General features: G+C 59.1%; 47 protein-coding genes and 1 tRNA gene (1 of these 48 running past the window's edge). 24 read left to right on the top strand and 24 right to left on the bottom strand.

Annotated elements, in window-relative coordinates; translation table 11 throughout:
* Nucleotides 1-120, bottom strand: the 5' end (the start) of a protein-coding gene (locus LAO20_14835) for a PhzF family phenazine biosynthesis protein (GenBank protein ID MBZ5532705.1). It extends 783 nt beyond the left edge of the window; the window shows 120 of its 903 coding nt (coding positions 1-120); the start codon lies at nt 118-120; its stop codon lies off the left edge, out of view.
* 178 nt (nt 121-298) lie between these two features.
* Between LAO20_14835 and LAO20_14830 the strand changes: the two genes are divergently transcribed.
* Together LAO20_14830 and LAO20_14825 are read left to right on the top strand one after the other, a co-directional pair.
* Entirely contained in the window at nt 299-934 is a 636-nt protein-coding gene (locus LAO20_14830; GenBank protein MBZ5532704.1) for a class I SAM-dependent methyltransferase, read from the top strand.
* Between the two features lie 101 nt (nt 935-1,035).
* A tRNA-Sec gene (locus LAO20_14825) sits at nt 1,036-1,132 on the top strand.
* Nucleotides 1,133-1,685: 553 nt separating this feature from the next.
* On the opposite strand, the gene LAO20_14820 is transcribed toward LAO20_14825, so the two are convergent.
* Together LAO20_14820 and LAO20_14815 are read right to left on the bottom strand one after the other, a co-directional pair.
* Nucleotides 1,686-2,450 carry a fibronectin type III domain-containing protein gene (locus tag LAO20_14820; protein MBZ5532703.1) on the bottom strand — a complete coding sequence of 255 codons (765 nt, stop codon included), beginning with the start codon at nt 2,448-2,450 and terminating at the stop codon, nt 1,686-1,688.
* A gap of 200 nt (nt 2,451-2,650) precedes the next feature.
* Nucleotides 2,651-4,993: a winged helix-turn-helix domain-containing protein gene (locus tag LAO20_14815; GenBank protein MBZ5532702.1), complete on the bottom strand. Its 2,343-nt coding sequence runs from the start codon at nt 4,991-4,993 to the stop codon at nt 2,651-2,653.
* Between the two features lie 201 nt (nt 4,994-5,194).
* Here LAO20_14815 and LAO20_14810 point away from each other — a divergent pair, with 201 nt between their 5' ends.
* The 3 genes from LAO20_14810 to LAO20_14800 all read left to right on the top strand — a co-directional run bounded on the left by LAO20_14810 (nt 5,195) and on the right by LAO20_14800 (nt 8,510).
* Nucleotides 5,195-5,770, top strand: a complete 576-nt coding sequence (locus tag LAO20_14810) for a hypothetical protein (GenBank protein MBZ5532701.1) — start codon at nt 5,195-5,197, stop codon at nt 5,768-5,770.
* Nucleotides 5,771-5,989: 219 nt separating this feature from the next.
* Nucleotides 5,990-7,657: a beta-propeller fold lactonase family protein gene (locus LAO20_14805; protein ID MBZ5532700.1), complete on the top strand. Its 1,668-nt coding sequence runs from the start codon at nt 5,990-5,992 to the stop codon at nt 7,655-7,657.
* Between the two features lie 133 nt (nt 7,658-7,790).
* Nucleotides 7,791-8,510, top strand: a complete 720-nt coding sequence (locus tag LAO20_14800; protein MBZ5532699.1) for a DUF3455 domain-containing protein — start codon at nt 7,791-7,793, stop codon at nt 8,508-8,510.
* A gap of 292 nt (nt 8,511-8,802) precedes the next feature.
* On the opposite strand, the gene LAO20_14795 is transcribed toward LAO20_14800, so the two are convergent.
* Both LAO20_14795 and LAO20_14790 read right to left on the bottom strand, forming a co-directional pair.
* A complete protein-coding gene (locus tag LAO20_14795; protein MBZ5532698.1) occupies nt 8,803-9,366 on the bottom strand; it encodes a hypothetical protein in 564 nt (187 codons plus the stop codon).
* Nucleotides 9,367-9,564: 198 nt separating this feature from the next.
* On the bottom strand, nt 9,565-10,122 hold the full coding sequence (locus tag LAO20_14790) for a hypothetical protein (protein ID MBZ5532697.1): 558 nt from the start codon (nt 10,120-10,122) through the stop codon (nt 9,565-9,567).
* Nucleotides 10,123-10,259: 137 nt separating this feature from the next.
* On the opposite strand from LAO20_14790, the gene LAO20_14785 reads away from it, so the two are divergent.
* Nucleotides 10,260-10,550 carry a hypothetical protein gene (locus LAO20_14785; protein MBZ5532696.1) on the top strand — a complete coding sequence of 97 codons (291 nt, stop codon included), beginning with the start codon at nt 10,260-10,262 and terminating at the stop codon, nt 10,548-10,550.
* A gap of 27 nt (nt 10,551-10,577) precedes the next feature.
* Here LAO20_14785 and LAO20_14780 read toward each other — a convergent pair whose 3' ends face one another.
* Genes LAO20_14780 through LAO20_14770 form a run of 3 tightly spaced genes read right to left on the bottom strand, consistent with a single transcriptional unit; the run spans nt 10,578 to nt 12,372 of the window.
* A complete protein-coding gene (locus tag LAO20_14780) occupies nt 10,578-10,760 on the bottom strand; it encodes a hypothetical protein (protein MBZ5532695.1) in 183 nt (60 codons plus the stop codon).
* Nucleotides 10,761-10,819: 59 nt separating this feature from the next.
* Nucleotides 10,820-11,890 (bottom strand): lipase family protein, encoded by a 1,071-nt coding sequence (locus LAO20_14775; GenBank protein MBZ5532694.1) that lies wholly within the window; start codon nt 11,888-11,890, stop codon nt 10,820-10,822.
* 32 nt (nt 11,891-11,922) lie between these two features.
* Nucleotides 11,923-12,372 carry a MarR family transcriptional regulator gene (locus tag LAO20_14770; GenBank protein MBZ5532693.1) on the bottom strand — a complete coding sequence of 150 codons (450 nt, stop codon included), beginning with the start codon at nt 12,370-12,372 and terminating at the stop codon, nt 11,923-11,925.
* A 95-nt stretch (nt 12,373-12,467) separates the two neighbouring features.
* Here LAO20_14770 and LAO20_14765 point away from each other — a divergent pair, with 95 nt between their 5' ends.
* On the top strand, nt 12,468-12,854 hold the full coding sequence (locus LAO20_14765; protein ID MBZ5532692.1) for a VOC family protein: 387 nt from the start codon (nt 12,468-12,470) through the stop codon (nt 12,852-12,854).
* Nucleotides 12,855-12,885: 31 nt separating this feature from the next.
* Here the strand turns inward: LAO20_14765 and LAO20_14760 are convergent, their stop codons facing one another.
* The 3 genes from LAO20_14760 to hemW form a co-directional block, all read right to left on the bottom strand.
* Nucleotides 12,886-13,869, bottom strand: a complete 984-nt coding sequence (locus tag LAO20_14760; GenBank protein ID MBZ5532691.1) for a pyridoxal-phosphate dependent enzyme — start codon at nt 13,867-13,869, stop codon at nt 12,886-12,888.
* 53 nt (nt 13,870-13,922) lie between these two features.
* On the bottom strand, nt 13,923-15,011 hold the full coding sequence (locus LAO20_14755) for a low specificity L-threonine aldolase (GenBank protein MBZ5532690.1): 1,089 nt from the start codon (nt 15,009-15,011) through the stop codon (nt 13,923-13,925).
* 240 nt (nt 15,012-15,251) lie between these two features.
* Nucleotides 15,252-16,463: a radical SAM family heme chaperone HemW gene (gene hemW, locus LAO20_14750; protein MBZ5532689.1), complete on the bottom strand. Its 1,212-nt coding sequence runs from the start codon at nt 16,461-16,463 to the stop codon at nt 15,252-15,254.
* A 127-nt stretch (nt 16,464-16,590) separates the two neighbouring features.
* Between hemW and LAO20_14745 the strand changes: the two genes are divergently transcribed.
* On the top strand, nt 16,591-17,505 hold the full coding sequence (locus tag LAO20_14745; protein MBZ5532688.1) for a hypothetical protein: 915 nt from the start codon (nt 16,591-16,593) through the stop codon (nt 17,503-17,505).
* Between the two features lie 208 nt (nt 17,506-17,713).
* The gene (locus LAO20_14740) at nt 17,714-18,964 is read left to right on the top strand and encodes a beta-ketoacyl-[acyl-carrier-protein] synthase family protein (GenBank protein ID MBZ5532687.1); all 1,251 of its coding nucleotides are present in this window, start codon (nt 17,714-17,716) and stop codon (nt 18,962-18,964) included.
* An 85-nt stretch (nt 18,965-19,049) separates the two neighbouring features.
* Here the strand turns inward: LAO20_14740 and LAO20_14735 are convergent, their stop codons facing one another.
* The 6 genes from LAO20_14735 to LAO20_14710 form a co-directional block, all read right to left on the bottom strand.
* Entirely contained in the window at nt 19,050-19,598 is a 549-nt protein-coding gene (locus LAO20_14735) for a hypothetical protein (GenBank protein MBZ5532686.1), read from the bottom strand.
* A 125-nt stretch (nt 19,599-19,723) separates the two neighbouring features.
* A complete protein-coding gene (locus LAO20_14730; protein ID MBZ5532685.1) occupies nt 19,724-20,764 on the bottom strand; it encodes a VWA domain-containing protein in 1,041 nt (346 codons plus the stop codon).
* 148 nt (nt 20,765-20,912) lie between these two features.
* Nucleotides 20,913-21,449: a hypothetical protein gene (locus LAO20_14725; protein MBZ5532684.1), complete on the bottom strand. Its 537-nt coding sequence runs from the start codon at nt 21,447-21,449 to the stop codon at nt 20,913-20,915.
* A gap of 130 nt (nt 21,450-21,579) precedes the next feature.
* Complete coding sequence (gene ahcY / locus LAO20_14720) at nt 21,580-22,860, bottom strand: adenosylhomocysteinase (protein MBZ5532683.1); 1,281 nt, start codon at nt 22,858-22,860, stop codon at nt 21,580-21,582.
* Between the two features lie 140 nt (nt 22,861-23,000).
* Nucleotides 23,001-24,179 carry a methionine adenosyltransferase gene (gene metK / locus LAO20_14715; GenBank protein MBZ5532682.1) on the bottom strand — a complete coding sequence of 393 codons (1,179 nt, stop codon included), beginning with the start codon at nt 24,177-24,179 and terminating at the stop codon, nt 23,001-23,003.
* 200 nt (nt 24,180-24,379) lie between these two features.
* On the bottom strand, nt 24,380-25,318 hold the full coding sequence (locus tag LAO20_14710; protein MBZ5532681.1) for a DUF4115 domain-containing protein: 939 nt from the start codon (nt 25,316-25,318) through the stop codon (nt 24,380-24,382).
* Between the two features lie 242 nt (nt 25,319-25,560).
* On the opposite strand from LAO20_14710, the gene LAO20_14705 reads away from it, so the two are divergent.
* Entirely contained in the window at nt 25,561-26,619 is a 1,059-nt protein-coding gene (locus LAO20_14705) for a sensor domain-containing diguanylate cyclase (GenBank protein MBZ5532680.1), read from the top strand.
* Between the two features lie 236 nt (nt 26,620-26,855).
* Here the strand turns inward: LAO20_14705 and LAO20_14700 are convergent, their stop codons facing one another.
* Nucleotides 26,856-27,917 (bottom strand): hypothetical protein, encoded by a 1,062-nt coding sequence (locus LAO20_14700; GenBank protein MBZ5532679.1) that lies wholly within the window; start codon nt 27,915-27,917, stop codon nt 26,856-26,858.
* Nucleotides 27,918-28,104: 187 nt separating this feature from the next.
* Here LAO20_14700 and LAO20_14695 point away from each other — a divergent pair, with 187 nt between their 5' ends.
* Nucleotides 28,105-29,472, top strand: coding sequence for a M48 family metallopeptidase (locus LAO20_14695; GenBank protein ID MBZ5532678.1), 1,368 nt, complete (start codon nt 28,105-28,107; stop codon nt 29,470-29,472).
* 89 nt (nt 29,473-29,561) lie between these two features.
* Here LAO20_14695 and LAO20_14690 read toward each other — a convergent pair whose 3' ends face one another.
* The 3 genes from LAO20_14690 to LAO20_14680 form a co-directional block, all read right to left on the bottom strand.
* Entirely contained in the window at nt 29,562-32,030 is a 2,469-nt protein-coding gene (locus LAO20_14690) for a carboxypeptidase-like regulatory domain-containing protein (GenBank protein ID MBZ5532677.1), read from the bottom strand.
* Nucleotides 32,027-34,018: a hypothetical protein gene (locus LAO20_14685; protein ID MBZ5532676.1), complete on the bottom strand. Its 1,992-nt coding sequence runs from the start codon at nt 34,016-34,018 to the stop codon at nt 32,027-32,029. Before LAO20_14685 ends, LAO20_14690 begins: the two co-directional genes overlap by 4 nt.
* Nucleotides 34,019-34,259: 241 nt before the next feature.
* Nucleotides 34,260-34,901 (bottom strand): hypothetical protein, encoded by a 642-nt coding sequence (locus LAO20_14680; protein ID MBZ5532675.1) that lies wholly within the window; start codon nt 34,899-34,901, stop codon nt 34,260-34,262.
* 168 nt (nt 34,902-35,069) lie between these two features.
* On the opposite strand from LAO20_14680, the gene LAO20_14675 reads away from it, so the two are divergent.
* Together LAO20_14675 and LAO20_14670 are read left to right on the top strand one after the other, a co-directional pair.
* Nucleotides 35,070-35,447 carry a hypothetical protein gene (locus LAO20_14675; GenBank protein MBZ5532674.1) on the top strand — a complete coding sequence of 126 codons (378 nt, stop codon included), beginning with the start codon at nt 35,070-35,072 and terminating at the stop codon, nt 35,445-35,447.
* Nucleotides 35,448-35,724: 277 nt separating this feature from the next.
* On the top strand, nt 35,725-37,407 hold the full coding sequence (locus LAO20_14670; GenBank protein MBZ5532673.1) for a CTP synthase: 1,683 nt from the start codon (nt 35,725-35,727) through the stop codon (nt 37,405-37,407).
* 497 nt (nt 37,408-37,904) lie between these two features.
* On the opposite strand, the gene LAO20_14665 is transcribed toward LAO20_14670, so the two are convergent.
* Nucleotides 37,905-40,172, bottom strand: coding sequence for a multicopper oxidase domain-containing protein (locus LAO20_14665; protein MBZ5532672.1), 2,268 nt, complete (start codon nt 40,170-40,172; stop codon nt 37,905-37,907).
* Between the two features lie 795 nt (nt 40,173-40,967).
* Between LAO20_14665 and LAO20_14660 the strand changes: the two genes are divergently transcribed.
* The 4 genes from LAO20_14660 to LAO20_14645 all read left to right on the top strand — a co-directional run bounded on the left by LAO20_14660 (nt 40,968) and on the right by LAO20_14645 (nt 44,625).
* Complete coding sequence (locus LAO20_14660) at nt 40,968-41,930, top strand: MoxR family ATPase (protein ID MBZ5532671.1); 963 nt, start codon at nt 40,968-40,970, stop codon at nt 41,928-41,930.
* Nucleotides 41,927-42,403, top strand: a complete 477-nt coding sequence (locus LAO20_14655) for a DUF4149 domain-containing protein (protein MBZ5532670.1) — start codon at nt 41,927-41,929, stop codon at nt 42,401-42,403. Before LAO20_14660 ends, LAO20_14655 begins: the two co-directional genes overlap by 4 nt.
* Nucleotides 42,404-42,781: 378 nt before the next feature.
* The gene (ychF, locus tag LAO20_14650; protein ID MBZ5532669.1) at nt 42,782-43,867 is read left to right on the top strand and encodes a redox-regulated ATPase YchF; all 1,086 of its coding nucleotides are present in this window, start codon (nt 42,782-42,784) and stop codon (nt 43,865-43,867) included.
* 32 nt (nt 43,868-43,899) lie between these two features.
* Entirely contained in the window at nt 43,900-44,625 is a 726-nt protein-coding gene (locus tag LAO20_14645) for a ZIP family metal transporter (GenBank protein ID MBZ5532668.1), read from the top strand.
* Between the two features lie 149 nt (nt 44,626-44,774).
* On the opposite strand, the gene LAO20_14640 is transcribed toward LAO20_14645, so the two are convergent.
* Nucleotides 44,775-46,013 (bottom strand): VWA domain-containing protein, encoded by a 1,239-nt coding sequence (locus tag LAO20_14640; protein MBZ5532667.1) that lies wholly within the window; start codon nt 46,011-46,013, stop codon nt 44,775-44,777.
* A 145-nt stretch (nt 46,014-46,158) separates the two neighbouring features.
* On the opposite strand from LAO20_14640, the gene LAO20_14635 reads away from it, so the two are divergent.
* Nucleotides 46,159-47,979 carry a SpoIVB peptidase S55 gene (locus LAO20_14635; GenBank protein ID MBZ5532666.1) on the top strand — a complete coding sequence of 607 codons (1,821 nt, stop codon included), beginning with the start codon at nt 46,159-46,161 and terminating at the stop codon, nt 47,977-47,979.
* A gap of 57 nt (nt 47,980-48,036) precedes the next feature.
* Entirely contained in the window at nt 48,037-50,250 is a 2,214-nt protein-coding gene (locus tag LAO20_14630; GenBank protein ID MBZ5532665.1) for a hypothetical protein, read from the top strand.
* Nucleotides 50,251-50,373: 123 nt separating this feature from the next.
* Here LAO20_14630 and LAO20_14625 read toward each other — a convergent pair whose 3' ends face one another.
* Nucleotides 50,374-51,186 (bottom strand): HAD family hydrolase, encoded by an 813-nt coding sequence (locus LAO20_14625; protein MBZ5532664.1) that lies wholly within the window; start codon nt 51,184-51,186, stop codon nt 50,374-50,376.
* A gap of 257 nt (nt 51,187-51,443) precedes the next feature.
* Between LAO20_14625 and LAO20_14620 the strand changes: the two genes are divergently transcribed.
* The 5 genes from LAO20_14620 to LAO20_14600 form a co-directional block, all read left to right on the top strand.
* Nucleotides 51,444-52,067 carry an isoprenylcysteine carboxylmethyltransferase family protein gene (locus LAO20_14620; GenBank protein MBZ5532663.1) on the top strand — a complete coding sequence of 208 codons (624 nt, stop codon included), beginning with the start codon at nt 51,444-51,446 and terminating at the stop codon, nt 52,065-52,067.
* Nucleotides 52,064-53,344, top strand: a complete 1,281-nt coding sequence (locus LAO20_14615) for an ABC transporter permease (GenBank protein MBZ5532662.1) — start codon at nt 52,064-52,066, stop codon at nt 53,342-53,344. The genes LAO20_14620 and LAO20_14615 overlap by 4 nt, the downstream gene beginning before the upstream one ends.
* A 234-nt stretch (nt 53,345-53,578) precedes the next feature.
* Nucleotides 53,579-54,280 carry an ABC transporter ATP-binding protein gene (locus tag LAO20_14610; GenBank protein MBZ5532661.1) on the top strand — a complete coding sequence of 234 codons (702 nt, stop codon included), beginning with the start codon at nt 53,579-53,581 and terminating at the stop codon, nt 54,278-54,280.
* Nucleotides 54,281-54,508: 228 nt separating this feature from the next.
* On the top strand, nt 54,509-56,965 hold the full coding sequence (locus LAO20_14605; GenBank protein ID MBZ5532660.1) for an ATP-dependent Clp protease ATP-binding subunit: 2,457 nt from the start codon (nt 54,509-54,511) through the stop codon (nt 56,963-56,965).
* Nucleotides 56,966-57,344: 379 nt separating this feature from the next.
* Nucleotides 57,345-57,671: hypothetical protein (locus LAO20_14600; GenBank protein MBZ5532659.1), on the top strand; the 327-nt coding region annotated here is incomplete at its 3' end.

Raw genomic sequence — 57,671 nt, 5'->3', positions numbered from 1 at the left:
CATTTCCGAATCGCTCAGCCCGCGGCCGTCGGCGAACACGGCAAGCTGGTTGCCTTCCAGGGCCACCGAGGTAAAAACATCCATCTGCGCAAATGAAAATCGTCTCTTCTGGTTTGACACGGTTTTCTCTCCACCTTATGCTGCAATCTCAGTGTAACAAGTGATCTACTTGCGTTTCGATGCGCCGCAGCGCGGTCTGGATTCGTTCAGTTCGCGACGTGCGTTGACATGTGCTGAAACATCCAGGACGGGATGACAAGTTGTTGCGCGCCGATTTTGCGCGCGCGGATCTAACACGATGAAAGCATTTCGCAAATTGCTGCAACGCACGCCGTTTTACGGTCTTTACAAGGCCGCCGGGCATTACCCGGACTACTGGTACTGGAAGCTGCGCGGAGAACCGGTGCGCTCTCCGCATCTGGTCAAGCAGCGCGCGGTGCTGGAGTACGCTCAGCGCTACGGGCTGCACGTGCTGGTGGAAACCGGGACGTACTACGGCGAGATGGTGGCCGCCATGAAGAACCGCTTCCAGGAAATCCATTCTGTGGAATTTGATTCGCAGCTGGCGCAGCAGGCGCAAAAAAAGTTCGCGCGCTGGCCGCACATCCACATCCTCGAAGGAGACAGCCAGAAGAAGATTCCTGAGCTGCTCCAGACTCTCAACCAGCCTGCCCTCTTCTGGCTGGACGCCGGCTACTACGGCTGGGCCGGCCTGCAGGGCGACAAACAGCGCCTGACCACCGAACTGGAGACAATTCTCAGCCATCGCATCAAGGAACACGTGATTCTGATGGACGATGCTCGCGGACTGAACGGCGAGAACGGCTCGCCGACCGTGGATCAACTCAAGCAGCGCATCGCGGCGCAGTTCCCCGGACGCGTGGTGGAAGTAAAGCACGACATATTGCGGATCACTCCAGCAATCAGCAAATAGCAGTTGGCAATTAGGCAAAACCGCGTCTGGCTAGTTGCTAATTGCCATTTGCTAATTGCTTGCTTTTTCCGTCGTGTAAACTTAAAAACGCGAAACCACGCGGAAGCGCATGGGGTCCGGTGACCCTTCCGGTCTTCAAAACCGGCGAGAGTTAGCTTTGCTGGCTCTGGTGAGTTCGACTCTCACACGCTTCCGCCAACATTCTCGGGTTCCTTCGACTCCGCGCCTCAGGGCGCTGCGCTCAGGATTTCGGCTCGCGGCTCAGACGCCGCGAAAGCGCCTCAACTTCAAAACCGGCGAGAGTTAGCTCTGCTGGCTCTGGTGAGTTCGACTCTCACACGCTTCCGCCAATATCCTCGGGTTCCTTCGACGCCGCGCCTCACGGCGCTTCGCTCAGGATTTCGGCTCGCGGCTCAGACGCCGCGAAAGCGCCTCAACTTCAAAACCGGCGAGAGTTAGCTTCGCTGGTATCACATGCAAAAGCAGAGCCTTCGCTACGCTCAGGATTTCGCCTGCGGGCTCAGACGCCCGCATACCGGCTCAAGTTCGACCCTCACACGCTTCCGCCAACCTTTTTTCTTGTTGCTCCGCTCCACCCAGCTCAACATCCTCCAGCTTGCGGAGTGTATTCTGCAATTGAAGCAGGCGGCTCGGCGCGCGAGCCGGCCTCGCCACCGGCGTTCACGCCAGTTTCTGGGGATCCCTCCACTCCGCGCCTGACGCTTCGCTCAGGATTTCGCCTGCGCGCGGCTCAGCGCCCTCTGGTCCTGAACTCGCCGACTGCGCTCCTCGTCTCAGTTCCTGTCCCTTCGCCCTGGCCGGAATCAACGATGAAGAAGTACCTGGTATGCGGTCTTAGATTTGCGACGCGGACGCGGTGGTTCTGCTCCTTGGTCCTGTCGTTGTCCGCATAGGGCGACTGCGCCAGCCCGCCCAGACGGTCCGGGGCAGTACCGAAGCGCACAATGGAACTGCCGCCGGTATTCGTGGTCCAGGCGATCACTGCCCAGGTGGAGCCGGTGCCTTCCACTCGAGGCCCATCCGTGATCCTTACTGCCTCGCCTCTTCCTTCATGTCTTCCCTCACCTCTTCCCTCGCCTCTGCCCTCGCCTCGTCCATTTTGGGGCCCGCCTCTGGTCGCGAACTGGCCCACCGGACTGCTGGCCTGTGTCCCCGTGCCTTCACCTTGGCCGGAAAATGCCGTGAAATAGTACGTGGAGCCAGGCGTGAGGCCTTTGAGTCGCACGCTATGGTTTTGCGCCGCAGTCTTGTCGTTGTCAGAATACGGTGACTGTGCAGTCTGGTTCAGGTTCCTCGGGTCGGTGCCATAGCGGACCACGCTGCTGCCGCCGGTGTTGGTGGTCCAGGCGATGACCGCCCAGTCGTCGCCAACGCTCTCTATCGAAGGGCCTTGCGTGATTCTCAGGGCCGCGGGCCGGTCGGCAGCGACCGCGAACGTTGACGTGGCAATGACCAAAGCCAAAGCTACGAATGGCAATATTCTCGTGATCTTCATAGGGGGGTGCTCCTGAATCCAGTCTGGAATGCGTCTATGTGCGTATGTGGGATGCCGCGCTGGCAGGGAGGGTATACGCCGCGAGGATTTGTTTTCTTGGACAATCTGCTTTTGGCCCTTCCGATCACCGCGGGGAGCAGATAATCCTCGCCAGTTGTGTCAGGCAGGATCAAGACAGGCAAAGCTCGCTGTTAGCCGGGTCACAGGAGCTTAGAGTATTCCGCTTTGGCTTGCTTGAAGACCGGGATGTCCGAGTCGGCATCTTTCCAGAGGCTGAGAAATTCCTGGTAAGCAGCGCTTGCCTTGGTCATGTTACCCGACAAAGCGAAGGCCCGGCCAAGTTCCAGGCGAGCCAGTGCGCCGATGGGCTCACTCCGGACGACGCCGGGATGATCGAGAATTTTCTGAAACTCAACAGCAGCGGCGGTGCCTTGCTTTCCAGCCAGATACGCCTTGCCTCGCAGGTAGACCGGGTAGAGAACAAAATTCAAGCTCTGATTATTGCCGCCAAGTTCATGGGGCGCTGCCGCCACCAGGACCTCGATGGCCTTGCCATAATCGTTGCCCCGAAGAAATTCTGCGGCATGGATCGTCGGCAAATAATTGGACTGTACAATCGTGTCTTGCGGAAAGCGTTTTGCCAGATCGTCGGCCAGCCGGGAAGCCTGCGCGGAATCACCCGCCAGCCCCAGCGCAATTGCCGATAAGGCCTCCGTATCCCTGTCATTGGAAAGCGCGAGCGCGGCCCGTGCCTGTTGTTTCGCCAAATCCGCATTGCCCACCAGGGCTTCGCGGACCGCCGCATCCGCCTGGTAGAGCGCGGGCGCCTCTTTTTCATCCACCTTCTGGGCGGCCTCCACGGCACGCCGCGTCAGTATCCGCGCTTTGGCAAGCTGTCCGCCAAAGAGGGCTGTGTCTGCTTCATAATTGAGCATCTGGTCTTCGTGTCCCGGCTTTCCCATCATGCCCAACGCCTCCTGCTCCATGGTTGCAGGGTCATGCTGAAGAAAAGCGACCCAATAGAGATTGAGGTGAATCTCAGGATAATCAAGATGACGGCGCTGAGCCTCCTGCGCCGCAGCCTTGGCTTCATCCAGGCGGTTGAGTTGCAGGTACCCGCCCATGAGATTTGCGTACCTGTACCCGGTCTCAGCATTGAATTTCAGAGCATCTTCGAACGCAACAAGAGCTTTGTCATAATCGCCGAGCTCACTATAGATGAGGCCTAGATTCGTGAACGAGGTGTCGCGCGGATAGGTCTGCGCCGACAATTCATCAACCCTGCGTGCTGCTTCCAGATTTCCTGTAACGAAAATCTCGTAATGTTCGGCGATGTAGAACTCTTCCCGCTCGCTGACCCGTTTTCGCAGTGCATAGGCTGCTCGCATGGCCTCAATCGCTCGAGGGGTCTCGTTAAGGCTGGCATAGCTCGTTGCCATCCTGGCGTAGGCCATGGCAAAGTTCGGGTCCAGGTTGATCGCCCTCTGGAAAAGCGGGATGGAGGCAGGATAATCGCTCTTAACCACCATGGTCTGACGGCCGAGGCTGTAGGCCTTAAGGGCTTCAAGTGATGCTGTTGTCACATTTTCCGCTGGAGCGTCATACTTCTGCACTGAAGCCAGCGATTCGCCCAACTGTTTGCGGATCTTCGAAGCCACCTTTCCCAATGCGTCAAGAACATGGTCCTTATCAACGGCCTGCTCTTGCACGCTCCCCAGCGATTCGCCGTTTGCGCAGTTGATTGCCTTTAGGGTCAGAAGGTACTGCGTGCCAACTTGTGCAATCGCGCCATTCAGAACTGCAACGCTTGCTGTGCGCTGGCAAACTTCGCGGGCCCGTTCGTGGGTCAACCGGGAGTCCTTGGGTTGGGCCATGAGAGACAGCGTCTGCGCGATGCGCTCATCGGACAGCAGGTTCAAGAACGGCGACTGCTCCAGTTGCGCGGAAAGTCCCTGTCGCAATGCGTCATCGAAGACCGGATCGCCCGTGGTGTTGGAGAAATCGGCCAGCACGACCACGTCTTTGTCATTCAACTTACGGGGACGGCCGAAGATCAGGACCGCAGAGACCAGGATCGCGACCAACAGTCCGGCCACTGCCAGTGGCCAACGACGAGAGAGAAACGGCGATGCAGGCGCAGGTGCAACTCCGGGCAACGCTTCTCCCGGCGGAACACCAGAAGTCCGCACCGGCGGGACGGGTTCGCCGTCGTCCAGGCTCTCGGTGACTGGCGCAACGAAACGATATCCCCGCTTGGGTACAGTCTCGATGTATTGCTGCCCGCCTGGGGTTTCGCCCAGCACCCGGCGCAGTGCGGAGATATTGACCGTCAGGTTGCCCTCTTCCACAAAGCTGTCCGGCCACACCTGCTGCATGAGTTCTTCCTTCGTCAGCAGGCGGCCCTTGCTCTGAATCAGGGCGACCAGGATCTCAAACGACTTCGGCGACAGCGAAACCGGCTTGCCCCCGCACAGGAGAAGGTGTTCCCGGGGGTCGCAGCGGAACGTCCCGAACTCGTAGAAAGCCTTTGTTTCCGGGGGCATGACTACCTTTGGAACTTCTTTGGAATTTACCTAGAAATTCTTCATGAGCCGCTAAGGACGATCTTGGGCGATATCGCCTAGGTTGAATGTGGGGCCGGCGGTCTAGCGGCGTTTCAGCGAGATTCTAGCGGAAGCGGTGGCACGCCGCAAGAGACGCCGCGGGGCCGCAGGCCTTGAAGCTCAAAGAATAGGAGAAAGAAAGTGAACAACAATTGCAGTAAGAACTTCCTGGGAGGCAGAGCCGCTCAGGGCATCGTCCGTGGATTGCTGGTAGCACTGATCGCATTTGCGGTCACCGGCATTGTGTCGGCGCAAAGCAACACTGACACCACTTCAGCATTGAAGTTCAAGGGTGGTATCGGCGTCATACCTGTTAACGGCGTCGCCGCCAACGGGACAGTCAACCTCAACGTGGTGCGGGGCGTCCCGCCGGGCGCGCCCTGGAGGATCGCAGGCCTCGAAGCCGAAGTCGGCTTTGACGGGCACATCAAGGTTGTCGGACGCGGCCTGCTTCTGGCATCGGGCAATGGCATCGGGACCAACGCGGGGCAGAGCGTCCACGCCACGCTTTTCTGCGGACCGGCCGGCACTGCCACCGCCCACAACTCAACCCTCACCGGCGTGGCCCTTCAAACCGACGGGGACTTTACCATTGACGATTTCCTAACTCCGGCCCCAACGGCTCCCTGCGACAACCCGGTATTGCTCATCCGCAATGTAGGCGGAGTGTGGTTCGCCGCCGGAATCCCCAAGGTGCAAGAAGGAAACAGCAACTAACCCGGATGCCTGGTTTCGCCAGTTATTCCAAGAGCCCATCCTAGCGTCATGTCTTTCGACGTTAGGGTGGGTCAAACAAGCCGTCCCGCAAATCGAAAAGGAAGAATTCAAATGCAACGAAAATATCTCTCACGGATCACCCGTCCTGTGCCAGCCAGTTTGGCCTATCTTGCACCTACAGCAAGCCTTCCGCGCCCAGGAATGCTGCGGAAATCTATTTTGTGCGCCACTTTCGCGTGTCTTGTTCTATCGCTTGCCGCTTGCGGCGGCGCCGGGAAGCAAGCAGTAACAACGCCTCCTGCAAATACACATTTTCCAACCGCGCTGGAAATTGCGCCCGCGGTCTCCCTTCAATCAGTTGGCGCGACTCAACAATTCAAAGCCACCGCCACCTTTAATGACGCAACTACCCGCGACGTTACTGGACTTTCCGTATGGGCTTCGAATGCGAATTCGGTTGCGACGATTACTCAATTGAGCGGCCTGGAGAGTGCGGTTGGGGCAGGCGACGTCACTATTTCAGCAACCTTCGGTATGGCGGGAGAAACAGTCACCGCGTCTTTCCTGGTGCATGTGACAGCAACGCCCCTGCAGTCGATTGCCGTGGTGCCTTCCGGCGGGATTCTGGAGCTCGGCACGAACCAGCAGTTCGGTGCAATCGGAACTTTTGCGGATGGCACAACGCACATTCTCACGCCATTGGTCGCCTGGAGCACCACTGATCCGGCCGTGCTTCAAGTCAACACGACTCCGCAACGCATCGGCCAGGGGTACACACGCGGACCCGGCGACGTGAGGATCGTAGTCAAGTTGAACGGCGTTTCCGGCGAGGCCACCGTTAGTGTTGTGCGCCGCGTCCCTAAATTCCTGTACACGGCAGGACTCTCTGGCATTGAGGGCTTTTCAATCGATTCCACAAGCGGGAGGCTCACTCCGGCAACCGGTTCCAAATTCACCGCAGTCGGCACGATCCTTTCGCTGGCCGTCACCCGAGACCAGAAATTCCTTTACGCCGCCGACTCCGTTCTAGGTGTGGTCTGGGGGTTCCAGATTGGGGCGGCGGGAGAGCTGACCCCGCTGCCAGATGGGCCTTTTTCCACATCGGTCACTTCGAGCCCGGTTTCCGTCGTCGCCCACCCAACCGCTGACTTTCTCTTCATGACCGATGCGAATGCAAGAGAGATCACCACGTTCAGCATTGGCGCCAATGGATCACTCACCGCGCTGCCTCCGGCAAATTTGGCCAACACGAACCTCTTATCGGCAAACACTTCACCGGACGGAAGATTCTTCTATCAAGCGCTTCACGTAGGCGCGGCTGCGAGCATTCCAGCTTTTTCGATTGCGGCGGATGGCACACTCTCAGCGGTTCCGGGCGATCCCGCCAGCACCGGATTCATTCCCAAGGCGCTGGCAGTCGACCCGTCAGGCCGCTTCTTGTATGCGGTGATTTCAAGCTCTTCCCTGGGTCCGTCAACCTCGGTTTTTGGATACAGCATTGACCCGGTGAATGGCGCCCTGACGCAGATCGGAGTCGCGCCATTTACCGCCGGTGAGAATCCAACTTCCGCTGCTGTAGATGCGTCGGGCCGGTTCCTTTATGTAACCAATGGCGCCAACAGCGCCGGTGGCAACAGCGTCACGGGATTTTCGATAGACGAGGACATTGGAGCTTTGATCGAACTCCAAGGCAGTCCATTTCCCGCTTCAATTTCTCCGGTTTCGGTAATGGTGGAGCCGGGAGCGCAGTTTGCTTACGTCGGACTTGACGGCACGCAAGGAGTGAGGGTGTTCACTATCGATCAGCTCACCGGGGCCCTGAGCGAGGTCCGTGGGTCCCCGTCTCCCACGGATGTTGGCGCCTTGGCGATGGTGGCTACGTACTAGGTGGCCACAACCAATCGTCGGCCGGCTCACCTTCAGGTGATTTCGGTCCGAGTTCTGTAACAACTCTAACCGCTACACGATTGATCGGCGAGGCGGGCACGCAATTGCTTGCCTCGCAATGGAGAACAAGTCAATGAGCTACAAACTTGATCAGCATCCCGGAACGCCCGGGCAAATCTGGGTTCTGCTGTCGGCCACGCTTGTGATTCTCGCTTGGGCATTCAGCCTGGTGATCCTGGCGGAGGCACGGAAAGACGCGTCAACCACCCCTCCTGCGGTGATTGCGCCCCCGGCCGGAAACTCTGTCTTCCTGGTGGGCCATGCCGTGGGCACACAGGGCTATGTTTGCCTGCCCACAGGGACCGGCGCTTCCTGGACCGTCACCGGCAGTCGCCCCGAAGCCACTCTTTTTGCTGCTGCTCCGGTACACGATACCCAGATCATCACCCACTATCTCAGTCCCGATGCAAGGCCCAACCAGTTCGCTCCCAAGCCCCTGCCCTTCGGCAGTGCGACCTGGCAGAGTTCCCTGGATAGCAGCAAGGTGTGGGGACAAATGCTCCGCTCGGTCCCTGCCGGCTCCGACCCGAGTTGCCCGAATGCGGGTGCGATAGGCTGTCTATTGCTGCAATCAATCGGGTCGGAAAAGGGGCCCGCTGGCGGCAATGTCCTGACCAACACCACTTTCATCCAACGCTTAAATACCAACGGAGGATCCGCTCCCGCTACCGGCTGCTCCGCTGCCGCCGATGTGGGTAAACAAACGCTCGTGCCCTACACGGCCGACTACTATTTTTTCCGGCGGACGAACAAGAGTGCTAAAGACAAAACCAACAGATTCGAGCTTCTTTAGAAACATCATCAATATTAATGGCACTATGGAGCGCAGCCGCCCTCGGCTGTGGCGTTGGTCGGAGCTTGCTCGTCTTCTTCCGATAGCTCTTCCTCGGGAATGCTTTCCTCTGAGGACGCTGGTTCTTGGGAACATCGGGCGGCTGCAGACAGCCTGTTTCTCTCGTGTTCTTGGGATTACCGCAAATAGGGGGAGCGGGCCGCAGGCGGGGGCGCCTGCGCTCCATGGTTCGTCCGCGGCCGCAGCTCTCCCCAATTTCCCTTTGCGTCCTCTGCGGTGAGTCCGTCTGCTTCTATTTCGGCCACAACCAGCCGAACGTTCCCGCCGTCAGGCACGCGTAGACCAGGCCGTCAATGGTCGCCTTGATGGTGGTGGTCCATGAGCGGCGGTACCAGATGGACATCTGCCACAGCGCCAGCGAATATCCCATGAACGCCGTCGCCCCGACGAAGCGGAACACTTCCAGATAGTGCGAGCCGGCATGCAGCGCGTGTCCGGTGATGTACGCGGCGAAGAAGCTGACTACCACCGAGTAGATAAACCACATGACCAGCATCTGCCCCATGGCCCACTCGCCGTTGGGGAGCACGGTGAGCACCATCACCGGGCCTTTCTTCAGCTTTTCGGCAAACGCCGGGGTTTTCATCTCCTGCGTAGTCTTGCACCGGGGCATCATGTAGTCGCCCGGAGGGATGGCCAGCGGACGCAGCGCGTCCATGGCTTTTTCTTCGTTGGGCAGAGCCGGGTAGTCGCCGGCGTGCCAGAACGAGAACGCCATATGGATGACGGAGCTGGCAACAAACACGATGACGGCGGACAGCAAAATGGGGATCCACAGCGCTGAGAGTGCGACCATTACGTCCTCCTGAGGGATGCCGGATGCCGGAGCGGCAACGGCTGGCGACGATCAGCCCAGCGGTCCGGCTCCGCGGCCTTCCTTGAGAGTTTGCCCAACTGACGGCCCACAAGCCTACTCCAACCTGGAGCCTGCGGGCAACTGTGCTGCGAAGAAGCTCTGTCGCAGCGCAATGCATGCCATCTGACGGAATTGTTCTTAGGCGATTGCCGGCTGCTCCAGATGCACGTTGGGCTCGGCGTCCGCGGACACAACGCCTTCCGGCAGACGTCCGCCGTTGTATTCCGCCAGACGGTTTTTCCATTTGAGAAAGTCAGTGATGGTCTGGGGTTCAATGCGGACTTCCACGCGGCGCAGGCTGGCCAGCAGAAGATTCATCTCCCACATCATGCCGGCGTCGGCGCGCTGGCTGACGCGGCTGGGCCTGACGGCCAGCGTGACTTCGCGGCCCTTGCACTCCAGCAGTCCCCAGCCTTTGGGCAGTTCGGCTTTCGCGATGAGGCCCTGCGGCGCGCAGTACAACCGTTCAGCGCCCATGCCTTGCGTGGGGTCGCGGCGAAAAGGCTTCTCGCGGTCGGCGAGAAAATCGGCGCGGGTGATTTTGCACTCCACTAAAACCGAACGGCATTTGCTCTTCCAGCCGATCACGTCGGGCGTCTCTCCGCTGGCGCAGCACTGCTCAGAAAGCACAATGCCGCAGCGATAGCGGCGGCGCAGCCACCGTTCAGCCAGGCAAACCAGTTGCTGGTGGGTCATGGAAATCTTTTACCGCATCTTGCCGCGCGTGGCCAGTGCCTCAGCAGCTTCTCTTATTGCGACTGGACTGTTGCGATTCGTTTTCCCGCCGCGAATGTGATGAAATTCCTCAACGGTACTTTGCGAGGAGACGCCGGATGGTACGAGGGGCCTTTTTGCTGGCCGCGCTGGGAGTTGTGCTGGTCTTCGCCGGCGTGGTGCGCTTCGCCCGCATGGAGCATTTCACATGGACCCAGGCCGGGCTTTGCCTGCTGTTGATTCCCGTGAGCGCGCTGATACTCCTCGTCACCGACTACACCCTGCATCACGCCCGTTTCGCGCTGCTGATCGTGCTGGCGGCGATGGTAGTGTTTGCCGTGGCCAGTCCCGCCTTCTGTGTGGGCCTGGGGCTGGCGCTGATTGCGATGGTAGTGACCAAGTGGCCTTGAAAGGCCTTGTTCAGACCGCGCCCACAATCAGCCGGCGTCAGATTCCGACAGCAGTTTCTTCAGTGTTGGCTTGTGCTTGGGTTTCTCGACGCGCTTCCTGCTTTCCTTGCGCTTGACCGCTGGAACCATGCCGATGGCCGCGCGTGACATGGACTTGACCGCGGTGGCCGCCGTGAACTTCTTTGATTTTTTCTTTTTCCCTTTACGCATGGGCCTTCTGCCAATCAATCGCGATTTCAAGCATAACGCGGAACAGGCGACGAACTCTTTCAGACCGGCGCCACGTGATGTTCCAGGTGATAGCGCAGGAGCATGCAGTAGCGCCCCGGCGAATGGTCCACCAGTTGCGGCGGCGCCTGGCTGTTCAGGTCAAAAAGCTTGCCCTTACTCAGCATCTCTACTCCAAACTCGCTCAAAGTCTTCAAATCGCTGGAGGCATCCTCGTTTCCCAGGGAAAGTTCTCCGCTGGGATCAATCACGTAGCCTTGCTCTTCGACGTGCTGATACATCGGCGCTTTGATCGGTACGTGCGTAACCAGGTCATGATGGTTTACAAAACGGAAGACCCTCCCGCCGGTCTGCCGATGCACACTGTCACAGAACGTTTTGTTGCCGACGCGCGGGCTGCCAATGGTGTAGAGCGAAGCTCCAGCTCCCTGGAAGCGGTTGACGGCCAGCGTGGCCAGAGCGGCGCCCAGACTGTGTCCGGTGAAAACAATCTCCGCCTGCGGGTGACTGCTGCGGAATTCGTTGAGTAGCTTATCCACCTTCGTCCAAACCTGGTCCAAAGCTCGTTGAAAGCCGGCGTGGACGCGGCTGGTATGAAAAAGAAAATCCTTGGTGCCCTGGACCACGCGGTCCACGATGGAGGCGGCGGGACCTTGCGGGGCAGCAGCAGGAGCAGCGTGCTCGGGTTCGTCGCTTTGCAGAGCGTTCAAGTCTGCCAGGAGATCCGTAGGATCTTTGCGCTCCGTGCCACGAAACGAGAGGACCGCAAACTGGCTGTTGGAGCTTGTCGCAAAGTATCCTTGCGTCCCTTTAGCATCCGGCGTCCAGTCGCCAATCAACTCAGGCTTTGAGAAACCAGCCTGTGTGAAATATGCATTGAACTTGTCCGGAGGCATCGGCGCTTCCCCGCAGCGTCCGTAGGCGAGCATGGCGGCGTCAGCGGCCCACGCGGCCTTCACCAGGTAGCGCTGGGCTTCAGGAACGCTCGCGGCCAAAAAGGGATATTTCGCTGCGTGGGCAAAGTAGGAATAGTCTTTTCCTTCCGGAGGGTAGTAAATGTACTTCCAGATGTCTGGTAGCAATTGGGGCCCTGGACCGGCGTCATTTGCCATGGCTTGCTCCTCTTGCGCACAGTTATTCAATACTAGCCGCGTTGGCCGCGCAAGGCCTTTTGCACCGACGCCACGGCGCGATCAATGTCTTGGAGTTCGCTGGAGGTCAGACGAGAGAGATGCCGGGCCAGAAACTTTACGCGGCGGCGCCGGCCCTGGTGCAGCAACGCCGCTCCCTTCTCCGTGGCCTCAATCAGCACCGCGCGGCGATCAGCGGAGTTCACTTTCCGGCGAGCCAGCCCGGCGGCCTCCAGGGCGTCTACCACGCGGCTCATCGTCGGCGGGCGCACCATCTCCGCCCGCGCCAGGTCCTGCAGGGAGACCGGCCCACCAAAGACGATCACCGACAGCGCCGAGAGCTGCGCCGGGCCGATGCCCGCAGCCGCGTCCTGCACCCGCACCAGGCGCAATAAGTGGATAGCCGTGCTGTGCAGCCGGTCCGCCAGATCTTCGGTAGCCTTCGGCTTTGTCTTGGGAGGCATGATTAGCTAGGCTAACTATTTTCTTGACAAAGGTCAAAGCTCCGGATATTACTTAGCATTGCTAACTAGTTTCGCTCATCGCGAAGGGAGGCCTTATGGCCGTTCAAATCTCCGGGATCAACGCCGTCATGCTGGGCGTGCGCGACCTGGACCAGGCCGTGCAGTTCTATAGCAAGAAACTTGGACTCAAGATTCAGATGCACGAACCGCAGATCGCTCTGCTGAGCGCGGGCCCTGTCCGCCTGGGGTTGAGCCCCGGACATACCCGCATGGCGCCCCACGTGGCCGGCGCCACGGAAGTTGTGTTCCAGGTGGACAACGTGCGCGGCGCGCAGAAAGAGCTGGCCGACCAGGGAGTCACGTTCCTGGGCGAGCCGCGGCAGGTCACGCCTGCGGAGTGGGCGTCACACTTTCGCGATCCCGACGGGCACCTGCTCTCAATCTTTGGTCCCGAAGGAAAGGCGCCGGAAGGAAAAGCCTAAGCCGCACGCTTCCCAGCGAACTGCTTGACGATCAGTTCCACTTCAGCCCTTTGAGTTGGTCCAGGTTCACATTGCCGCCGCTGAGCACGCAGACCACCTTCGACCCGGCCGGGGCCTTGATCAGACCGTGGAGAAGCGCGGCCACCGGCGCGGCGGCGGCGCCTTCCACCACCAGCTTGCAGTGCGACATGATCCAGATCATCGCGTCAAATATTTCGCGGTCGGGCAAGGTGACAATGTCGTCCACAAAGCGCTGCACCACCGAGAAAGTGTGTTCGCCCACGCGCTTCACCCGCAGCCCGTCAATGATGCAGTCAATCTTGTCCAGCGTGACCACGTGCCCGGCTTCGATGCTCTTTTTCATGCCCGGCCCGTCCGACGATTCCACACCGATGATCTTGATCTTGGGATTCAGTGCCTTCAGCGCCATGGAAACGCCGGAGATCAACCCTCCGCCGCCGATGGGCACCACCGCGACGTCCACCTGCGGAAAGTCCTCATAGACTTCCAGGCCAAGCGTTCCCTGGCCGGTGATGAGTTGCATGTCGTCAAAAGGATGGATGTAGGTCAGGCCGCGTTCTTCACAAAGCTGCTTGGACTTCTCGTTGGCTTCGTCCCAGATCAATCCGTGCTGGACGACCTCGGCGCCGTAGGCCCGCGTGGCGTCCACTTTCGACTGCGTGGCGTTGCTGGCCATCACTACCACGGCTTTCATCTTGTACACGCCTGCCGCCAGGGCCACGCCCTGCGCGTGGTTCCCGGCGGAAGAGCAGATCACGCCGCGTTTGCGCTGCTCTTCTGTCAGATGGCGGAACTTGTTCAGCGGCCCGCGGACCTTGTACGATCCGCCCTTCTGAAACATCTCCGCCTTGAGCCGGACGTCGAAGCCTGTGCGTTCGCTCAGAATGCGCGACGTCAGCAGCGGCGTGTGGTAAGCGAAGGAAGAAACGATCTTGCGGGCTTCCTGAAACTCGCGCAGTGAAACTTCCGGGGCAGTTGAAACTTGTGGGGGCATGGTTCGGTCCTTGTGGCTGTCTGGCTTACAAGAGTTTATCAAACCGTCTCCACTCATTTCCTGCAGACGGCCCGCACTACTTCCAGCGTCTTCAAACAATCCTCGCGGGTGATGTCGTTATGCGTCACAAAGCGCATCTGCTCCAGATCAATCCCCGCCGCCAGGACGTTCTTTTCCGCCAACCGGCGGCTGAATTCAGCGGTATCCATGCCCGTGCCGGTGATGTCGAAAACCAGAATGTTGGTTGGCGATTTCTTGGGATCAATCTTGATACCCGCGATTTGCGCCAGGCCATCGGCCAGCACGCGGGCGTTGTCGTGGTCTTCTTTCAGTCGGGCCGGCATCTTCTCCAGCGCGATGATCCCCGCCGCGGCCAGCACGCCCGACTGCCGCATGCCTCCGCCCAGCGCCTTGCGATACACGCGAGCTTTGTCAATGAACGCCTTGCTGCCCACCAGCATCGAACCCACGGGCGCGCACAGGCCTTTGGACAAGCAGAACATCACCGAATCAAACTTGCCGGTGATCTCCGCCACGGATTTGCCCACGGCGGTGGCGGCGTTGAAAATGCGCGCGCCATCCAGGTGCACGGGCAAGCCCATTTCGTGCGCGCGGTCACATATCTCGTCCGCCTGGGCCTGGGGAAACACGGTGCCGCCGGCCAGGCTGAGCGAATTCTCCAGCCAGATCAGCCCGGTCTGTGAGCGATAGTAAGCTGGGGGCGCGATCTTTTTCTTGATCTGGTCCCAGGTCAGCGCGCCGTTTTCGCCGTAGATAGGACGCGGCTGGCATCCCGAAAACGCCGCCACCGTGGCCGACTCCATGTTGATGAAGTGCGCGCGCTCTTCGCAGATAATTTCCTGCCCGTGATGCGTGTGCACCTTCACGGCGATCTGGTTTCCCATGGTGCCGGAGGGCACAAAGATCGCGGCTTCTTTCTGAAAGACCTGCGCCGCGCGATCCTGCAAGCGGTTCATTGTGGGATCTTCGCCGTAAACGTCGTCGCCGACTTCGGCTTCCGCCATGGCGCGCCGCATCTCGGGCGTCGGCTGAGTGACGGTGTCACTGCGCAGATCAATGGCAGATCTTGTTTGCCGGGTTTCGGCAGCAGCGGGTGCGGGTTGGGTGAGTTTGGATGGCATGGGTTCTCTGTATTGTTTCGCGGATTCCATACTTACATAGCAACGTCATTCCGAGCCCCGTCTATGAGAGCGCGCTCTCATCAGCGCTCGAATAGGGGCGAGGGACCTTGCGCTTATGAAGTTACATGAGCCTAACTGAACACGAGGTCCCTCCGGCCTACTCGCACGCTGGCGAAAGCGCGTGCTCGCTTTACGTCCGTCGGGATGACGATCTTAAAGAACACGCCTTTTGCTACGACCTCATCTATCCGGCGGAGAAATCGCCGTTTGCCGCTCTACGATGAACTTCTCAAACACTTCATTCGACAGCAAGCGCCCGCGCGGCGTCAACCGTATCTTGTTGCCGTCGTCCGAGAGAAGACCGGCCAAAACAAGCCCCTCGATGACCAGCGACTGCGCGTCCATTCGTTTCCCAAACCTTTGGTGCAGCTCGGACACGCTGATGCCGCGATTCAGCCGCAACCCTAGAAAGAAACTCTCCTCCAGCGCCTGCTCCACCGAAACCGGCGACGCCGCGATCTGCGGGCCAGCCAGGAATTGATCGTAGGAATCGCTGGTCGCGAACCGCACGCAATCCGTGCCTTGCGCGCGAAGCTTCTCCGACGCCGGCAGCATGGAGTGCGCGTCCACGCCGAAGCCGAGATATGGCTGGCGCGTCCAATACTTCAGGTTGTGGAGCGACTCAAAGCCTGCGCGAGCGAAGTTGGAAATTTCATACTGCTGGACACCCGCCGTTTCCAGCTTGCGGCAAGCGGTCTCATAGAATTCGGCCGTCAGGTCGTCGTCGGGAACGTGGTGCGCGTGGTACCTGGTTCCGCCGGCCATCAGCTCGCGTCCCAGCCGCGAATCTTCATCCACTTCCAGCATGTACACGCTCACATGCGGGACGCCGCTCGAAATCGCCTGGTCCAGCGAGTATTCCCAGCTCTCGCGCGTCTGGTGAGGCAGTCCGGCGATCAGGTCAACGTTGATGTTGCTGATCCCGGCTTTGCGCAGGCGCTCGATGTCGTCGAGGACCGTGGCCCGCGTGTGCAGACGCGCCACCGACGCTGCTTCCTGGTCCACAAACGATTGCACGCCCAGGCTCACGCGATTCACGCCGCGCGTCGTCAGCGTGTGGATGATCTGGTCCGTGATGGTGCCGGGCGCGCACTCCACCGTGATCTCGACTTTGGGCAGGACTTTGTACTCTTGCCGCAAATTGAAGAACAGCTTCTTCAACTCGTCCGGCGGAAGCAGGCTGGGCGTCCCGCCGCCAAGGTAGATGGTGTCCACCGGCTCAGGAATCTCTGCTCCGCTTTCCTCGGCCACGGCACGCTTGGCGCGCATGTCAGCGCTCAGCCGCTCAACGTATGCGCCCATCTGCGCCGCGGAGAACACTCCGGAGGCAAAGTTGCAGTACGTGCACTTGGAGCGGCAAAACGGCACCGAGATGTAGATGCTAAGAGCCATTTTCTGGTTAGGCTAAGAGAAATCTGTTTGGGTTCCTCGAACCACAATTATAAATAGGTGAACGATCACGTGCGTGCTTCTCGCCTGCGCCCAATAGCGGTATGATATGTTGGTGTCGACTCCTAGCATGAGTGGGAAACTTGACTCGCCCAACAAAGACCCTGAAGCGCAACCGTTGTCTTTTGAAACGTTCGAAAGAACAGCTAAAGTCATAGCTGCGCTCGCGATCGGACTGTATGCCCTAGGGTTGCTGATATCGAATCAGTACCTAAGATCGCTCGGAATCAGTGATTTCAGCACCCTGCGGCCAAAGTTTATTCTCACAGGCGCTTGGGCATTCGCTCTGTTCCTTACATCAGCGTCCCCAGCACTGGCTCCTATATTGTACGGATATGTATGGGGACTACCCAAAAAGTATCAGCAATTCCGCTTCGCAGCCCTCATGGTAATGGGTATCGCCGTGGGCATTGCCTTGGATTTATTCGTCCTTTCATTCTTGGTGGAACGAAACGATGTCTTCTCGCGGAACATGATCAAGTACGTGGTTCGTGAACTTCTTTTTCCCGCATGCCTTGGTATCTTCGCGTTAAGTCAAGCAACCAAGCAAATGAGCGCCATAGATAGGACGAATCGTCAGGCCGCGAAAGGCAGGCGCATTACGATCGCTTTATTCTTGGCTATTGTGTTGGTATCCCTGCTCATCTTCGGTGCACGGATCGTGGATCCCGTTTACCGTTTTGTACCGGACGCGCAGGGAGGAGCATATCCCGTATTTGCGCAGCTTTACCTCAACAAAGACGGAGCAAGGCTGTGGAGAAACATGGAGGCCATCATATGTACTTGCAGTACAGCCGAGTCTACGATAACCGGAAATGTAAGCATCCTTTACCAAAACGAGCACGAATTGTTAGTAATGACGTACAAAATAAGTCAAGATAAGAATGGGAAGCACCCCCCTCGAATCGTTACCCTCAGGAAAGAACTTTTGGACGGGATCGTGTTGGTGCAAACGCCAGAGGATTTAGATCTGCAGCAGCAATAGCTTATTGCTTTTCTCTGATTGCCCGCTCAACTTAGGCGCCCATCTGCACCGCGGAGAATACGCCGGACGCAAAGTTGCAGTAGGTGCACTTGGAGCGGCAAAACGGTACCGAGATGTAGATACCCGAAGGCATAAAGATTTGTTAAGGGCGGTGATTGAGCGTCCAGCAAAGCGCGCAAGTCCTGCATCAATTATAGAATCAGTATCTATGCTGAAACGGGCGGTCATTACAGGAATGGGCGTGGTCAGCCCGAATGGAATCGGTAAACAAGCCTTCTGCCAGGCAATTCTGGCGGGCAAGAGCGGAGTCAAGAAGATTACCCGCTTTGACGCCTCTGATCTACCGGTGCGGATTGCCGGAGAAGTGCAGGACTTCAACGAACTGGATTGGCTGGACGCCAAGGAGATGAAGCACGTTTCCCGCAGCGTCCCGCTGGCAATCGCGGCGTCCACGGAAGCACTGAGCGATGCCGGCATTGATCCCGCCAAGCTCTCGCTGGATGAAAAGCGCGAGATCGGCGTAGCGCTGGGCACCGGCGGCGGCGCCAACGACTTTACCGACCACCAATATCATCTTTATTACCAGGGCAAAATCAAGCAGGTAAGCATCTTCACCATTCCCAGCGGGACCATGGGCACCATGTCCAGCGAGGTCAGCATGCGCTTCGGCTTCCGCGGGCTGAGCCACGTGGTCACCAGCGGCTGTACTTCGTCCACTGACGCCATCGCCTACGCCACGCGCCAGATCCAACTGGGTACGCAGCCGGTGATGCTGGTGGGCGGCGTGGATTCGCCGCTGGCCTGGGGCATCGTGAAGGCCTTCACCCTGATGCGCATCATGACCGAGAAATGGAATGACGAACCCGAGCGCGGTTCGCGGCCGTTCAATGCTGATCGCGACGGCTTTGTGCTGGCGGAAGGCTCGTGGATGTTTGTGCTGGAAGATTACGACCACGCCCGCGCCCGCGGCGCGCATATCTACGCCGAGATTGCCGGCTACGGGTCAACCTGTGAAGCGTTCCATCGCGTGCGGCTGGTGGAAGGCGGAGAAGAGCCGGCCCGCGCCATCGGCCTGGCCATGAAGGAGGCCGGCGTGGGTCCGGCGCAGATACAGTACGTAAACTTGCACGGCACCTCGACCCAGCTCAACGACCGCATTGAAACCGCCGCGCTCAAGCTGGCGCTGGGCGACCACGCTTACAAAGTGCCAATGTCCGCGCTGAAATCGCAGATCGGCCACCCGCAAGGCGCTTGCGGAGCCGCCGGCATCGCCGCGACCCTGGTGGCGATGAAACACAAGCTGTTTCCGCCTACCATCAACCTGGAAAAGCCCGATCCCGAATGCGACCTGGATTACATTCCCGAGGCCGGCCGCACAGCGGAGATCGAACACGCGGTGTGCAACTGCATTGCGTTTGGGTCGAAGAACTCGGCGCTGGTGCTGCGACGGATGGAGTAAGCGACCGAAAAATCACATCTCACCACGGAGACACGGAGGCACGGAGAAAGAACAGACGGGAAGGGCGCGATACGCAGGAAGAATTCTAGCTGCTTCGCAGCATTTCATCGGGAATACCTGCCGGAATCGCATCCGGCGTCGCGCAAGTCACCATGTTGCCGAAGCAGCTAAAGCACCACATCGCGGCGCGCCAGGCATCCTGCTCTTCGCCCTGGGGAAGCGGCGCGGGCCATTCAAGGCCGAGCGCGTGGCTGCGCATCAGGAAATCAAAAAAACGCACCGTATAATCCTCGGACTCTTGCTCCTCGTCAAAGGCGCCCTGCAACCGGACCACATCCAGAAACTCTCCGGCATCCATGGTTTCGGCAATCACAAAAACCTTGCGCTGCCAGCTGCGCACGCAGAGGATTCGCCGTTGCAGATAGAAGAGCGCCCATTTGTGTTCCATCATCGCCGGGCGGAAAAGCGCGCCATCGGACAACGGGGCAGGTCTGCGGTACCGCAGGATGGTCTGCACCGTGCGCGGCGCAATGGAAGGCGCTCCAATGAAGCTGCGCCCGTCATCGCGCGCAAAAGACAAGGCATTCGCGGCACACTGCGGGTCAGAGGACGTGGAGATCATGGTCTGCGTCACTGGACGGACATCGAGCAGCCGGACGCGCCACGAATTCTGGTCAGGAGCAAACCACTGCAGTTGCGGTTTCTCAGGCATAACGAAACAAGTTTACCAACCGGCTTGGGACGCTGGCATTTTTGAGGCTATTCCGGCGCGCTCTCCCGTGCAGTGGCCCAATACCTGGTGCGGGCCAGAATGACAATGTCGTTCCCTGACCGCAGGCGCACACGGACCTCATGCAAGCCTGGATGCGGCGACTTAGGCTGGAAGCTCAAGAGGTAGCGGTTGTGCAGATGGTTGGTAAAGTCGGTCATGCGCGCTTCAAAGCCTCTCTCTGACTTGAACAATTCATATTCTCCGCCGGTCATGGCAGCAATGGTTTTGGGCGTGTTCGTGCGGATGGTCTGGGCAGCCATCGCGAGCAGCGGGCCCCGCCGGACTCCCCCCGCCGTGCCAGCCACGTCGCTGTCGTCGTAGTTGCCGCGCAGAGCATCGAGCGTGCTGGAGAGCCAGGGAGCAAAGGCCAGTGAGTAGACCACGGTGTTGCTATCGCCGATGGCCTGCACCGCGTCATCCAAGTTGGCTATCTTGCTGTGGTCGCGGGTCTCACTGATGAGCAGCAGGACGCGTTGGCGTTCCTTCGGTTCATTCTTCAACAAGCTCACGGAATAGCGGACAGCGTTAAGAATGGCGGCGCCTTTGTTGCCGGCCCGGAGTTTCTGCAGGTCGGAGGCGACAAGTTCGCCATCCGTGGTAAAACCGCGCGCGAGCACCACCTCGCTGTCAAAAGTGACGATGGCCGCCCGGTTGCGCCCCTGGCTCAGGATGGGACCGAGCATAGTACCCAGGGCGCGAATGCGGCGAAGTTCGGCTTTGGCGGAGCGGCCTAGTTGGATCGCGACCACCAGTGAGACCGGCACAACGTCAGCGGCTTCGTCCATGTTGACTGTCTGTTCCACGCCGTCGTCTTCAATGATGAAGTCTTTGGCTTGCAGCCCATAGACGATCTCGTCATTCTGATTTTTCACCAGCGCCGGCACCAGAACAAGGTTGGTTTGCGCGCGAAAGACAGGCTGCTGTGGCTGCGGCTGCTGCTGTGGCGACTGCGGCGGGCCCTGCGCTTGGGCGATTCCCCCGGGCACGCAAAGCAGCGCGGTGGACAAGATGGCTCTGGCCAGCATCATAGGTATCTTATGGACAGCGTAAGCCGGAATTTCTTGCGGAGAAAACTCAAACGCTCCACGCATGAGAAAGTTCGCTTACGTATTTAGACTACGCGCTTTTGCCGGCTCCAGGTGTGTTCGCCATCACAGGATTCCGTGATCAAACTGCCTAGTACCGGCTGGCGATGGGAAACTGTTCCAAAAATGGCTCGCAGAAGCCGGAAAACTCGGCGCGAAACGCGTCAATGGAACGCGGCCGGATGGGATTACTCACTACCGCCCAGATGACGAGGCCGACGAAACCGAGAACGATTGCCCCCAGGATTCCCCACGCTGGTTCCACGCCAAACCGTGGCAGCACAAAGGCGTCGGCCACGCCCACCAGCGGCAGCACCCAGGACAAGGTGACCCACAGGCTGCGCTTCCCCTGATGTTCAGCACACAGCGGCACTGCCACCCGCACAGACTTGCGCACGATCATCGCGATAATCACATAAATCAGCACACCCGCCAGGATGGCCAGGTAAAGGGCGGGATGATGCCAGTAGTAGGTCTTGTCAATGGGCTTGCCGCTGGCCGGGGCTCCGCATTTGACACAAACTGGCGGCAAGTACACCGGTTGACCGGGCAAGGGCAGCGCAAAGAACAGGTTTGATCCGGAGCGAACAATCGGCGGCGCTTCCGGGGAAGGCAGATTCGTAGCCATATGTCCTCTTAACTAAGGGCAGATCATAATGGCGCGGCCTTTGCTACACAAAGCAAAAACGGCGGCCTTCTTTCAGCCGCCGCTTGTTTTTGTTTGGCTAGTTGCCAGTTGCTAATTGCCAATTACTGATTTAGGTGCCTTCGGACCACGATGCCAGATACTCTTCCTGCTCTGGCGTGAGCCGGTCAATCTTCACGCCCATGGACTCCAGCTTCAGCCGGGCCACTCGCTTATCCAGGTCTTCAGGGACAGGATAGACTTTCTTCTCCAGCGTCTTGTAGTTCTTCACCAGATACTCGCAGCAGAGCGCCTGGTTGGCGAAGCTCATGTCCATCACCGACGCCGGATGGCCTTCGGCGGCGGCCAGGTTGATCAAGCGGCCTTCTCCCAGCAGGTAGATCTTGCGGCCGTCTTTCATCGCGTACTCGTCCACAAAGTCGCGCGTCGGGCGCTTGGACGACGCCATCTTCTCCAGCGTCGGAATATCAATCTCCACGTTGAAGTGGCCGGAGTTGGCGACCACCGCGCCGTTTTTCATGAGATCAAAGTGTTCGCCGCGCAGCACGTTCTTGTTGCCGGTGACGGTGACAAAGATGTCGCCGACCTTGGCGGCTTCCGCCATGGACATCACGCGATAGCCTTCCATCACGGCTTCAATGGCCTTCGTGGGGTCAATCTCAGTGACGATCACGTCCGCCCCCATGCCGCGCGCGCGTGAGGCCAGGCCGCGTCCGCACCAGCCGAAGCCGGCCACCACAAACTTGCTGCCGGCGATGAGCGCGTTGGTGCAGCGGATCACCCCGTCCATGGTGGACTGGCCGGTTCCGTAGCGGTTGTCAAACATGTGCTTGGTCAGCGCGTCATTCACGGCGATGATGGGATAGCGCAACGCGCCTTCCTTGGCCATGGCCCGCAGGCGGATCACGCCGGTGGTGGTTTCTTCCGTCCCGGCGATGATGCCGTCCACCACGTCAGTCCGCTTGGTCAGCGCCACGGTCACCAGGTCAGCGCCGTCATCCATGGTGAGATGCGGCTTGTGGTCCAGCGCTGAAAGAATGTGCTTGTAGTAGCTCTCGTTGTCCTCGCCTTTGATGGCGTGGCAGGAGATATTGAAATCGCGCACCAGGGACGCGGCCACGTCGTCCTGCGTGGAAAGCGGGTTGGACGCGCACAGCACCATGTCCGCGCCGCCATCACGCAGGGTGATGGCCAGGTTGGCGGTCTCCGTGGTCACGTGCAGGCACGCCGAGACGCGTATGCCCTTCAGCGGCTGGTTCTTGATGAATTCCTTGCGGATGATCTGCAGCACCGGCATGGACTGGTTGGCCCACTCAATGCGGCGCTTGCCCAGATCGGCCAGTTCAAGGTTCTTGACGTCATACGAATGCGGCGTAGCAACAGTTGTTGACATGTTTTCCTGTTTTTGTGCCTTAGTTGGCATAGATTGTATGGTTCAGTTTTCGTTAAGGGGCGAGTTGTGCCTTAGCGTAGAGCCGTAGCACTGCTACGGCTCCAGACGCGGCAGTGCCGCGTCTCTACGCCGGGCTTCACTTACTTTGCCACGCCCACCTTGGAAGCGCCCTGCGCCTGCTCTTTCAGCTTGGCGGCTTTGTCGGTGGCTTCCCAGGTAAAGTCGGGGTCCTTGCGGCCAAAGTGTCCGTAGGCCGCGGTCTTCTTATATATAGGACGCCGCAGCTTCAGCGATTCGATAATGCCTTTGGGCGTCAGGTGGAAGTTGTCGCGCACCAGCTGCTCCAGCGTGTCCTCCGCCAGCTTGCCCGTGCCGAAGGTATCCACCAGGACGCTGACCGGCTCGGCCACGCCGATGGCGTACGCCAACTGGACTTCGCAGCGGTCCGCCAGACCCGCGGCCACAATGTTTTTGGCGATGTAGCGGGCCATGTAGCACGCCGAACGGTCCACCTTGGTCGGATCTTTGCCGCTGAACGCGCCGCCGCCGTGACGTCCCATGCCGCCGTAGGTGTCCACAATGATCTTGCGTCCGGTCAAGCCGGTATCGCCCATGGGACCGCCGATGACGAACCGGCCGGTGGGATTGATGTGATATTTGGTGTCAGCATCCAGGAACTTGGCGGGAATCGCAGCCTGGATCACGTGCTTCATGATGTCTGCGCGCAGCGTCTCGTTGTCAATGGAGTCAGCGTGCTGGGTGGAGATCACGACGGCGTCCACGCGTCTGGGTTTGTGGTTGGAATCGTATTCCACGGTGACTTGCGATTTGCCGTCCGGCCGCAGGTACGGGAGCATGCCGTTCTTGCGGACTTCTGAGAGCCGCATCGTCAGCTTGTGGGCCAGATCAATGGGCGTAGGCATGTAGTCTTCGTTCTCGTTGGTGGCATAGCCGAACATCATGCCCTGGTCGCCGGCGCCGCCGGTGTCCACGCCCATGGCGATGTCGCCGGATTGCTTGTTGATGCTGGAGATCACCGCGCAGGTGTTGGAATCAAATCCGTACAGCGCGTTGTCATAGCCAATGGACTGGACCACGCCGCGGACGATCTTCTGGAAATCAACATACGTGTTGGTGGTAATTTCGCCGGCGATCACCACCAGCCCGGTGGCGGTGAGGGTTTCGCAGGCCACGCGGCTATGCGGATCTTCCGTCAGACACGCGTCCAGAATAGCGTCAGAAATCTGGTCTGCAATCTTGTCCGGATGGCCTTCTGTGACCGACTCCGATGTAAACAAAAAACGTTCCCGTGAAGCCACTTGTACTTCCTCCTGAAAAATATGCTTGCCGCCGTCGGAACCAACCTCATGGATACCATCGAAAAGACTAAATTAAGGACCGGCCCAGGGACAATGCTTCGGTGTTGCCCCTGCGCGAAACACGCCTGAATGGCGGTTTTTGGGGCTTGAAATGGACTCTAATTCATTGTAGTCGCGGCGCGCTGGGCACGCTACTCCAGCTATTCGGCCAGGCCCGTAGGAGTAAAGGTAAGCGTACGGGCTTCACTTTCATTGCCGATCACCCCCAGCGGCTTCCCGTTGTAGCTGAGTTCCAACCCGCCGGCGTTCCCCGTGGTGACGATGATCTTCCGCCCGGCTTTCACAAATTTCTGTTTGTCAGCCCGCAGCGTGCCGTGGGCCACCTGGCGTCCGTCAGCGACCACGGAAATCCAGGCGTCTTCCTTGGCCTTGATGACAATGAAAAAGGTTCGCTCTGGCGGCTGCGGCTTGACCCGTGCAGCCGGGCTGGCAGACGGTTCCGCTGTCTTGGCCGGGACCACGGCTGCAGCCATTTCCCGAACCGGATTCTGCTTCACCGGAGCGGGCGTAGGCACGGGCACATTGTCTGCAACAGGAGCCGCACTAGCCGATGACAAAGCAGCCGGCTCGCTGGGCTGCGACGTGGTGGATGGCGCCTTGTAACTTCCTTTGGACGATCCGCCTTTGGACGGTCCGCCGGTAGTCGCGCTTGCTGGTTCCGCTGCGCTGACCGTGCCCGTAGTCTCTCGCTGGTGGCTCTTCTTGGCCCAAAGCGTATAGCCAATGCCGATCACAATGATCGCGGCCACAGCTCCGATCAGAGGCCAGCGGGGAACCCGAGGATTGAGCTTGCGGTCGGGCTGTTCGTGGATTTCCAACGGAAACTGGTCTTCCGGCGGAGGCGCTTCGTGGCTGTTGGCGGCGTAGTCGGCGACTGCCTGTTCTTCGTCAATTCCCAGGTAACGCGCATAGGCGCGCACAAAGCCTTTATTAAAAATGCCACCGGGCAGGGAGTCAAAATCCTCTTTTTCCAGGGATTCCAGGTTCTTGCGGGAGATTTTTGTGGATTCGGCAATCTCGTCCAGGGTGATGCCTCGCATCTCCCGCTCACGACGCAGCCGGTCTCCAAATGAACCCATGGGGGAAGCCTTATGTCCTTTTAAATTAAGCCCGTAAGTGGCTCATGATAGGGAGAGTCCACCTCCCATGTCAAATCAAAACCGCCCCGTAACTGCCCATTGGACAAGGACTTCCAAGGTACTGAAGTGCTATGACCCGCGGATTTCCGGACGATTGTGAGGTTGCCGATTTCATTAAATCGGGCGATAATACGCCAAAGACCGAGACTTTCTCCGTGAGCACACAAGGAAATACCCGTTACATGACCGAGGATGCAGGACCTGAACGTAGAAGCAAGCGGCAACTGCAGGAAGTCGCCATCTTCAATGATGTTGCGAAGGCCCTAACCTCGTCTCTTAATCTGGATTCGATCCTCCAGACCATCATGGACAAGATGGCGGAGTTCTTCCGCCCGGACACCTGGTCCCTGCTCATGGTGGACGAACAAAAGGACGAACTGTACTTCGCCATCGCCGTGGGCGACGCCGCGGAAACTCTTAAGACCGTGCGCATGCGCATGGGTGAAGGCATTGCCGGCTGGGTGGCCCGCTACGGAGAGTCGCTGATCGTCCCTGACGTTTACAACGATCCCCGCTTTGCCAAACGCGTGGACGAAATGACCAAGTGGAAGACCCGGTCCATCATCTGCGTGCCGTTGCAGTCCAAGCACCGCGTGCTGGGCGTGATCCAGCTCATCAACTGCGCCATGGAAAGCTTTGGCGAGCAGGAAATGTTCTTCCTGCACGCTCTCTGCGACTACGCCGCCATCGCCATTGATAACGCGCGCGCCGTGGAAAAGATCCAGGAACTCACCATCACCGACGATTGCACCGGCCTCTACAACGCGCGTCATCTTTATAAGACGCTGGAGTCGGAAGTTTACCGCTCGGCGCGCTTCGGCTACGAGTTCAGCGTGATCTTCCTCGACCTGGACCACTTCAAGCACGTCAACGACACTTACGGTCACCTGGTGGGCAGCAAGCTACTCCAGGAAATCGGTTTCAAGATCAAATCGCAACTCCGCCTGATTGACTACGCCTTCCGCTACGGTGGCGACGAATTCGTCATCCTGCTTCCGCAAACGGACAAGCAGTCCGCCCTGGTGGTGGCCAAACGCATCCAGGACATGATGCGCAAGACCGTCTTCCTGGCAGAAGACGCCCTCAATTTGCAGATCCGCTGCAGCATGGGATTGGCGACCTATCCCGAAGATGCCAAGAGTTCGCACGAGATCATCCGCCAGGCCGACGAGATGATGTACATGGTGAAGAACTCCAGCCGCGACAACATCGCGGTGGCCCAGCAGGGAATACTGAAGTAAGCTTTTTTCTGAAATCCCGACCCTGAGCTGGCCGAAGGGGAGGGATCCCTCTCATCACAAAGACTCCCAATCAAAAAACCAGCCGCGAACGAACGCGGAATCGCGAATGCGACTCTTCTATTCGTGTTCATTCGCGTGTATTCGCGGCAAAGCCTTCATTCTGTCGATAGGGATCCCTCGCTCCGCTCGGGATTGCAGAAGAAGCAGTCTTGGCTAATTGCTAAGTGCTAAGTGCTTCACTTCTCCCTCTTCTCCAACTCCGGCGGCTTCTCTTTGCCATCGGGGCCGACGTCCGGCTTGCGCGCCGTCCAGGCGTTGATGTTGGCGGGGGCCGTGGGATTCACGCCAAAGTCCCAGACATAAACATTGATTTCGTTCTTTTCCTGGTCCAGGACTTCCACCACGGCGTATTCGCCGGGCGTAAGCGGCTCCAGCGGAGTCACCTTGATCCAGCCGCTGCCGGCGGGCGTGTTCGTGGTCTTCACCCAGTTCTGTTTCTGGCTCATCTTTCCGTAGAGGGCGACGTTCAGCTGGCCCACAATGCGCTTTTCCTTCTTCTGTTCCATGCGCGCGATGCGATAGCGCTGCGGCGGCTCGGCTGGCTGGTCTTGATCACTGGCCTTGGACTTCCCATGCGCCTGCGATGACTCTTTCTGTTTCTTTCCTCCGCGGTCGGGCTTCGTTGCCGGTTTGTTGTCGTCTTCCCATGGCACTGGCTGCGAAACGCCGGCCGTTTCCACGTTGATCCAGATCTCCGGTTCCTGGACGTGGGCTTGTGTGCGCGCGTGCTCGCCCGGGAGCTCAATGGTCTGCTTGGAGGATTTTGCCAGCGGGTTGATGGCCACGCGCAGAATGCTGTGGCCGGTTTGCTTGTTGAGTTCGCCGCTGTTTTGCGTCAATTCCACCAGCTGCGGCTGGCTCTGGTAGCGGTCCAGGATGAACACGCCGCCGTCGGGCAGGCGCAGCCCGGGGGCAACCATGGGGTTCTCCACGGCTTCTTTTTCATTCAACTTGGCGATGGATTTCACTTCTTCCGCGCGCAGCGCCTCGCGTTCCGCGTTGTACTTCTCCGTGGCCGGCCAGTCTACAAGGTCGTTGGGCAACTCTTCCCAGACGTAGCGGTCGGCGCTGTAGTAGCGAACACGGTTGCCCTGGACTTCCCACTTGGTTACCGACTGGTAAGAGCCGTCCTTGAGAACCAGGTGTTTGGGGTTCTGCTGGGCGAAAAGAGAAAGACACGTAAGTAAAAGTAAGAAGACCAGGATTAACGGAGCCGGGATTTGAACGAGCCGCCTCATGAGAAGCACTCCTCCAACTTACTTAGATGCGGAAAAACTGCTTTTGCTGGATCAATTCTAACTCGCGGGAACTTGAGGTCCATAAGCGCGAGGAGCCCAGGCGACTTGCGAAAAACATTCTCGCCCTCAGTCGTTTTCTGCTATCTTGCCCGGTTCCAACATTCGGCTTTGGAGAGGCCCTTCTGCCATGCGAACCTTTTCTTCCCTCGTTCTGTTCTTGCTCTGCTCTGTGCTGCTGGCCAACGTTGCCGCTGCGCAAACGCCCGCTGCTTCGCCGGCAGCTTCCGCACCCGCGGGTTCGTCCGCAACACCTGCGCCCACGGCGTCTGCACCGCAGGCCGCGCCTGCTCCTGCGAAGCCAACCACCGAGTACACTCTGACTCCCGACAAGCTGGCCAAAGCCAAGGCGCTTTACGATCTGCGCGGGAAACTGAGGATCATTGATCTCGTCTGGTCGTTCGTGGTGCTGCTGGGGATTCTGTATCTGGGAATCGGCGCGCGGTATCGCGACTGGGCGGAGAAAGCCGCTGGCTACAGTTTTCTTCAAGCCATGGTCTTTGTCCCGCTGTTGCTGCTCACCATCAGCGTTGTAGGCTGGCCGCTGGACGCCTACCAGCACAGCATCAGCCTGCAATACGGACTAAGCGTTCAGGGCTGGGGATCGTGGTTCGCGGACGTCCTCAAGGGCGAGGTCATTTCTTTGGTAATCGGCACCGTAGCACTATGGGCCTTGATCAAGCGCATCCGCAAGAGTCCCCGGTACTGGTGGCTCCAGATCTGGCTGCTCTCCATCCCCTTCTCCGTACTCCTTTTCATCATCACGCCCGTTGTGATTGACCCCATGTTCAACAAGTTTGAACCGCTGGAAAAGACCAATCCCGAACTGGTGCAGCAGTTGGAACGGGTGACCGCGCGCGGCGGCCTGAGCATTCCCCGCGACCGCATGTTCCTGATGAAGGCCAGCGAAAAAGTCACCACCTTGAACGCCTACGTCACCGGTTTCGGACCGTCCAAGCGCGTGGTGGTGTGGGACAACACCATCCAGAAGGCCAGCACGCCGGAAACGCTGTTTGTCTTTGGCCATGAGATGGGGCACTACGTGCTCAACCACGTGGTGATCGGACTGGTTGCCGGGGAATTGGGGTTGCTGCTGGGCTTGTTCGTCTTGTACCGGGTCTCGGGATGGTTCCTGCGCCGCTACGGCCAGCGCTGGCAAATCCGCGAACTGGGCGACTGGGCAGCCGTGCCCATGATCTTTTTGATCTTCGGAATTCTCGGCTTCATCGCACAACCGATCGGCAGTACGATCGGCCGGCAGATCGAACACAACGCCGATGTCTACGGACTGGAAGTCACGCACGGCATCAACGCCAACTCCCAGGAAGCCGCCGCACACGCCTTCCAGGTGCTGGGCGAATTGAGCTACTCGTATCCTTACCCCAGCAAGCTCGTGGTCTTCTGGTACTACGACCACCCCGCCATCCCCGACCGCGTACGGTTTGCCCACGGCTACGATCCGTGGAGCAAAGGCGAGCAGCCGAAGTATGTGAAGTGACCGCGAACAAATCTGGCCGCGAATGAACGCGAAAAACGCGAATCGGAGAATCCCATTCGTGTTGATTCGCGTAAATTCGCGGCTGATTCTTATTTCGTCCTGTAGTTAAACGTCAGCTTGGTCTCCTCATCCAGCACCAGGGCGCGGGCAAAGAGATACGAATTGCCCGCCCGCGGAACGTCCACCTGCACCGGCAGCACGCCGGATACTTTCTTTTGCAGGTTGAAGACGTTGGCCGACGCCTGGTTCTGTTGCTCCACCAGTTGTTTCCTGGCGTCGCGGTCTTTTTTCTTGTCGCTGCTGCGGCCGCCCGAACCACTTGAGTTCACTCCGGCATAGGTGGTCAAGGCGTTTCCGCTGAACGTTTGGGTGACTTGCGACTGCGACGTGTCAATCATCGGCGCTTCCGCGGTGACTTCCACCGTGGTGGTGGTTGCGCCGACGACGAGCTTGGTCACGCCCATCGAGCCGCCGCGACTGGCGTTGTAATCCAACGCGGCGTACGTGGCCGTCTTGAAATAGCGCGCCGAGATTTCAACTTTGACTCTGCCGGAGCGGACGCTGGCGATCCTCCAGGAGCCCGAGCTGTCCGTGGTGGCGGTGTAGACCACGCCGGTGTCCTGGTTTATCACTTTCACTTGCGCTCCGGAAATGACCGCTCCTTGCTGGTCGGTAACCACGCCGGTCAGGTAACCCGCTGCACTCGCTCCGCCGTCAGGCCGTGCTTCCTCGACGCCGGGAACGACGCCGGGAACAAAGACGGCCAGGTTGTCGAGACCTTCATTTTCCTGGATGCCGGCAAACGCGGACGTGGGCGTTCCGAAACTGCCAGTTCCAGACTTGGTCTCCACGCTGACTACGCTCCCTCGTTGCAGCAGGTTCATGGCGATGGCGTCGCCGCTAAAGTCCTTCACCTTGTACTGCTCCGGCAGAAACACTTCCCACTGCAGCAGGCTGATGGGGACGTCCATGCTGGGCAGCGCCAGTTCTGATCCGCCTTTTTTGGCGAACGGCGCGCCCGAGTGCATGAACACAAACGTGACTTCGTAAGCGCCCGTGGGACGGAAGCCGGCGCGCAACAGGGGCACGCGATTGCCGTCCGTTCCCTGCACCGGTTTCACTTTCTCGCCGGCCACTTCGGCGGAAAGAATCGTCGCCCCCGCGGGCAAGTCAACTTTCAGGAACGGCTGTGCCTGGTTCTTCACCGTGAGCTTGACTTCGGTGAGCGAACGGCCTTCCGTGGTGACCAGCGTGGTGACCACGGCGCGCTCGGCCACCGCGGCCAGCACCGAGCTGTCCGGGAAGCGGACCCACGCCAGCGCCAGCTTGGGAACTTCATTGGGCTGGCGATGGAAGCGGAACGCTGCGTGCATCGGATAGCGCGCCAGCGATCGCAGATACGGGTTGGCTTCTTTCACGTCCATGCGCTTCAGGCTCCCGCCTTCGGTGGACGTCAGCTCCATAGCTCCGGTGCCTTCCACCAGGACCTCGCCGGTTTCACGCTGCGTATCTTTGAAATTCAGAAATGGAGTTTCCAATTTGGCGACGCCGGCCAGCGGCTTCTCCATGGTGATGAGGAACTGGTGGGAGCGCGGCGCGCTGGCGTTGAGCTTGACGATGAGTTCGTCGCCCGTGATCTCGCTGCCTTCCACGGTGGCGCCGCTGACGTCAGTGATTTCGTAGTCGGTGGGCACGGTGATCTTGAATTCAGTGGGATCACCTTGCACCACAGTCACGTCGGCCAGGGCGGCCAGGCGCAGGTCAGATTCGGTGACGGTGACCAGCGTCTTCACGTCAGAAAGGAAGCGGACTTCCTTGGGCACCACCGGCGCGGCGAGTTCGCGCGTCTGCCACCAGATGCTGGCCGGCTGTCCCGGGACCAGCGCGGCTTCCACCGTGGTCTGGCCGTTGGCGGAAGTGCGGTTGGTGATCAGGCCGGGGCTGATGCGCACGTTGGTGTGGTCGCCGGGGATGACCAGCGACAGCCGCACGCTGCCCGCCGCGGGAACCGGCAAGCTGAATTGCGCGCGTCCGGCTTCAATGGTCATTGGCATGCCGGCATCGAGTGCGACGGAAAATTCCGCCGGGCCACTCAGGATTGCCATTGCCGTGGAGCCTTCCTGGAGAAGCGGCAGCGTCTTTCCTTCTTTCCCGTTGGGGCCTTCCTGCTTCGCATTCAGGATGGTCATGCCGCTGGTGAGCGGGACTTTGGCTGACCCTTTGCCGAAGATCTCTCCATCGAGTTGCACCGAGCCCAGAACAGATCCCTCGGCCACGTGCAGCTTTAGATCAGCGCGCTTGAGCGTGTACGAAACGGGCGGCACGTCATGTTTGCGCGCAGCCTTGTTCGCCAGGTCCACCAGGCGGTCATACTCTCCCAGCGTAAGCGTGACGTTGCCGGTGGCGGGCAGCGGCAGAGCGGGCGCCGGAGCCTTCTCCGCAGCCGAAGCCGTCGTTGAAGCGAAGAGCGTTGAAGCGACCACAGAGAAGATCATGGTGAAAACTATGAATTGCTTGAGAGTGTTCATGGCGTTGTTGAGTGTCTTTGTGAAGTTCATCTTCCACCGTCCTTCTTGTCGCGCTGATAGCTGAGTTCAATGGCTGGGGCCTGGTTCTCCGCCGTCAGTTCGGAAACCAGAAACACTGACGAGCCAAAAGCCGGAAACGAGACATGCACCGGCAAGACTTTGGCTTCTTTGCCGCCGGCAAATTTGGCGCGGTAGTCGTCGAGCAGAGCCCTGGCGGGGGCGGATACGGGCTTGTCGTTAATCTCGCCTTTCGTTTTTCCGAACTCAGAACCGTATTCCTTGTAATGCAGATCAATTCCGCTGCCGACGCCCACCGGCTGGAACGCCACCGACATCGGTCTGGTGTACGGCTCCACGCGGAACGGACCCGGCTCTGACGTCACATGAAACTGCGGCGAGTGATAGAGCACCAGGCCGGTGCGCGAAATAGGGAGATCCAGCGCAGGCAGCGCCATGCGGACCTTGCCGCGGTCCGTCCACTTGCTTTCGCGGACTAGATACAGCACTTCCACCGCGAAGACCGGAGCGTCGTCGCCGGCGCGGGATTTTTCGAGTGGCAGGAGCAGGCCGCCGTCCGGCGCTTGCCCGGGACGGACTGGCCTTCCGGCAAGCGACGCGCTCCAAATCGTTGCGCCCGCGGGCAGTGTGAGCTTCAGGAAATTCCGCTGGTTGTTGCGGACGGCGTACCGCGCCTGCACCAGGGTCTTGCCTTCATTGCTCAGCAGCACCTGATAACGCGCCTCTTCAATGTTGGCCATCATCACAGCCTGCTGTTCGTAGCGGGCCACGTTCACGGTGAGCGAGCGCGCGGACTTGGCGTCGCCGGAGCGGAAGCGGAACGCCACCAGGGACGGCGACTGGCGGCCGGCCACCATCTCGCCCAGGTCGGAGGCGTCCACGTTCTCCAACCCTTGCAACTTCTGGTCTTTGATCTCGCCCGCGCCCAGGACTTCCACGGCAATGCCGCCGGAATCGCGCTCCGCGTTGAGCAGGCGCATCAGCGGGACTTCGATCTTGCCTTCGCGCGGCGTGCGCGTTTCTCCGGTGATGACAAAGCGCGCGCTTTGTTCGACCGGCTCGAGGAATGTGACGGCAAGTTCGCCGGACTTGATTTCCCAGTCGGCGACCATGGCCCCGGTGACCTGGTTGACGGTGACTTTGTCGGGAAGCTGTATGCGAACTTCTTTAGCGGCGCCTTGCAGAATCTCCAGGCTGACTTCGGCGTAGACCGACGTTGCGTCTTCGCCCAGCCCGAGCAATTCAGTCAACGATCCGCGCAGACGCAGCGGCTGGGTCTGGCGATGGTCGTCCATTTTGCGGCGCCATGTGAGGGTGAGCGGTTCGCCGCCGCGCGCGTACGCCAGCCACTTGCTCTCCGCGCCGGTTTCTTGTTTTTCCGCCAGCAGGCCGCCACTCAGCTTCACGTCCACGCCCTGGCGGGGAAGCTGAATGGAAGCGCGCGTGACGCCGGAAGTTGTGGAAGGCAGCGAGATGCTCTCCTCGCCGGCGGAAGCATTCACCGGCAGCGCGATGTCCAGCAACAGAAGGGCGCGTCCGGTGTGAGACAGCATGGCGGATAGCTGGCTACCGCTTTTGCCCGCCGGGCCGGGGACCAGCGAGACCAGTTTGCCGTCAAGCCGGGCTTCGCGCACCAGCAGGCCGCTGGGAATGGCCACACGCACCCAGCCGTCTTTGATCACGTCCACGGTGAGGCTGGCGCGGCCGGTAGCCAGGTCGCCGACGATGCGCAGGTCATAGTCCACGCGAGTGAGCGTGGCTTCCACCGGAGGCGGCTCAGGTTCGCGCTCAGCGGGAAACGCCCGGGCGCGAAGATGCTGGTATTCGTCCACCGGGATGACGACCCAGCCGAGTGCTGCCGGCGCTGGCGCTGGTTCCTGTGCATGAGCGGTAAGCGCGGCGACGAACAAAGTTGCCAGCGCGAAAGAGAGGGCGACGATCAGCGGCTCTCTCAGCGATGAAAAGATGTAATTGCGTGACAAGTTGGTTGACGTTCTCATAGAGAATGCCTTTCGTTTTTGGGAAGTAGATATGGCTTGCTTGGTTTGCGTGATAAAAGTCGCGTGGCGGACGGGGAACGACACGGCATTCGGAACAACCACGAACGCCGCCGCAGCGCACTAAGTCAGGAATCACAGTTCCTTACCTTCTGAAACAGCTTGGGGCCTGGTGGTGGTGGCTGAAGTAAGAACGCCGAGGGAGGAAATCTTGCGGGGAAAATTGCTGAATTGCTTGCGTCTCTTAGTAATGAGGTGAAAGAGAAGAGCTATAAATGATTTGAACGGGGCGCCTTAGATAGGGCGTAGTAATGGTGGCATCCGAGCCATTGTCCAGGTGATAGACGAACACATAAAGCTCCCTGCCGATATCTGCGTCCGGACGGCCACAATGTTCGACGATCTGCTGCATAGACGATCCAGAAGGAAGAGCCTGAAAGCACTCCACATTTCGCGCTTTGGCCGGCGGAAAATGGAACAAGTAGTCGACGCTCTTGATGGCCCGGTGAGTGACGGTATCGTGCACCCAGGTTCGTTGCGCATCTTCCCAGGTTTCCCAAAAAACATCGCGGCCAAACTTCCGCTTTGTGGCTTCTATAACCACCTGATCGTACGCGTCGGCATAGGCAACCAGGGACTTCGAGACGATGCAATCTGCGATAGCCTCAAACTCAATTGCATAACGCTGTTTCAGCAGACGGGCATACTCGGTTCGTTCAGGAGGCGGCAGGCCATAGCCGAGAATCTTATGGTGTCCGTGCGCGATGTCGAGCCGCGCATGGAGGCGCCCGCGCGCCACTGCAGATGCGTCCCAGGCGATATCGAATACAACCAGTGCGACCACGAAAAGAACAGCTCCAATGAGCACCTTCGGACCAGTCTTCATGCGATGTATTCTTGACGATTTGTCATTGTATAGGTTAGAGAACGACTTCGCAGTGATTTCTTGCTTGCAATTAGGCGATCCGCGAAGAACGTCAAATGATCGCTCCGTTATCAGCCTTGACCCAGGGCTCCAGGCGGCGCAGACTTGAATTGAGTACGCGAGGTTTCCATGGCTTTCAGCAGATGCCCACGATGCGATCATCAGGTAAGCACCCCTGTCACCTATGACTGGTCTGCGTGGTCGAAGCTGGCCTGCCCGAATTGCAAGGCCCGGCTGGAGCGCACACGGTCCCGGGCATCGTGGCTGATTCTGCCTCTGGTGCTGTCCTCTACCACGTTCGGTTTCCTGGCGGGCTGGCTGCGGCCGCTGCCTTTCATGGCTGGCGTCTTCTTCGGGTTGCTGATTGCCGGCTATGTTGGCGCAATTATTTTGCTGATTTGGGATTGGCGCCGCCCCAGATTGCTGGTCCGCAAGAAGTTGCCGCAGCCGGAAATCAGGCTCAACCTGGACCTGAAGGGCCAAGACAAAATTCGGAAAATTCGCTGACGTTTTGTTCGATTGATGCGGTCCTCAGTTTGATCAAGTTGCGTCCTCCGCTGGAGATTGGATTGAAAAAGTCAATAATGTACCCTCCTTTCCACAGCCCTCTTCTTGTATAATTACTCGTGCACCCCAATTGGTTTCACGGCCACTGGAGAAATCCACTTTCGAGCCGGGGAGCAGCACCCTCAAAATTCAGTTTCGCGCCCGCCTGCATAAGGCCGGGTTCCGTCTGTTTCACTCAGCACGACCTACATAACCAATCCATTTGTGCGAGGAGTTCATGGCAGCGAAATATATTTTCGTGACCGGCGGCGTTGTGTCTTCACTCGGCAAGGGCCTGGCGGCGGCCAGCATGGGTTGTCTGCTGGAGAGCCGCGGGCTCAAGGTCAACCTGATGAAGTTTGACCCTTACCTGAACGTTGATCCGGGGACCATGTCGCCGTTCCAGCACGGCGAGGTCTTCGTTACCGACGACGGCGCGGAAACCGACCTGGACCTGGGCCACTACGAGCGGTTCACCCACGCCAAGCTCTCGCGCGACAACAACTGGACCACCGGCCGCATTTACGAGCAGATCATCACCAAGGAGCGCCGCGGCGACTACCTGGGCAAGACCGTGCAGGTGATTCCGCACGTGACCAACGAGATCAAAGCGGCCATGAAGAAGGTGGCGCAGGACGTGGACATTGTCCTGGTGGAAATTGGCGGCACCGTGGGCGATATCGAGTCGCTGCCTTTCCTGGAGGCCATCCGTCAGATGCGCCAGGAGCTGGGTCGCGAGAACACGCTGTTCGTCCACGTGACGTTGGTGCCGTGGATCGGCGCGGCGGGCGAGCTGAAGACCAAGCCCACGCAGCACTCGGTGAAGGAGCTACTCAGCATCGGAATCCAGCCGGACATCCTGCTGTGCCGCACTGACCGTTTCCTGTCGCGCGACCTGAAAAGCAAGATCGCGCTGTTCTGCAACGTGGAAGAAGGCGCGGTGATCACGGCGAAAGACGTGGCTTCGATTTACGAAGTCCCGCTGGTGTTCGCCAAAGAAGGCGTGGACGCGCTCCTGCTGAAATACCTCCGCATGGAAGCCAAAGAGCCGGACCTGGCGCGCTGGGAAGAACTGGTCCACAAGATCTACAACCCCAAAGATGAAGTCCACATTGGGATTGTGGGCAAGTACGTGGAGTATGAAGACTCCTACAAGTCTCTGAAGGAAGCGCTGGTGCACGGCGCGACGGCGCAGAATTTGAAACTCAACCTGACCTGGGTGGAAGCTGAAGGTTTGGAAAACAAAGACGCCGCTAATCGCGATTACGAAGTCCAGTTGGAAGGCTTTGACGGCATCCTGGTCCCGGGCGGCTTCGGCAAGCGCGGTATCGAGGGCATGCTGAACGCCATCCGCTATGCGCGCGAGAAGAAGATTCCGTACTTTGGCATTTGCCTGGGCATGCAGACGGCGTGCATTGAGTTTGCCCGCAACGTCTGCGGTCTGGAAGACGCCGATTCCAGCGAATTCAATCAGGCCACGCCGCACCGCGTGATCTACAAGCTGCGCGAGCTGCGCGGCATTGACGAGCTGGGCGGCACCATGCGTCTGGGCGCGTGGACGTGCAAACTGGAACCCAACAGCCAGGCGGCCAAGGCGTATGGCAAGACGGAGATCAGCGAGCGCCATCGCCACCGCTATGAGTTCAATCGCGAATATGAAGCCATTTTGACCGGCGGCGGCCTGCGGCTCACCGGCAGCACGCCGGACGGCACGTACGTGGAAATCGTGGAGATCCCCGATCATCCTTATTTCCTGGGCTGCCAGTTCCACCCGGAATTCAAGTCGAAGCCGCTGGAGCCGCATCCGCTGTTCAACGCATTCATCAAGGCGTCGTATGCGAACGGGCGGGCGCGACGCGACAGCCGGGTGAACGAAGAAGTGGAGATGTTCAGAAGGCCGGAGAAGATTGTGGGACGCTAGGAAATTATTTTGATTCGTCATCCTGAGGGCCATGAGCGAGCATGCGCTTTTACCAGCATGCGAGTAGGCCCGAAGGACCTTGTGCTGTGCTAGAAAAACGCAAGGTCCCTCGGGCCTACTTCCACCCCAATCGCGCAAAAGCGGCGCGATCGGGGACCCCGGACTCGCAAGCTGAAGAAAACGCTTGCTCGCAAAACGGCCCTCAGGATGACGGTTCATCAAATTGGTAGTTCTCACGCACTCTCTGAAGGCCGGCTCCATCCCGCAGGGGCCAAGCAACCGGGAAACAGCCATTCTGCGCGCACTCAGCGCGGTTTGGTCCATCACAAAAAAATAAGCGCCCGACTGGGAGAGAAATCTTCTCGCGAAGATTCTCTCCACGAAAATGAGTCGGAGCGCAGCCAAAATTTTGGACCGGCGAACCACCTGCCCACTGCGCATTTGAGCGCGTTGGGGCGGGCGGCTCGCCGGCCAGTTGTTAAGCCACAGCCTTCCGGTTAGAAGGCGGTGGGAGCGATGTCGTCCGGTGGAACGAAGCTGACGCCTTGCGGGGTCGGGATCGGCGTCGGCAGCGGCCGCAGGAATGGCGCGCCTCCGTTGTCGATTTCCCAACGAACCAGCATGGCATTGTCTTCATGCACGGTGTTGTGGCAGTGCTCCATGAACATGCCGCCCCAATCACGGAACTGCATGGTCAAGGTCACGCTGCCGCCCGGACGCAGGCGATACACGTCTTTGCGGCCCTTTTCCCACGCCGGAACGTTGGAAGCGCTACCGTTGCGGGCCAGGATCTGGCCTTCTTCAAAGTGGATGTGGATCGGGTGATCCCAGCCACCGCCACCGTTGACCAGGGTCCACACCTCGCGGCTGCCGTAGCTCGGGGCTGCCGAGACGCGACCGAAGCTGGCGTTCAGCATCGGGCCGTTGTCGGTCGCCACACCCCATGGGCCAGTCTGTCCGCCAGCGCCGGTGAAGTAGGCCGCGGGGTCGCCCGGGGGCAGGGGTTGTGAAGCGCCACTGCCGAACAGGAACGTCCGCGTCCGCGAAACCGGAATGTTGGACAGATCCGGGTTGGGAATGAGGACCGCCGGCACCTGGCTATGGTCAGGCTGGGACGGGTTGCGCACGATGCGGAACTCCAGGAACTTGCCAACGCAAGGATCGCTGGACTGGCCAGAAAGCGCCTGGGCCAGAGTCAGGTCCTGGTTGGGTTTCTTGCCGTCCTTGTGTTCGCACACGTTGACCATCCAGACTTTGTCTCCAACTTTGTAGCGGGAGAAGTCAATGACCCAGTCGTAGCGCTCGGCAATGCCCTGCTCGTCCGAGAGGGCTTGCACCACCGGTTGAGGCAGAAGGTTGCCGTCGTTCCCGATCTGGATCATCGTGGAACCGTCAGACAGCCCATACTTGAAGAAGCGGGAAACGCTGGCGTTCAAGATGCGGAAGCGGTACTTGCGGCGCTCCACTTCAAAGAACGGCTTGTACGTGAGGTTCACGCACATCAAGTCGCCCAGGAATCCGTCAAACTGGAAGATGTCCATTTCAAGCTGGCCGTTGGCATCGAAGGCCTTCTCGTTGAACATTAGGTTGACGTCATATTCCAGGTTGCCCCAGTCCTTCGCCGTGCCCGAGGGCAGACGCAGGTTGACGCCATCATTGATGGACTCGTTGCCACGATCCAGGCCGCTGTAGATGTTGAACATGGCAGCGTTGCCCTTGTACACGTTCTGCGAAGTGAAGCTGAACATGTGATCGTGGAACCAGTGCGTGGACATGGTTTCGTGCCAGTCACCAGGAATCTTGGTGAGGCCGCCGCTGCCGTCCGGGCTCGAAGCGCGGATGTCGGTAGCGTCAGTGTTGACGGAGCGGAGACCAGCCAGCACTACAGGCCAGTGATAGTCGTAGAACTGACCTGGGAAGAAGAACGCGCCGGTAAAGCCGTCATTCTCCGCGCCGTGGTGGCCGTTGTGCTCGTGGGTGGAGATGGTGTTTCGACCGAAACCGTTGTTCTGCGTCACGTCAGCCGGCAACTGGTTGTGATGGCGGAACAGGAGCGGCTCCATGTAACGGGCAACAACCAACTTGGGCGGAATGGTTCCATTGAAGGTCCAAACCGAATTGGGGTCTTGCGTCGGAAAGCCGGGATGGAACTTACACGGCAAGGGCTGCGTGGGGTCAATCCCTGAGTTGAACTGGGAAGCCACACCAGGGTTGTAAACGGTGTTGGTCTGGGCCTGCGCCTGGGACATCTCGACGGAAACCTTGGGCGGGAACAGATTGAACTGCTGGTGCGCCCAAATGTCTCCCGGCGGACGGCCTTCAATGGGGCCTGTGCCGCCGCCCAGAACCGCTGGAACGGGCTGCTGGGTCTGGTTGGCCTGCGCGGTGGGAACCGGCGTAAGGTCTCCACCCAGTGGATTATTTCCGCGGGGAATCAGGTCAAACCGCGGCATCGGCGTGCTGAACGGTTGAACGCCGAACGTCGGGCTCGGTGCAAAACCAGTGGGAATGCCGCTGCCCGGATTAAGTCCTCCTGGTGTGAGGGGGGTGACCACCTGTCCGTCGGCTTTGCTGACGAAAGGACTGAGTCCATGAATGGGAGCAATAGCCCCTGCGGTTGTGAAGAGGCCCCACTTTACGAGTTCTCTACGGGTGACCTTGCCTTGCGAGTAGGCCTTCAGGATTTCGGCCCGATTCCTCTTTGCGTTCTCCGCTTCCCTCAGTCGCGCCTTGGACGCGTCTTTGGGAAGATAAAAAATACTCATAGCTGCGCTCCTATCGGTTCGTTTTTGGTCTGGAAATTTCCGAAGGGATTCTTCCTGGCTAAGGCGTGAATAGCCCTGCGGATTCCGCTTGTCGGCTCGCTTAGCGGAGAAAAGGCCGGAAGAACATCGCGTTAGGCTCAACGAAACTCACAAAAAACCTTGCAAGCATCGCTCAGCGAAAGTTAAGCCGCTGGCAGCTTAAATGGCCCTACATTAGATAAATATTAGATTTGGATTAAAATTTCTAATGTTTAGAAATGTCTTAAGTTATTGATAATATTTACTTTAACTATCAGATGGGGCTCCGGCGATCATTCCAAGCGACGGTAAGCTGTTGTTTCTTAAGTACACAAGAAGTTCGTTCCAGCCATGTAAAATTCTGGTAAGGCACGCGGTGGGTCCCCTATGCAGAATGGAGCATCCCAGCGAGGCACGGTCTCGACTGGTCGCCTAGGCAGCGGGGAATCTCTTGCAAAAAAGAGCTTTCAGCGCAGAGAGCGCCGAGGAATCTGAACCAGGTTTCGCCGCGGAAATAGAAGCGTCAGTTCGACAAACATCCGGCGCGCCGAGATGCGATCTTGATCTTGCTTGCGCAACTCTTGCCTAAGGCCAATCGCCAATAGCCAAAAGCCAGCTTCTGGTTACTTTCGGAACCGGACGCAACGCCTTGAGTAACTTGAGAAGAACGAACCTGTGCAAGCATAGTAAGCAGCAGCGTTCAAAGAAATGATACCGTTCACGAAGACCGTTGAGCCCCCAGGGGTTGCCAGCGGCTATACAATAGAATCCAAGCCCATGGCTCCAACTCAGATTCAGACCTCTCCCGGCACTCGCGCCACAGCGATTGAGCAGTCTCTGCGCAGCATCATCCGCGGCAATGACGAAGTCGTCCGCCTGGCGCTGGTCGCGCTGCTGGCGCGCGGACACCTGCTGATTGAAGGTGTGCCCGGTGTAGGCAAAACCACGCTGGCGCACGCGCTGGCGCGGGCCCTGGACTGCACCTTCCAGCGCCTCCAGTTCACCTCTGACATGCTGCCCTCTGACGTTCTGGGCATATCGATCTATTCCGCGGTGGAGCAGCAATTTGAATTCAAGCCCGGCCCGGTGTTCACCAACATCCTGCTGGCCGATGAGATCAACCGCACCACGCCCAAGACGCAGTCGGCGTTGCTGGAAGCCATGAACGAAGGCCAGGTCACCATGGACGGCCACTCTCATCCGCTGCCGCAGCCCTTCATCGTGGTGGCGACGCAGAACCCGGTGGAACACCACGGCACGTATCCGCTTCCTGAGTCGCAACTGGACCGCTTCCTGCTTCGCGTGCGCATGGGTTATCCGGAAGCTTCCAGTGAGCGCGAGATCCTGCGTTCTGAAGTCGGCGCCGCGCGCCTGGACGACGTGAAGCCGGTGGCCAGCGGTGAGGACGTGATATCCATGCAGAACGAGGCCACCCATGTCAAAGTGGACGATTCTCTGGTGGACTACGCGCTGCAAATCGTGAAGCGCACGCGCGAATCGGAATCTTTGGCGCTGGGCGTTTCGCCCCGCGGCGCGCTCATGTTGTTTCGCGCCGCCCAGGCCATGGCCTATTTGGATGGACGCAAATTCGCCACGCCGGCGGACTTCAAATCGCTGGCTGTGCCGGTATTCTCCCATCGCGTGGTGGTCAACGCCCGCTACTCTTCCACGCTGCGAAAGTCCGAGCAGTCCGAGATCATCATCAAGGACATTGTGCAGAGCGTCCACGTGCCGGTATGAGCTGGCTACGGACCTTGATGCTGCTGGCGCTGATTACCTGGATCGGCGGGATCATCTTCTTCTCTTTCGTCCTGGCGCCCACGGTCTTTTCCGTTCTTCCCTCGCGCGAGCTCGCCGGGAACGTGGTGAATCCCAGCCTGAACCGCCTGCACTGGATGGGAATCGCCTGCGGGCTGGTCTTCCTGCTTTGCTCGCTGCTTCACAACCGGATGCAGCACGCGCCGTTCCGCGCCGTTTCCGGCGTTCACATCCTGGCCGTGTTGATGCTGGCGCTGACGTTGATCTCGCTTTTCGTGATCACCCCGCGCATGGCCGCGCTGAGAAAAGATATGGGCGTGATTGACAACATCTCTCCATCCGACCCGCGACGCGTGGAGTTCAACCGGCTTCATGTCTGGTCCACCCGGAGCGAAGGCGGCGTGTTCTTCTTAGGATTGGCGGTAGTAGTTCTCACGGCGCGAAGATTCAAGTAAATCCACTGCCAGCTCTACCTGCTGACCTTGTACGTTTCGACCTCTATCAAACTCCGCTTTCCCTTGCCCTATCACAGGTTAGCCTTCTTCTCCTGTTACAATTTTGGATCGTACCCAGAAGCTGATCGCTAACGGCTCATTGCCAATTGGCCTTTAAAATAAGGGCGAGGCCGACCACGCACCGAGCCCGCTGCATCAGGCGCGGGATGGAGCTTACAAGTACGGCACCCGCTGGCGGTTTGGAGCGCAGCGAGAGGGCACCATTCCTAGATATTTAAGGGCGAGGCCGACCACGCGCCGAGCCCGCTGCATCAGGCGCTGGATAGAGCTAACAACGATGAGAACCGCTGGCGGTTTGGAGCGCAGCGACAGGACAAAATGAAGACAGGCATCATCGGGCTGCCCCAGGTGGGCAAGACCTCTCTGTTCAAAATCCTGACCAAGGCTGATATTTCAGGCCGAAGCTTCGCCAACCCGCGGGAAGCTCACCTGGGGATCGCCAAGGTTCCAGACGACCGTCTGGACCGCTTGGCGGCGCAGTACAACCCCAAGAAGCTGACGCACGCCACCGTGGAATACGTGGACGTGGCGGCCATTGGCCAGGAAGCGCTGAAGGAAACCGCCTTCCTCACCAACCTCCGGACAGTAGACGCGCTGGCCCACGTGCTGCGCGCCTTTGACAATCCAGCCATCGCCCACGTCGGCGAGATTGATCCGTTACGCGACGCCAAGAGCGTGGACTTCGACCTGATCGTCAGCGACCTGGGCCAGGTGGAAAAACGCCAGGAGCGTTTGGAAAAAGACCTGAAAAAGATGAAGAACCCGGAGTTGGAGCGCGAGTTTGATCTCATCAAGCGCTGCAAGGAACATCTGGAGAAAGAGCTGCCGCTGCGCGAAATGGAACTCGCGGCAGACGATGAGAAACGCATCCGCGGCTTCATGTTCCTGAGCCAGAAGCCCATCCTGTACGTGCTCAACATCAATGAGTCGCCCAACCTGGGCGCCGACCTGGAACAGGCCGTGGAGAAATACAAGCTGGCGGAAATCGCGGCGCGCAAGAACGCCGGCGCCACCGCCATCTGCGGGCGCGTAGAGGCCGACCTAGCGGAGATGAGCGACGAAGAATCGCAGGAATTCCTGGCCAGTTATGGCCTGAAGGAGAGCGGCCTCACCCGCCTGATCCGCAAGACGTACGAACTGCTGGGCGTGATTTCCTTTTTCACTATCGGCGAAGACGAATGCCGCGCCTGGACGGTGCCGAAGAATTCCCGCGCGCAGGCCGCAGCCGGGGCCATCCACTCTGATTTAGAGAAGCATTTCATCCGCGCCGAAACCATTCATTGGGACAAGCTGCTGGAGTCCGGGTCAGAAGCCAACGCGCGCGCCAAAGGTTTGTTGCGTCTGGAAGGCAAGGAATACATCGTGCAGGACGGAGACGTCATGCACATCCGCCACAGCGGGTAATTCTCAGGGGCGAATCGGGCAAACAACTTTTCATGGGCTCCATTACGACAAGCATCTTGCTGGGACTGCTGGCCGCCGCCGCCAACGCCTTTGGCGGGGCGGTGATTGTCCAGAAAGACTGGGACCAGCGGTATCTGCGATATTTCATCGCGGTGGGCGCGGGCTTCATGCTGAGCACGTCGCTGCTGGAGATGTTGCCGGAGAGCATTCGCGTCTCCGGACCCAGCGCGCCGCTGCTGCTGCTGGCGGGCTATTTCATCGTCCACTTTTTCGAGCACACCGTCACCGCGCACTTCCATTTTGGCGAAGAGACCCACAAGGAAGAATTCTCTGACGGCCACCGCGTGTACTCGGTGATTTTCGGGCTGGTGATCCACACTTTCTTTGACGGTATCGCCATCGCCTCAGGATTTCTCGTGTCAAGCTGGCTGGGCTGGGTCATCTCCCTGGCGGTGCTGCTGCACAAGATTCCCGAGGGATTTACCGCGTCTTCCATCATGCTGGCCGGCGGTCACAGCAAGCGAGTGGCGTGGCTGGCGTCGGCGATGCTGGGTGTTGCGACTTTCCTTGGGGTGTTGACGGTCACCGTCTTTACCCGATCACTCCGCGCCGGGCTGCCCCTCTCCGCCGGAGTAACGCTTTACGTGGCGGCTTCTGACCTGATTCCGGAAGTCAACCGCGAACCCGGCACCCTGGTGGCGCTGGCGGTCTTTGCGGGGGTAGGAATGTTCTTGCTACTTCAGCATTTCTTCCACTAATGAAATTGGGTAAATGAATAAATTGGTAAGTTGGTAATTGAGCGCTCCCCAACTTGATCTTCACAAGCGGGGCGCCAGGAGCCATCAAGACCGCCGAGGACAACGCGGTCCGTTTTTCAATTACCAAATTACCCAATTACCAATCTGCCTTACTCCACTTCCCTCTTGGCTTTATAGCCGTCGCGCGCGATCACCTGGTACTTCACGTCTTTGCCTTTTTGGTCGCGCATTTTCAGCGGACTGCCGTCCGGGCCCACCAGTTCGACTTTGATTTTCCGGAAGGCCCCATCTTGCGCTGAGTTGCTCGGGTGATAGGCGATGGCGTACTGGTTGCGGATGGCTTCTGCCATATCACCGAAGGCTTCCCTAAACTGGGCGGAAAATAGAGGCTGGTAGTACCGGCCACCGGTCATCTTGGCGAAGCTTTTGAGCTGATTATCAGCCTGGAGAAACTCCATGTTGCAGTTGAAGGTGGTGATGCCGCACAGGTAGCTCATGAGCCCATGGGTCTCAGCATAATTGCGCAGGGCCTGGCCGGTGCTGACGGTATAGATGGCAATGTCTTTGGTCCCTTGGATCTTCTTGAGCATCTGGTCCAGGGTCCTTTTGCTGAAGGTGTCGCGTCCGCTGGAAATCAGAATGATATATTTGCGGCCTTCCACGCCTTCCAGCCGGTCAATGGTGTCATAGAGCGCGTCGAAAAGATTGCTCTCCGCCGACATGGCGAACTGCAGGCTGCGCAGCCCTTCGTAGATGTCGCGCTTGTCCTGGGTAAAGTCGGCCAGGATGTGCGGGCGAATATCGTAGGTAATCAGCGCAATCCAGTCTTCTTTCTTCATGGTTTGGGCGAAGGTCGCGGACGCGTAGATGGAGTCGGCGGCAAAAGCGTAGAAGTTCTTGGAGAACTCCACCAGCATCACCGCGGTGATGGGCGCCTGGGTCTGGCCAAAGCTGGTGATGGTCTGCGGTACGCCGTCTTCCAGCACGCGGAAATTCTGCTGCTTGAGTCCCGGGACGAATATGCCGTCTTTGGTCAGCACGCCCACATCCAGGGTCACCAGAGCGGCACTGGCCCGCAGGGTAAATTCGGGCATCCCCTCAATCTTCTTGGGGCCCTTGGGAGCTTCCTCTTTCTTGGGCGGCTCGTCTTTTTTCTTGGGAATGGCGATGGGGCCAATATCGCCCTGCGGACCTCCGGCCTCTCCGCTGCCGGTTTGTTTCGCCGGGGTGGGGGACGGGGTGGGGCTGGGCGATTGCGACGGCTGGCTCTGCGCAACAAGCGCCGCAGGCAAGGCCAGGCAAAGAGCGATCGTGATGACGAGCAAGGCTGCCCAGCGGGGGACGGTCTTGAGGGAACTAAGCGTTTTAATGGCAGATATCGGGTGCATTTCCAGGTGCCTTTTTTAGGATTTGTACATTAGTATAGATGCACGAACGCAACTTGTCAGAAGCCCTTTTTGCGAGCTCAGAGAAGTGTCTGTACTGGGGTCCGCGGGAATGAGTGTAGCCGTCAAGTTGTAAGAAAAAAGGCGTATGAAAAAAGCTGTTGTGTTACTCGTCGCTCTCTTCGTCTTTTCCGGCCTGGCATCGCCCCAAACCGCCCCCAACGCCAGCGCCGCCGGCAAGATTCCAACCAGCCAAATCAAGTTCATGACCGTGGATGAAGTCCGTCCCGGCATGAAAGGCGTGGCGTACACGGTGTTTGAAGGCGTGCGCCCGGAGGCCATGGACGTGGAGGTTTTGGGTCTGCTCCGCAACATGAACGGCCCCAAGAATGACGTGGTGCTGGTGCGCCTGCATGGAGAGAAACCCGAATACACCGGAGTAGTTTCGGGGATGAGCGGCAGCCCGGTTTACATTGATGGCAAGCTGCTGGGGGCCATCGCCTACCGGATGGGGACCTTCAGCAAGGAGCCTATCGCCGGGGTTACGCCCATCCAGCAGATGCTGGAGATCAACGAATTTGACCGGAGCATTCCACCCGCAGGTTCAGCCCCGCGGCCGGACAACACGAAGAAGGCCGGCAGCCCGAGCGCCGTCTCCGCGGGCGGCAGCGGCGGATACGACTTGCAGAGCTACGCGCAAATCCTCCAGCCGATTGGCGCGCCGATCGTGTTCAACGGGTTCGACGAAGCCACCATCAAGCTGTTTGCGCCCCAGTTCGCCGCGGCGGGAGTGGTCCCAGTGATGGGCGCGGGTTCGGCCAGCAATGAAAAGCAGCCGGAACCCATGGAAGCCGGTTCCGCCGTGAGCGCGGTCCTGGTCAAAGGCGACATGGACGTATCGGCCACCTGCACCGTCACTTACATGGACGCCGAGCATCTCCTGGCCTGCGGCCATCCCATTACGCAATATGGCATGGTGGAAATGCCCATGACCAAAGCCAGCGTGATCACTACCCTGGCCACGCCGCTGGGTTCGTTCAAGATCATCAATACCACCGAGCCGGTAGGCGCGTTTGTGCAAGACCGCCGGACAGGAATCCTGGGGCGCTTTCATCGCGACGCGCAGATGATCCCCATCACCCTCACCATCCACGGCGATAGCGGCGCCAAGGAATTCCACTATGAAGTGCTCAACAGTGCGCGGCTGACACCGCTCATGATGATGGCCACGGTTTATAACTCGCTAATGGGCATGAACCAGTACAGCGAAGAAACCACTTATCGCATGAACGGAAGCATCCATGTGACCGGGTATCCGGACGTTCGCCTGGCCAACTTGTTTTCTCCCGCAGACAACATGCCGACGGCCTTCGCCGTGGCCATGGCCCTGGGCGAGCGCTTTGGACGGATCTATGACAACCCGTTCCAGGCGCCGAAAGTCGGCGGCGTGTCATTGGATTTTAGCCTGGAGCATGACCGCCGTTCCGCCGTGCTGGAAATTGCCCGCACTGATCTGACTGAAGCGCGGGCTGGAGACGAAATCACCATTGAAGCTGTGCTGCGTCCTTACCGCGGCGAGCGCATTGTCCGCCGCATTCCGGTGCACCTGCCGGCTTCGTTGCCCAAAGGCACGCTGCGCATCCTGGTGAGCGACGCTGACACTCTGGAACGCTCACGCCGGGCCTTCCCGGCATTCGCCAAGCGTTTGGACTTGAACTCCACCATCGAACAGCTCAACAACGAGCATCGCAATGACCGGCTCTACGTTTCTTTGCTGGAAGCCAGCCCGCAAGCCACGGTGGAAGACAAAGTGATGCCGGCCATGCCGCTTTCCGTGATGAACGTGATGGACGGGATGCGGGCCACGCAGGAGATGATGGTGTTCGCCGAATCCGCGGTGCGTGAGTCTTCTACGCCGGTGGGTTACGTGGTAAGCGGCGCCCAGGTAATCACCCTGACTATCAAATAGCCGTTCTTGGTCCGCGGCGCCATCCAATAGCGCTGAGCTGTTAATCTTGGAACCGTGATGAAACCAGTCTGCTCTGCTCTCTTTGTCCTTTTGTGCGCCGGTTCGGCGTGGTCCCAAGGCACGCGCCAGTGGAAAGAAACCGGTTACGAAGATTTTGAACGCGGCACCTCGCGCAGCGTGGCCATCCGCAGCGACGGCTACCTGGAGCTGGCCCCGGCGTTCAAAACGATTTATACCAGCCCTTCCACCTACATTTGGAACATCGTCGCGGACAAAGACGGCGCGGTGTACGCGGCCACGGGAGCTCAGGCCCGCGTCTATCGCATCACGCCCGACGGCAAAGCTGCCGTGATCTTTGAAGCCAAGGAATTGCAGGTCCAGGCCCTGGCCCTGGCCGGCGACGGCGCCATCTATGCCGCCACCGCGCCCGACGGCAAGGTGTACAAAATCACCCGCGCGGCGGCCAAACCAGCGCAGGCGGCAGCCTCTGAATGGACTTCAGCCGAGTTCTTCGACCCCAAGACCAAATACATATGGGCCTTGGCCCTGGACGGCCAAGGACGGCTCTACGTGGCGACGGGCGAGAACGGTGAAATCTTTCGCGTAGAGACCAGCGGGCGAGGGGAAAAAAGCGGGCAAGGCGCGGTGTTCTTCAAGTCTGATGAAGCGCACATCCGCGCGCTGGCCTTTGACCCCAAAGGCAACTTGATCGCAGGTTCGGACGGCAACGCGCTGATCTACCGCATCACACCCGCGGGCGAGGGATTCGCGCTCTATGCTGCCCCGCGCAAGGAGATCACCGCGCTGGCGGTGGATGCGGTGGGAAATATCTATGCCGCAGGCACGGGCGAACGGCGCGCTGGGCCGCCGGCGGGCGTTATGCCGTTACAACCTCAGATGCTGATGGCGCCGGGCGCTCCTCCGCCCACGGCCATGCCGTTTGTCGGCAATTTGAATCTGAGCGGTTCCGACATTTTCATGATCGCGCCGGACGGCTCGCCCAAAAAGCTTTGGTCGTCCAAGGAAGACATTGTCTACGCGCTGGACTTTGATTCTGCCGGGCGCTTGATCGCCGGCACCGGAAACAAAGGAAGAATTTTTTCCATCGAGAAGAACGGCCAGTTCACTGATCTCATCAAGGCCAGCGCCAACCAAGTGACGGGGTTCGCGCACGCCGCCAACGGCGCCCTGTATTGCTCCAGCAGCAACCTGGGGAAGATCTTTTTGCTGAGCAGCCAGACGGAGAGTGAAGGCTCGTTTGAAAGCGACGTCCAGGACGCAAAAATCTTTTCCCGCTGGGGACGCGCGGAGGTCCGCGGGCGCGGCAGCTTTGAGCTGTTTGCCCGCAGCGGCAACGTGGACAATCCCGACCACAACTGGAGCGCCTGGACGCGAATTGACCTGGGCAAAGACGCGCGCCTGGAAGTTCCCGCGGCGCGCTTCGTGCAATGGCGCGCCGTGCTCAAGCCGGCCAGCCCGTCCACGGAGATTGACGAAGTCAGCGTCAACTATCTTCCCAAGAACGTGGCGCCGGTGGTGGAAGAGATCGCGGTGCAGACGGGAGCGCGCATTGTGGCGCAGCCGCACATGGTCCAGCCGGACGTGGTGACCATCAATTTGGGCTCGCAGCCACAGATGCCCATGCCCAAAATGGAAGTTCCCGTGCAGGCCAGCCGGGACCGCTCCTACGTGGCCGCGCGTTGGGGCGCTCACGACGACAATGACGACAACCTGGTTTTTTCCGTCTACTATCGCGGCGACAACGAACGCGATTGGAAGTTGCTGAAGTCCGGCATCATCGACAAGTTCTATTCCTTTGATTCCGGGCTGCTCCCCGACGGCGGCTACATGCTCAAGGTGGTGGCCAGCGATGCGCCGTCACACACGCCGGACGAAGCCCTCAGCGACGAAAAGCTGAGCCTGCGCTTTGAGGTGGACAACACCGCTCCGCGCATCGAAGGACTCTCAGGCCGCGCCGAGGCCGCGGGGCTGCATGTGACCTTCCACGCCATCGACGATTTCTCTCCCATCAAACGCGCCGAATACTCGGTGGATGCCGGCGACTGGCAGTATCTGGAGCCGGTGGGCCAGATTTCTGACGCCAAGACCGAAAACTACGATTTCAGGATTGCGTTGCCCGCGGATTCTCAGCCTGAACCAAAGAAGCCTGCCGGAAAAAGTGCGGCGTCATCTTCGACTGAGCATGTCGTCGTGGTGCGGGTCTATGACCGCTATGACAACGTGGCGACGGCCAAGACCGTGGTGCGGTGAGACATCTCACCACGGAGACACGGAGGCACGGAGAAAAGCGGGGGAGGGTTGGGTTCACTCGATCTGCTAGTTTTAGATTGACACCTGCAGGGAAAAAAGAAAACTGTTTGTGCTCCTAATTTGTTACTTGCCTGATTTCCTCCGTGTCTCCGTGCCTCCGTGGTGGACTTTGTCGCGGTCAGCCCACACAAACGGCAGCTTTCTTACCTCTGAAATGTTTCGCACCACGTAGTCCGGTTGCTCGTCCGGCCCTTGCTCATCCTGCGCCGCAAACTCGCCGCGGCGGATGCGTACGGTGTGCATACCGAGTTCGTTGCCGGCGCGGATTTCGCTGCTGGCGCGGTCGCCGACGATCAGCACCTGTTTCGCCGGCAGGTCCAGCTCCTGCTGGATGATTTGGAACGCCGCCTCTTTGGTCATGAGCTTGTCGCGGTCGGCGTAAAAAATCTTGTCAATGGCGGGATGGCCGTCAAGTCCCAGGGCCTTCACTTTTGCCTTCTGCGTCTTGGGCTCGCCGAAGCTGACTACGAAGACGCGCACCCCGCGAGCGTGCAACATGCGAAGGAGAGGCAGAGTTCCCCGGAAAAGAGTCAGCTTGCCGACGGGACAGTTAAAGTAGGCGTCGCGCGCCGCCTTGCTGACGGCCTCTGGATCGGCGGCGCCGAACTTGCGGCAGACTTCCGCATCAATGTGTTTCAGCATGGGGTCGTGATGAAAGGCCTGGAGGCGCGCGCGGTACACGGCGTCCACGGTGGCCTTGGTTTGCGCTTTGAAGACTCCGGCCTTAACCATGGCTCGCGCGGCGTAGCGGTGCGCCGGACGCACGCGCTGCCCCAGGCAGTCGTAGAGCGTGTCATCCAGGTCGAAGATCACGCAGCGGATGAGGGGCTGCTTGTGAATTGATTTTTGCTTTTTTGCCTTGGCTTTAGAAAGCATGAACGGTCGGAATTTATTCTAAATACCAGCGCTAGCTAGTGTCGCCCCTCCGGGGCTCGTGGATTTTGCGCACCGTCCCCACCGTTCCGGCTTCGCTGCGCTCGCCTCACGGTGGGCTAACCTGTGACCGCGCCTCCGGCGCTGGACCATGGGCTCTTCGACTCTTTCTCACTCGTTACGCGATTTGTATTCGCACATGGCTTTGCCGCAACGCGGGAATTGGAGATTGACACAAACGGACTGTTACAATCACTCTCATGGAGGCCAAGCTGCTTCTCATCCCCTGGTTGGTGGGAGTTGTGTACAGCAGCATTCCGCTGTTCTGGTTCGCCATCCATCCCTTGGCCGCGCGCTGGCGGAAGATGAAACGGTCTCCTTACCTGGCGCTGCTGCCCATCTGGGCGGCCATTGTCGCCGCCGAAGGCTGGATCACCTGGCCCTGGCATGGGCTGCGACTCTATTCCACTCCATGGATGTGGCTTCCCGCGCTTCTTCTCTTTGTGATCGGAGTGCGCACCTACGCACGGATTTTTTCTGAGTTCGGCGGACACAAGCTGTCCGGCGAGGCCGAATTGCGCCCGCAAGAGCACGAGCAGGAACTGGTCACCACCGGGCTGCACGCCTCCATGCGCCATCCGATTTACCTCGCCCATCTGTCCAACTTCGCTGCCTGGACGCTCGGCAGCGGGCTAACCGTCAACTTTGTTTTGCTGGCGATCAGCCTGGCGATTACTTTTCCCGCGATGATTGCCATGGAAGAACGCGAGCTGCTGGCCAGGTTCGGTGCGCGCTATCGCGAGTACCAGACGCGCGTGCCACTGTTCGCACTGCCGGGCTTCCACCGGCGAAATACGCCGCAGGGCAACGGGGCTGGCGCATGAAATTTGAAGTGTTTGTCGCCGCGCGTTACCTGCGGGCCAAGCGCCGTCAGGCGGTGATCGGCGTGATCACGGCGATTTCCATCGTGGGCGTGGCGGCGGGCGTGGCCAGCCTGATCGTTGCGCTCTCCATCAACGGCGGCTTCCAGCGTGACATGCAAAACCAGTTGCTCGGCTCCACCGCGCATGTCGGCCTGCAAGGAGCCAAGTCTTCTCCCGGCATCACGGATTGGCAGCAAGTTATGGCCAAAATGGAGAAGCAGCCGCATGTGGTGGCGGCGTCGCCCGCGCTATACGAAGAAGTTCTGGCCAGCCGCGGGGCGCATGCGTCGGGGATGATTCTAAAGGGTGTAATCCCGGAATATGAAAATCGGGTGAGCGAGCTACTGAAATCGGTAAAAATCGGCTCAGCCGAGCCGCTCAATCCTGCCCCAGGTCCGCCGCCTTGTCCAAAAGATGACAATAATTGCAGCATCGTCCCCAAAGAACTCCCGCCCATCGTGCTAGGTAAAGATTTGGCTGAGACCATTGGGGCCACCGTGGGCTCCATCATTCAGGTCATCAGTCCGGAAGGCGAGCTCACGCCATTTGGCACGGTGCCCAAGTATCAGAAGTTCAAAGTGGTGGGGATCTTCAGTTCCGGCTTCTACAACTATGACAATACGTGGGGATTCATTCGTCTGGCGGACGCGCAACGGCTGTGGGGTCTGGGCGATGTGATATCTGTCATTGAGTTCAAGATTGACGACCTGTATAAAGCGGCCTCAGTGGGCGAAGAACTACAAAGCGTTGCCGGCCCGCGTTTTATGGCCACTAACTGGATGGAGCAAAACCGCGCGCTGTTTCGCGCCCTGCGGTTGGAGGGGATTGTGACATTTCTGGTCATCGGACTGATCGTTTTTGTCGCAGCCCTGAACATTCTGATCTCGCTGATCATGATGGTGATGGAAAAAACCAAGGACATCGCGGTTTTAATGTCTATGGGGGCGCGGCGCCAGCAGGTGCGAGGCATCTTCATTGTGCAAGGCGTGCTGATTGGACTGATTGGGACGGCGCTGGGGCTGATCGTGGGGTATGCCGTGTCGTTGGCGGGGGCCAAATACCGGTTTATTCCCCTCAACCCGGAAGTCTATTCCATTAACCATGTGCCGTTTGCGCCGCAATGGACGCACGGGCTGCTGGTGGCGGCGGTGGCGCTGCTGGTGTCCTTTGTTGCCACACTATATCCCTCCTGGTCAGCGGCGCGCGTTTTGCCCGCGGAAGCATTACGCTATGAGTAATCAACCCTATTGCGCGCCAGGCACACAAGAACGCAGACTTGCGTATTCGCGTTCCGCAGTCTTATCAAGAATTAGGGAAATTAATGAAATCTTGAGGATACTTGTACAGGAAATAATGGAGTCTAGCACCCACACTCAGGGTTCATACTATACACGCACTTTCATTGGCCGAACGGCAATGAAAGTGCAACAGTTAGCTACCGATTGCACCAATCAGGCAAGGCGGTGCATCTAATGGAACATCAGCCCGAAATGGTTCGCGTTGATGGACTTAAGAAGGTTTACAAGTCCGGACAGACGGATTTGGTGCTCTTTGAAAACTTGTCCTTCCAGGTGAGGAAGGGGGAAATGCTTGCCATCGTGGGCGAATCCGGCGCGGGTAAGAGTAGCCTTTTGCATATCTTAGGGACTCTTGATCGTGCTTCTGCCGGTGACGTATACTGCGCCCAGATTCCAGTGACGAAGCTGAGCGAAGATGCGGCGGCAGATTTTCGCAACCGCGAGCTCGGTTTTGTTTGGCAGTTTCACTACCTGTTGCCGGAATTTACGGCGCAGGAGAATGTTGCTATGCCGCTTCTAATGAGAGGCACCGGGTACCGTAAGGCGATGGAAACCGCCGGTGGATGGATGCGCGAAGTCGGACTGGAAAGCCGCAGCCATCATCGAGCCGGGGAACTCTCCGGAGGCGAGCAGCAACGGGTGGCTTTGGCCAGGGCCCTGGTAACGGGACCCAAGCTTTTGATGGCCGATGAGCCCACGGGTGATCTGGACAATCGCACGGCCGAGTTGGTCTTCGGTCTGCTGCAACGGTTGCATCGCGAGTACAGGCTCACTTCCCTCATCGTCACCCACAACCTCGAGTTCGCCCACCGGTGCGACCGTGTACTAAAGATGCATCAGGGCCGGGTCGAGGAGGTGTCGCCCGGTTCTGCTTGAAGAACGCTGCTAAAGAATTAAGATAGGGCGAGAGGACGAGATTTAAGGTTTAGTCTGCCGAGCAGAAAGAGTGGCAGACAAGGAAAGTTTGTCCGGCCTGCAATACTCCCCGTGACGGGGGACAAGGTCCGGACGGAAAGCTTCTTCCTGGGAGTACGGGGGTTCGTACCGGGGGAAGAGAGAGATGCTTCAGGCAGAGGTGACCGGGGGCATCTGGGGTGAGGGAACATGTTCGAGCGGTACACAGAAAAAGCCCGGCGCGTCATATTTTTTGCCCGGTATGAGGCCAGCCAGTTCGGTTCTCCGTACATTGAGACGGAACACCTGCTGCTGGGTCTGCTGCGCGAAGATAAAGCTCTGACGAACCGTTTTCTGCGCTCCCACGCATCGGTGGAATCAATCCGCAAGCAGATTGAAGGGCATACCACGATCCGGGAGAAGGTCTCCACGTCCGTTGATCTTCCTTTGAGCAACGAGTGCAAGCGGGTCCTGGCCTATGCGGCGGAAGAGGCGGAGCGCCTCAGCCACAAGCATATCGGCACGGAACACCTGCTGCTGGGATTGCTGCGGGAAGAAAAGTGCTTTGCCGCCGAGATCCTGCACGAGCGTGGACTCCGCTTGAGCGCCATCCGCGAGGAACTGGCGCGCAGCACCCAGGAAAAAGCCCAGCCCCAGCGCGGACAATCGCGCGAATCATCTTTGCTGGCGGAATTTTCCCGCGACCTGACGCAGGCCGCCATGGACAGCCAGTTGGACCCGCTCGTCGGCCGTGAGGGCGAAGTGGAGCGTGTGGTCCAAATCCTGTGCCGGCGCACCAAGAACAATCCCGTGCTGATCGGCGAACCGGGCGTAGGCAAGACGGCGATCGTTGAAGGCCTGGCCCAGCGCATCGCCGATGGCGAAGTACCGTCCTTCCTGGCGGACAAGAGAATTCTCGGGCTCGATCTCTCGCTGATCGTGGCCGGAACCAAATACCGCGGACAATTCGAAGAGCGGCTCAAGACCATCATGAAAGAACTGATGGAGAACCAGAACAGCATCATCTTTATTGATGAGCTGCATACTCTGGTGGGGGCCGGATCGGCCGAAGGCTCGCTGGACGCGGCCAACATCCTTAAGCCGGCGCTTTCGCGCGGCGAAATTCAGTGCATCGGCGCCACCACGCCGGGCGAATACCGCAAGTCCATTGAAAAAGACCGGTCGCTGGAACGTCGCTTCCAGGCGGTGAAAGTTCCGCCTCCGAACGAGGCCGAGGCCGTCAAGATCATTTACGGGATCAAGGAACGTTATGAGAAGTTCCATGCGGTCACCTACACCGACGACGCCATTGAGTTCGCCGTGTATCACTCCAACCGCTACATCCCGGACCGCTTCCTGCCGGACAAAGCCATTGACCTGATGGACGAAGCCGGGGCGCGCGTGAAGCTGCGCCAGACTTCGCTGCCGGAAGAGCTCACGGAAGTGCAGAAGCGGATCAAGTTCATCGTCCACCGGATGGAGAACGCCATTGCGAACCACGAGTTCGAAAAGGCGCGCTTCTACTCGGACGAGGAGCGCAAAGAGCGCGAGAACCTGCGCGCCCTGCGCGAAAAATATCACCTGGATGAGTCGGCCACGGGCGTTGTCAACCGCGAGGACATTGAGGAAGTGGTGAGCCGCTGGACCGGCGTGCCCGTGACCTCCATCAAGGAAGAAGAAACGCAAAAGCTGCTGCGCGTGGAAGAAGAGCTGCACAAGCGCGTGATCTCGCAGGACAAGGCCATCAGCGCCCTGGCCCGCTCCATCCGCCGCTCGCGCGCCGGCTTGAAGTCGCCCAACCGCCCGATTGGCTCGTTCCTGTTCCTGGGACCCACGGGCGTGGGCAAGACGGAAGTCGCGCGCACCCTGGCGCAGTTCCTGTTCGGCAGCGAGAAGTCGCTGATCCGCTTCGATATGTCGGAATTCATGGAGAAGCACTCGGTCAGCAAGCTGATCGGTTCGCCTCCGGGATACGTGGGCTACGAAGAAGGCGGCCAGTTGACCGAACGCGTGAAGCGCTCGCCCTACTCCGTGGTCCTGCTGGATGAAATCGAGAAAGCGCACCCGGACGTGTTCAACATCCTGCTGCAAGTGCTGGAAGACGGCCAGCTCACCGATGGACTGGGCAACACGGTGGACTTCAAGAACATCATCATCGTGATGACCTCGAACATCGGCGCGCGCCATTTGATGAAGCGCAAAGGTCTTGGCTTCTCCATGGACAAAGAAGAGATGGTCAATGAGAAAGTTGAAGACCTGGTCAAACAGGAAGTGAAGAAGACCTTCAATCCGGAGTTCCTGAATCGTCTGGATGAAGTCATCATCTTCAACGCCCTGGCGGATGGCGACCTGATCCAGATCCTGGAACTGCTGGTACAGCAGCTCAATGGAAACCTGGCGCAGCGGCACATCACCATCACCGTGAACGAAGAGGCCAAGAAATGGATCCTGGACAAGACGCTCAGTGACCGCAGCTATGGCGCGCGTCCTCTGCGCCGGGCCTTGCAGCGGTACATTGAAGACCCGCTGTCTGAGGCGCTGATCCAGGGCACCATCACCACGCGTCCGGCGTTCATTGAGGTCTACCTGGAAGGCGACAGCCTGTTCTATCGCCAAGTGGGCGACGGCCAGGAAAAAACCGAAGGCGTGATCCTGTACAACAACTAAGCAAATCTCTAACCACAAAGAAGCCGCCGGAGAAACCCGGCGGCTTTGTTTTGGAGGAGAGTTTTTGTTATAGCCGGCGTTGCTGGCTACGGTCTGGCTGTCTATTTGTCTTTGGGTTTAGCCGGTGCTTTTGTCTTGGTCTTGGCCGGCGGCTTGGTTTTTTGCAGAAGAGTTTTGTTCTTCGTGATTGCGTCTTTCTGCAGCGCCTCCAGCGATTTAAGAGCGGCGAGCGTGGAAGGGGACAGTCGGGAACGGCGCGCTGCCAGGGTCCTCGCACCACCAGGAGACGGCGGAGCATAAGCATTCACGGCCAGCGACCAGAGAAAATCATGTCCCGGCGATCCGGGTCCATTGGGATGAGCCGTCAAGTTGTGGTGCCGTGTTCTCGTTCGGTGGGAGGGAGATTGTCGCGATTGAGCCCGCCAAGGCTATGAAAGGAATAAGTCTGATCAGTACGATTGAATATGGCGTAGTGCCAGGTTTTATCGGGGACGATCTGGTATTCGAGGCGCGAGAATATCCTTCGACGAGCGTGCTTCACGTTCCTTGCGATGGTCTTTTCGTCGGTTTGCTGAAGGGACGCAACGACATGCTGGTCGTCACGTGGCCCGAGGGGGCGCAAAAAATGAAGCTGGTCTCGGGCAACAAAGCAGGGGACCGCCTGGTCGAATCCGTCGATTTCGACAATGATGGCACAAGGATCTAC

The organism is Terriglobia bacterium, assembly GCA_020072815.1.
In the GTDB taxonomy this organism is placed as follows: Bacteria; Acidobacteriota; Terriglobia; order Terriglobales; family Acidobacteriaceae; genus Angelobacter.
This window is presented reverse-complemented; position numbering and strand designations above follow the sequence as displayed.

Coding starts and splice junctions, on each gene's coding strand:
- LAO20_14830 (MBZ5532704.1), top strand. CDS start 299: ATGAAAGCATTTCGCAAATTGCTGCAACGCACGCCGTTTTACGGTCTT.
- LAO20_14820 (MBZ5532703.1), bottom strand. CDS start 2,450: ATGAAGATCACGAGAATATTGCCATTCGTAGCTTTGGCTTTGGTCATT.
- LAO20_14815 (MBZ5532702.1), bottom strand. CDS start 4,993: ATGCCCCCGGAAACAAAGGCTTTCTACGAGTTCGGGACGTTCCGCTGC.
- LAO20_14800 (MBZ5532699.1), top strand. CDS start 7,791: ATGAGCTACAAACTTGATCAGCATCCCGGAACGCCCGGGCAAATCTGG.
- LAO20_14795 (MBZ5532698.1), bottom strand. CDS start 9,366: ATGGTCGCACTCTCAGCGCTGTGGATCCCCATTTTGCTGTCCGCCGTC.
- LAO20_14790 (MBZ5532697.1), bottom strand. CDS start 10,122: ATGACCCACCAGCAACTGGTTTGCCTGGCTGAACGGTGGCTGCGCCGC.
- LAO20_14785 (MBZ5532696.1), top strand. CDS start 10,260: ATGGTACGAGGGGCCTTTTTGCTGGCCGCGCTGGGAGTTGTGCTGGTC.
- LAO20_14780 (MBZ5532695.1), bottom strand. CDS start 10,760: ATGCGTAAAGGGAAAAAGAAAAAATCAAAGAAGTTCACGGCGGCCACC.
- LAO20_14775 (MBZ5532694.1), bottom strand. CDS start 11,890: ATGGCAAATGACGCCGGTCCAGGGCCCCAATTGCTACCAGACATCTGG.
- LAO20_14770 (MBZ5532693.1), bottom strand. CDS start 12,372: ATGCCTCCCAAGACAAAGCCGAAGGCTACCGAAGATCTGGCGGACCGG.
- LAO20_14765 (MBZ5532692.1), top strand. CDS start 12,468: ATGGCCGTTCAAATCTCCGGGATCAACGCCGTCATGCTGGGCGTGCGC.
- LAO20_14760 (MBZ5532691.1), bottom strand. CDS start 13,869: ATGCCCCCACAAGTTTCAACTGCCCCGGAAGTTTCACTGCGCGAGTTT.
- LAO20_14755 (MBZ5532690.1), bottom strand. CDS start 15,011: ATGCCATCCAAACTCACCCAACCCGCACCCGCTGCTGCCGAAACCCGG.
- hemW (MBZ5532689.1), bottom strand. CDS start 16,463: ATGGCTCTTAGCATCTACATCTCGGTGCCGTTTTGCCGCTCCAAGTGC.
- LAO20_14745 (MBZ5532688.1), top strand. CDS start 16,591: ATGAGTGGGAAACTTGACTCGCCCAACAAAGACCCTGAAGCGCAACCG.
- LAO20_14740 (MBZ5532687.1), top strand. CDS start 17,714: ATGCTGAAACGGGCGGTCATTACAGGAATGGGCGTGGTCAGCCCGAAT.
- LAO20_14730 (MBZ5532685.1), bottom strand. CDS start 20,764: ATGATGCTGGCCAGAGCCATCTTGTCCACCGCGCTGCTTTGCGTGCCC.
- LAO20_14725 (MBZ5532684.1), bottom strand. CDS start 21,449: ATGGCTACGAATCTGCCTTCCCCGGAAGCGCCGCCGATTGTTCGCTCC.
- ahcY (MBZ5532683.1), bottom strand. CDS start 22,860: ATGTCAACAACTGTTGCTACGCCGCATTCGTATGACGTCAAGAACCTT.
- LAO20_14710 (MBZ5532681.1), bottom strand. CDS start 25,318: ATGGGTTCATTTGGAGACCGGCTGCGTCGTGAGCGGGAGATGCGAGGC.
- LAO20_14705 (MBZ5532680.1), top strand. CDS start 25,561: ATGACCGAGGATGCAGGACCTGAACGTAGAAGCAAGCGGCAACTGCAG.
- LAO20_14700 (MBZ5532679.1), bottom strand. CDS start 27,917: ATGAGGCGGCTCGTTCAAATCCCGGCTCCGTTAATCCTGGTCTTCTTA.
- LAO20_14695 (MBZ5532678.1), top strand. CDS start 28,105: ATGCGAACCTTTTCTTCCCTCGTTCTGTTCTTGCTCTGCTCTGTGCTG.
- LAO20_14690 (MBZ5532677.1), bottom strand. CDS start 32,030: ATGAACTTCACAAAGACACTCAACAACGCCATGAACACTCTCAAGCAA.
- LAO20_14685 (MBZ5532676.1), bottom strand. CDS start 34,018: ATGAGAACGTCAACCAACTTGTCACGCAATTACATCTTTTCATCGCTG.
- LAO20_14680 (MBZ5532675.1), bottom strand. CDS start 34,901: ATGAAGACTGGTCCGAAGGTGCTCATTGGAGCTGTTCTTTTCGTGGTC.
- LAO20_14675 (MBZ5532674.1), top strand. CDS start 35,070: ATGGCTTTCAGCAGATGCCCACGATGCGATCATCAGGTAAGCACCCCT.
- LAO20_14670 (MBZ5532673.1), top strand. CDS start 35,725: ATGGCAGCGAAATATATTTTCGTGACCGGCGGCGTTGTGTCTTCACTC.
- LAO20_14665 (MBZ5532672.1), bottom strand. CDS start 40,172: ATGAGTATTTTTTATCTTCCCAAAGACGCGTCCAAGGCGCGACTGAGG.
- LAO20_14660 (MBZ5532671.1), top strand. CDS start 40,968: ATGGCTCCAACTCAGATTCAGACCTCTCCCGGCACTCGCGCCACAGCG.
- LAO20_14655 (MBZ5532670.1), top strand. CDS start 41,927: ATGAGCTGGCTACGGACCTTGATGCTGCTGGCGCTGATTACCTGGATC.
- ychF (MBZ5532669.1), top strand. CDS start 42,782: ATGAAGACAGGCATCATCGGGCTGCCCCAGGTGGGCAAGACCTCTCTG.
- LAO20_14645 (MBZ5532668.1), top strand. CDS start 43,900: ATGGGCTCCATTACGACAAGCATCTTGCTGGGACTGCTGGCCGCCGCC.
- LAO20_14640 (MBZ5532667.1), bottom strand. CDS start 46,013: ATGCACCCGATATCTGCCATTAAAACGCTTAGTTCCCTCAAGACCGTC.
- LAO20_14635 (MBZ5532666.1), top strand. CDS start 46,159: ATGAAAAAAGCTGTTGTGTTACTCGTCGCTCTCTTCGTCTTTTCCGGC.
- LAO20_14630 (MBZ5532665.1), top strand. CDS start 48,037: ATGAAACCAGTCTGCTCTGCTCTCTTTGTCCTTTTGTGCGCCGGTTCG.
- LAO20_14625 (MBZ5532664.1), bottom strand. CDS start 51,186: ATGCTTTCTAAAGCCAAGGCAAAAAAGCAAAAATCAATTCACAAGCAG.
- LAO20_14620 (MBZ5532663.1), top strand. CDS start 51,444: ATGGAGGCCAAGCTGCTTCTCATCCCCTGGTTGGTGGGAGTTGTGTAC.
- LAO20_14615 (MBZ5532662.1), top strand. CDS start 52,064: ATGAAATTTGAAGTGTTTGTCGCCGCGCGTTACCTGCGGGCCAAGCGC.
- LAO20_14610 (MBZ5532661.1), top strand. CDS start 53,579: ATGGAACATCAGCCCGAAATGGTTCGCGTTGATGGACTTAAGAAGGTT.
- LAO20_14605 (MBZ5532660.1), top strand. CDS start 54,509: ATGTTCGAGCGGTACACAGAAAAAGCCCGGCGCGTCATATTTTTTGCC.